The sequence below is a fragment of the Pseudomonas sp. 58 R 3 genome (genome assembly GCF_900006605.1).
GTDB classification, from domain to species: Bacteria; Pseudomonadota; Gammaproteobacteria; order Pseudomonadales; family Pseudomonadaceae; genus Aquipseudomonas; species Aquipseudomonas salomonii.
Map to the genome: position 1 here is coordinate 1 of NZ_CVTT01000061.1, position 55,489 is coordinate 55,489.

Consider the following 55,489-nt stretch of genomic DNA (forward strand, 5'->3'; position numbering starts at 1 on the left):
ACTCTAGTCAGTCAGTTTTGAATGCAGTTCCCAGGTTGAGCCCGGGGATTTCACATCCAACTTAACAAACCACCTACGCGCGCTTTACGCCCAGTAATTCCGATTAACGCTTGCACCCTCTGTATTACCGCGGCTGCTGGCACAGAGTTAGCCGGTGCTTATTCTGTCGGTAACGTCAAAACACTAACGTATTAGGTTAATGCCCTTCCTCCCAACTTAAAGTGCTTTACAATCCGAAGACCTTCTTCACACACGCGGCATGGCTGGATCAGGCTTTCGCCCATTGTCCAATATTCCCCACTGCTGCCTCCCGTAGGAGTCTGGACCGTGTCTCAGTTCCAGTGTGACTGATCATCCTCTCAGACCAGTTACGGATCGTCGCCTTGGTGAGCCATTACCTCACCAACTAGCTAATCCGACCTAGGCTCATCTGATAGCGCAAGGCCCGAAGGTCCCCTGCTTTCTCCCGTAGGACGTATGCGGTATTAGCGTCCGTTTCCGAACGTTATCCCCCACTACCAGGCAGATTCCTAGGCTTTACTCACCCGTCCGCCGCTCTCAAGAGAAGCAAGCTTCTCTCTACCGCTCGACTTGCATGTGTTAGGCCTGCCGCCAGCGTTCAATCTGAGCCATGATCAAACTCTTCAGTTCAAACATCTTTGGGTTTTTAAGAAACCCTAAACTTGGCTCAGCAATCGTTGGTTACATCTTTGATTTCTCGCGGAGTAACTTGTGATGCTGATAATCTTGTTGACTATCAGTCTGACTCCACAAGCACCCACACGAATTGCTTGATTCAGTTGTTAAAGAGCGGTTGGTTAAGATCTTTCGTCTCAACCGAGGCGCGCATTCTACAGCAGCGTCATTTGCTGTCAAGTGATTATTTTCAGAAGCTTTCGAAGAATTCTTCAACAACTTCAACCACTTGCGCTTACGATCTCTCGTTAGCGGGAGGCGAATTCTACAGCGTTACACGCTGCTGTCAACACCTCTTTTTCAACTCCCTTCTGGCTTCGATGAACTGAAGCGACTTGCTGCCGAAAACTTCTTAACTCTTTGTTTATCAAGGAGTTTTCAGTTTCGACTGCGCTGGAAGTGGGGCGAATTATAGACAGATATAAAACGCCGTCAATCCCTTTCATTCACATTTCTGTCATATCGGTCAAAAAGGCCGCAAAAGCACAAAAGCCGGCCCCAAGGGGCCGGCTTTCACCTGCAGCGCCTTACAGACTCGGGAAGGCGAACTGCGACGCTTCATGGCTGGCCCGTTGCGGCCAACGCTGGGTAATCGCCTTGCGACGGGTATAGAAACGCACCCCATCCGGCCCATAGGCGTGCAAGTCGCCAAACAGCGAACGCTTCCAGCCGCCAAAGCTGTGGTAGGCCACCGGCACCGGCAGTGGCACGTTCACACCGACCATACCCACTTCGATCTCATCACAAAACAGCCGCGCCGCTTCACCGTCACGGGTAAAGATGCAGGTGCCGTTGCCATACTCATGATCGTTGATCAGCTGCATCGCCGCTTCCAGGCTATCCACCCGCACTACGCACAGCACCGGCCCGAAGATCTCCTCCTTATAGATGCGCATCTCAGGCGCCACGCGATCAAACAGGCTGCCACCCAGGAAGAAGCCTTCTTCATGCCCGGCAACACTCAAACCACGGCCGTCGACCACCAGCTCGGCACCCGCCGACACACCGTCTTCTATATAGCCACTGACCTTGTCCCGCGCCTGCCCCGTCACCAACGGCCCCATATCCAGGCCGCAAGAGGTGCCCGCACCAATCTTGAGTGCCTTGACCTGCGGCACCAACTTGGCGATCAACGCATCCGCCACCTGGTCACCCACGCACACGGCCACCGAAATCGCCATGCAACGCTCACCGCAGGAACCGTACGCCGCGCCCATCAAAGCGCTGACCGCGTTATCCAGGTCCGCATCCGGCATCAGCACCGCATGGTTCTTCGCCCCGCCCAGCGCCTGCACGCGTTTGCCGCGCTTGGTCGCTTCGGAATAGATGTACTCGGCAATCGGCGTCGAACCCACAAAACTCAGGGCTTTGACTTCCGGCGCTTCAATAAGCGCATCCACAGCGCCCTTGTCCCCGTGTACCACGCTCAGCACGCCTTTGGGCAGACCGGCTTCCTGCAACAGCTGCGCAATCAGCAGCGTGGAACTTGGATCACGCTCCGATGGTTTCAGGATGAAACAGTTACCGCACACGATCGCCAGCGGGTACATCCACAGCGGCACCATCGCCGGGAAGTTGAACGGAGTAATACCCGCCACCACACCCAACGGCTGGAAATCCGACCACGCATCAATGTTCGGCCCCACGTTACGGCTGTACTCGCCCTTGAGAATCTCCGGCGCCGAGCAGGCGTATTCGACGTTCTCGATGCCGCGCTTCAATTCACCCGCGGCGTCCTCCAGGGTCTTGCCATGCTCCTCGCTGATCAACTGCGAGATACGCGCTTCGTTCTGCTCCAGCAATTGCTTGAAACGAAACATCACCTGGGCACGCTTGGCCGGCGGCGTATTGCGCCAGGCCGGGAACGCCGCCTTGGCCGCGTCGATCGCCTGTTGAATGGTTTCACGGCTGGCCAATGGCACCTGGTGAATCACCTGGCCGGTGGACGGGTTGTACACGTCGGCACTACGGCCGCTGTCATTGACCAACTCACCGTTGATCAAATGCTGGATAAGGCTCATGCAGGGCTCCTGAAAAGTTGTTCTATATAGAAGGAGAAATCAGTCGATTTTGTTCAGCACTTCGCCGACCGCATCGAACAGGCGATCCAGGTCCTGCGGCTTGCTGTTGAAGGTTGGCCCGAACTGCAGGGTGTCACCGCCAAAGCGCACGTAGAAACCGGCTTTCCACAAGGCCATGCCGGCCTCGAATGGCCGCACGATGGCATCGCCGTCACGCGGGGCAATCTGGATCGCGCCGGCCAGGCCGTAGTTACGGATGTCGATCACATTCTTGCTGCCCTTCAACCCGTGCAGCGCATTCTCAAAGTGCGGGGCGACTTCGGCTACGCTCTGCACTAGGTTTTCCTTCTGCAACAGGTCCAATGCCGCCAAGCCAGCCGCGCAAGCCACCGGGTGCGCCGAGTAGGTGTAGCCGTGGGGGAATTCCACCGCGTATTCCGGCGTCGCCTGGTTCATGAAGGTCTGATAGATCTCGCTGCTGGCAATCACCGCGCCCATCGGGATCGCGCCGTTGGTAACTTGCTTGGCGATGCACATGAGGTCCGGGGTCACACCAAAGCTGTCGGCGCCGAACATCGAGCCGGTACGGCCGAAACCGGTGATCACTTCATCGAACACCAGCAGGATGTTGTGTTGGTCGCAGATCTCACGCAGACGCTTGAGATAACCCTGTGGCGGCACCAGCACGCCCGCGGAACCGGCCATCGGCTCAACAAACACCGCTGCGATGTTCGACGCGTCGTGCAGTTCGATCAGCTTGAGCAGCTCATCGGCCAAGGCGATACCGCCCTGCTCCGGCATGCCACGGGAGAACGCATTGCTCGCCAGCAACGTGTGCGGCAGATGGTCCACGTCCATCAGGCCCTGACCAAAGAGCTTACGGTTGCCGTTCACGCCACCCAGGCTGGTCCCGGCAATGTTCACACCGTGATAGCCACGTGCGCGGCCGATCATCTTGGTCTTGGTGGCCTGGCCTTTCAAGCGCCAGTAGGCACGCACCATCTTCACTGCGGTATCGGCGCACTCAGAGCCCGAGTCGGTGAAAAACACGTGGTTCAGGTTGCCTGGGGTCAGGTCGGTGATCTTTTCCGCCAGTTGGAAGGACAACGGATGACCGTATTGAAAGCCCGGGGAGTAGTCCAGGGTGCCCAATTGCTTGGAGACGGCCTCTTGAATCTCCTTACGGGTGTGCCCGGCGCCACAGGTCCACAGGCCCGACAACGAGTCGTACACCCGGCGACCCTTGTCATCAATCAACCAGCTGCCTTCAGCGCCGACGATCAGGCGCGGGTCGCGCTGGAAGTTGCGGTTGGCGGTGTAAGGCATCCAGTGCGCATCCAACTTCAGTTGGCTGGCCAGGGACGATGGGGCGTTTTCGGGCATGTTCATCAGCAAAACCTCGCAGGGCAAAAGGCAGCGTCGGGATTGAAAAGCGTTGTTGCAGCTAAATTGCCACGGCGATAAAGTCGATGAAATTCAACTCTTCTAACCTTTAGTCAGGCCGTCACTAAACTATGAGCAGCCGTCGACCCGATCCCCTTGCCCAAGTCAGCGACTTCGATATCCGCCTGCTGCGTATCTTTCGCAGCGTGGTGGAATGCGGTGGTTTCTCGGCGGCAGAAACCGTGCTCGGCATCGGCCGCTCGGCCATCAGCCAGCAAATGAGCGACCTCGAGCAACGTCTGGGGTTAAGGCTGTGCCAACGCGGGCGCGCGGGATTCTCCCTGACCGAAGAAGGCCGCGAGGTCTACCAATCGGCCTTGCAGCTATTAAGTGCGCTGGAAAGTTTTCGCACCGAGGTCAACGGCCTGCACCAGCACTTGCGCGGCGAACTGATCATCGGCCTCACCGACAACCTGGTCACCCTGCCCCACATGCGCATCACCCACGCCCTGGCACAGTTGAAGGAGCGCGGCCCGGACGTGCAGATCCAGATCCGCATGATCGCCCCGAATGAAGTGGAACAAGGTGTACTCGATGGCCGCCTGCATGTCGGCGTAGTGCCCCAGGCGAGTGCCTTGTCGGGTCTGGAATACCAACCCCTGTACAGCGAACGCTCGTTGCTCTACTGCGCGGTCGGCCACCCGTTGTTTTACGCGGAAGACAAGCAACTGGACGACCCACGTATCGACAGCCAGGACGCCATCGCCCCGACCTTCCGCTTGCCCGCCGACATCCAGGCCCATTACCAGGCACTCAATTGCACCGCCAGCGCCTCGGACCGCGAAGGCATGGCGTTCCTGATCCTCACTGGCCGCTATATCGGCTACCTGCCCGACCACTACGCCAGCCTGTGGGTACAACAAGGCCGACTGCGCGCGCTGAAACCGGCTACACGTTTTTACGATTTAAGCCTCGCATCGGTCACGCGCAAGGGCCGCCGCCCTCATTTGGTGCTGGAAAGCTTTCTGGAGAGTCTGGCGGCAACGCGCTAACTCGGGCCTATCGCTAAAAGCTGAGCAACTGGACAGCTTTTTGCAAGAGAACCTGGACCTTGAACCGTCCGCCCTGAGTTTGCCCGCCATGCCACCAGAAACCCTGAGCCCCAACGACCTGATCTACGGCCTGAACGACCGCCCGAAACCGCTGCCCGCCCTACTGGCAGCCTTGCAACATGTGCTGGCCGCCTTCGTCGGCATCATCACCCCGCCACTGATCATCGGCTCGACTTTAGGGCTTACCGCCCACCTGCCCTACCTGATCAGCATGGCGTTGATGGTGTCCGGCGTGGGCACTTTCATTCAGGCACGCAGGCCATTTGGTATCGGCGCCGGGATGATCTGCCTGCAAGGCACCAGCTTTGCGTTTCTCGGTGCGGTGTTGTCAGCAGGCTTTCTGGTGAAACAACGCGGCGGCAGCCCGGAAGACATCATGGCGATGGTCTTCGGCGTGTGCTTTTTCGGCGCGGCGGTGCAGATCGTGTTGAGCCGTTTTATCGGGCAATTGCGCCGTGTGATCACGCCCCTGGTCACCGGTATCGTCATCACCTTGATCGGCATCAGCCTGATCAAAGTCGGCATCACCGACCTGGGCGGCGGTTTCAATGCACCCGACTTCGGCGCCCCAACCAATCTGGCGCTTGGGTTGTTCGTCGTGTTGACGATCATCTTGCTCAACCGCTCGAACACGCCGTGGGTGCGCCTCTCGGCAATCATCATCGGCCTGGCCCTCGGCAGCCTGGCCGCGTGGTTCAGCGGCAAGCTGGTGCCCCAAGCCTTGCCCGACTTGCCATTGATCAGCGTGCCGATGCCGTTTCGCTTTGGTTTCAACTTCGACTGGAGCGCCTTCCTGCCCATCGCGCTGATTTATCTGATCAGCAGTATCGAAACCGTCGGCGACCTGACTGCCAACTGCATGATCGCCCGCCAGCCCATCAGCGGCCCTTCATATATAAGCCGACTCAAGGGCGGCGTGTTGGGTGATGGCGTCAGTTGCATGATCGCCGCCACCTTCAGCGCATTCCCCAACACCACGTTTGCGCAGAACAACGGCGTGATCCAACTCACCGGCGTGGCCAGCCGTTACGTCGGCTTATACATTGGCGTGCTGCTGTTTTGTCTCGGCTTGTTTCCGCTGGTCGGCGCGGTACTGCAGCAAATCCCCAAACCGGTTTTGGGCGGCGCGACCCTGGTGATGTTCGGCAGCGTGGCCGCCGCCGGCGTGCGCATTCTGGCCCAGGCGCCGCTGGACCGACGCAGCATGCTGATCATCGCCACCTCCTTTGGTGTCGGCCTGGGCATTGCCGCCCAACCTCAGTTGCTGCACTTGATGCCGCCGTTGGTACAAAACCTGTTTGACTCGGCCATCACCAGCGGCGGCCTGACGGCCATCGTGTTGTGCCTGTTATTGCCCGAGCCCAAGGCGACTAACGTTGGCGCAAACCACGCCCCGGAAAGCGACACACTGGAACCGCTTTGACGGTTTTATTGCATCGGGACTTGTCTGAGGCTTGAGGGTGGGTTATCTGTGCACACGTCGTCTCTATCGATCAGCACGGAAACCTCCATGAGCCTCGAAGTTCCTGCCCACAGCAACCACGCCGGTAAACCTGCCAGCCGTATTCGGCAAAAGAATGAACAAGCGATTCTCCAGGCGGCTGAAGACGAATTCGCGCGCCATGGCTACAAAGGCACCAGCATGAACACCATTGCCGCGAGTGCCGGGCTGCCCAAGGCCAACCTGCATTATTACTTCACCAACAAACTCGGCCTGTACATTGCGGTACTGAGCAATATCCTCGAACTGTGGGACAGCACCTTCAACGCGCTGACCGCCGAGGACGACCCCGCCGTCGCGCTGACACGCTACATCCGCACCAAGATGGAATTCTCCCGACGCCACCCGCAAGCCTCGCGGATCTTCGCCATGGAGATCATCAGCGGCGGCGAATGCCTGACCGAATATTTCAGCCAGGACTACCGCGCCTGGTTCAGTGGCCGCGCAGCGGTGTTCCAGGCGTGGATCGAGGCCGGCAAGATGGACCCCATCGACCCCGTGCACCTGATTTTCCTGCTGTGGGGCAGTACCCAGCATTACGCCGACTTCGCCACCCAGATCTGTCGCGTCACCGGTCGCACCAAGCTGACCAAGCAGGACATGGAAGACGCCGGCACCAACCTGATCCATATCATCCTCAAAGGCTGCGGCATCAAGCCGGCCCTATAAACGAAGCGACTTATGCCTTTCACGCTGACCGGCCTTTGCGAATTTCGTGAAGAAATACGCAAAAGCCGCTTTATCACCTTGGCCGCGCCGATCACCAGCGCGCAAGACGCCCAAGCGTTTTTCGAGCAGCACAGCGACCTTAACGCCACGCACAACTGCTGGGCCTGGAAGCTCGCCGACCAATACCGCAGCAACGACGATGGCGAACCCGGCGGCACGGCCGGGCGGCCGATCCTGGCCGCCATTGAAGCCCAAGGCTTTGATCAGGTCGCCGTGCTGGTGATTCGCTGGTACGGCGGCATCCAGCTGGGCACCGGCGGGCTGGCCCGCGCCTACGGCGGCGGTGCGAACAAATGCCTGCAGAATGCCGAACGCATCGAGCTGATCAGCCGCGTGCCGCTCAGTTGTGCCTGCAGTTTCTCGGAATTGAACCTGGTGAAACTGCGCGTGGCCGAACTGGGCGGGCTGGTGGTGGAAGAAACCTTCACCGCCAACGGCGTCGAGCTACAGCTCGCACTCGGCGAGGCGCACATCGACACGCTGCAAACCCAGCTCGCCGACCTCAGCCGTGGGCGCATTCTGCTCGAACGCTGAAACTGCCCACATCTACTGTGCACCTGCCTGTGGATAACCTGAGCACACCCGCCTGTAACCCTTCTGTCATAAGGGCTTACGGGCGCCGATCATTTTTTGATCAGTATTCACCGGGAGTAATTGCGCAACGCCCCACAGCACTTCCAACAGCAGAATTATCCACAGCACCGACGTGGCGCCCTGCATCAGCGCGTACAGCTGCCAGGTCGCAAACAGCCCACGGCCGGCCGCGTCATACAGCCCAAATTGGCGTTGAGGGTCGCGAATACGCAGCACTGCCCACACGCACACAATCGAGCCCAGCAGGTTGGCCATCAGCACATGCGCAGGCAGAAACGGCGGTAGCTCGCCCGGCAGGTTCAAGCCCTGCAACAGGCCGTGCACTAATGCAAAACTCCACGGCGTGACAAACGCCGCGGTAATGATCAAGTCATACCAGGCGCTGGCCCGCACCAGTGTTCGGTAGTGTTTTGGTGTCCACATAGCAGCAAGCTCCTTCAATTCAAGAAGCCAGCAGGCTAAAGCCTGGAGTATGCTCCAGGGTCAAGCCATCTCGAGCCCGTCCCATGCGTATCGGCGAATTAGCCCAGGCCAGCCAGGTCAGCCGCGACACCTTGCGCTTCTATGAGCAGCGCGGGTTGATCGCCGCGCAACGCAGCGCCAATGGTTACCGCGACTACCCGCCGGACATGGTACAACTGGTGCTCTATATCAAGACTGCGCAGCGCCTGGGTTTCAGCCTCGGCGAGATCGGCACCAGCGTCGCCGCCTTATGGCAGGCGCCCGATCCCGACGCTGCCGTCACACAATTGCTGCAAGACAAGCTCAACCTGATCGACACCCGCATCACTGAACTCGGCCATCTGCGCCAGGAGTTGCAGCAAAGGCTCGGGCAACGTTGTCCATTAAATCCGTGAACCTCCATTTCAAAGGAAGCCTTTCATGTCTACGCCAAAAACCGCACTGATCATCGGCGCCTCGCGCGGCCTGGGCCTTGGCCTGGTCAAGCAACTGCTGCAGGACGGCTGGGAGGTGACCGCCACCGTGCGTGATCCGAACAAGGCCGATGCGCTCAAAGCCGTGGGCCAGGTGCAGATCGAGAAGCTGGACATGGACGATCAGCAAGCGGTGATCGCTTTGGCCCAACGCCTGAAAGCGCGCACCTTCGACCTGCTGTTCGTCAACGCCGGGGTCAAAGGCCCTGCCAACCAGGAGCCGGGCCACGCCACCCTGGCGGAAGTCGGCCAACTGTTTTTCACCAACGCCGTGGCGCCGATCAACCTGGCCCAGCGCTTTGTCGGACAGATCCGCAAAGACACCGGCGTGCTGGCGTTCATGAGTTCGGTGCTGGGCAGCGTGACGATTCCCGATGGCTCCGACCTGGCGCTGTACAAGGCCAGCAAGGCTGCACTGAACTCCATGACCAACAGCTTTATCACGCAACTGAGTGACCCTAAACTCACGGTGCTGTCGCTGCATCCGGGCTGGGTGAAGACCGACATGGGCGGCGAAAACGCGCACATCGACGTCGACACCAGCGTGCGCGGCCTGGTGGATCAGGTGAATGCCTACGCCGGCAAAGGCGGCCATCACTTCGTGGACTACAAAGGCGACACCATCGCCTGGTAACAGCTCGGTTCAACCTGTGGGAGCGGGCTTGCCCGCGATGTTCTCAAGAGCACCTCGCTCCTACAGATAGACCTGATCATGGACTACACGTAAACTCTGCTCCTCGCCCTCACCGGCGACCCTGGATCAGCAGACAGGGCAACACTGAGCTGGCAAACCTGAACCCATCATTCAGAGGAGCCGGCCAATGCCTGCGACCCGTATCTGGTTAAAAAACCCCCTCGCGATTTTCACCGCCAATGGCCTCGACGCCCGTGGTGGCCTGGTGCTGCAAGACGGTGTGATCACCGAAGTGCTGGGCTGGGAGAAAGAACCCGCCGCGCCCTGTGCACAAGTGTTCGATGCACGCGAGCATGTGGTGCTTCCCGGCCTGATCAACACCCACCATCACTTCTACCAAACCCTGACCCGCGCCTGGGCGCCGGTGGTCAACCAGCCTTTATTCCCCTGGCTGAAAACCCTGTACCCGGTCTGGGCACGCTTGACCCCGGAAAAACTCGCACTGGCGTCCAAAGTCGCCCTCGCAGAGTTGCTGCTGTCTGGCTGTACCACGGCGGCAGACCACCATTACCTGTTCCCTGACGGCCTGGAAAATGCCATCGATGTACAAGTAGAAAGCGTGCGCGAACTGGGCATGCGCGCCATGCTTACTCGCGGTTCCATGAGCCTGGGCGAAGCCGATGGTGGCCTGCCGCCGCAGCAAACCGTGCAACAAGGCCAGGTTATCCTCGAAGACAGCCAGCGCCTGATCCGCGAATACCACCAGCGCGGCGACGGCGCGCACATCCAGATCGCCCTGGCGCCCTGTTCGCCGTTTTCGGTCACACCGGAAATCATGCAAGCCAGCGCCGAACTGGCCAACAGCCTCGACGTGCGCCTGCACACGCATCTGGCCGAAACCCTCGACGAAGAAGACTTCTGCCTGCAGCGTTTCGGCCTGCGCACGGTGGACTACCTCGACAGTGTCGGCTGGCTTGGCCCGCGCACCTGGCTGGCCCACGGCATTCACTTCAACCCGGACGAGATCGCCCGCCTCGGCGCGGCCGGCACCGGTATTTGCCATTGCCCAAGCTCGAATATGCGCCTGGCTTCCGGCATCTGCCCGACCCTGGAACTGCTCGCCGCCGGCGCGCCGATTGGGCTGGGCGTCGACGGTTCGGCCTCCAACGATGCCTCGAACATGATCCTCGAAGCGCGCCAGGCCCTGTACATCCAGCGCCTGCGTTACGGCGCAGAAAAGATCACCCCGGAAGGCGTGCTGGGCTGGGCCACCAAAGGCTCGGCGCAGTTGCTGGGGCGCACGGATATCGGTGAGTTGGCCGTGGGCAAACAGGCTGACCTGGCGCTGTTCAAGCTCGATGAGCTGCGTTTTTCCGGCAGCCATGACCCGATTTCGGCGCTGCTGCTGTGCGGCGCCGACCGCGCGGACCGGGTGATGATCGGCGGCAAATGGCGGGTGATCGATGGGCAGGTTGAAGGGCTGGACCTTAAAGGCTTGATTGCCGATCACAGCCAGGCGGCGCGGGAACTGATCAACCGGGCTTAACTGAGGAAACACTATCAAAATGTGGGAGCGGGCTTGCTCGCGAAAGCAGTGTGTCAGTCGATGCATCAGTTGACTGACCCACCGCATTCGCGAGCAAGACGAATCGTCGCACCGCCGCTCCCACATTAGTTTCCAGGGTGTGCTTGAGGGCCGGTTACACCCCAAGCAACGACAACATGATAAAGGTCGCAAACAACACAAAGTGCGTCATCCCTTCGATGGCATTGGTTTCGCCATCATTGAGGTTGATCGCACTCACCACCAGCGTGATCAACACCATCACGGTTTGCACCGGCGTCATCGCCATCTGGAACGGCTGACCCGTGTAGAGCGCCATGGCTTCCATCACCGGCACCGTCAAAATCACCGTCGACAACGACGCACCCAGCGCAATGTTGACCACCGACTGCATGCGGTTAGCCAAGGCGGCACGCAACGCTGTGAGAATTTCCGGCGCGGCCGAAATCGCCGCCACCACAATCGCGGTAATCACCGGCGGTGCGCCCGTGCCTTCCAGGCCCAGGTCCAGGGTCTTGGACATCACCTCGGCCAATGCGCCAATCACAATCACGCCAAACACCAACGTACCGATGGAAAACGCCAGGTTGATCGGCGGCTCCTGCTGTTCTTCCGGCTGCTTCTTGCGACGTTTTTCCGGGTAGCTGTAGCTGAAGAAATAACTGTGCGGCCCCACCTGCATGCGCAGGAACAGGGTGTAGAGCAACACCATCGCGCCGATGGTGAAGGCTGAGTAAATTTTCCAATCGGCTTCGGGGATAAATTCCGGTACCACCATCGACACGCCCATGGCGGTGAGGATCATCACGCTGTAACTGCGCGCCGAATCATCGTTGTAGGACTGTTCACCATGCTTGATGCCGCCCATCAGCGCGGCCAGGCCAAGGATGCCGTTGATATCGAGCATCACCGCCGAATAGATCGTGTCACGTACCAAAGTCGGCGAGGGCTCGTTGCTCATCATGATCGCCAGGATCACCACTTCCACCAGCACGGCGGCAAGGGTGAGGATCATGGTGCCGTAGGGGTCACCGACCTTTTCCGCCAGTTGCTCGGCGTGGTGGGCGACGCGCATCGACGCCATGACAATAAAAGCGATGAGCGCCATGCCGCCGAGCAGGGCGACCATCTGCCCGCTGTGCAGCATCCAGTGCTCCAACGGGTAGGCGGCGATGGCAGCGATCAACGCCAGCCACATGAATTTTTCTTGCTTGAGGGATGTGAGCATTCCGGGCCTTTTTGTGCAGCAAATCAGTCATTGATGGGGTACAGACTGCGCCACTTCGCTAACGTTTCGTTACATCTTAGTTCAGAGGACTCTTGTGCGAATAAAACCAATACTCTCCTGCTGGTCAGGTTTTGCCGATTATTTCCGCCATGGCCTGTAGAATGCCGCCATTGCACCTGATGAGAATTTAGAACATGTACGATTGGCTCAACGCCCTGCCCAAGGCTGAATTACACCTGCACCTGGAAGGCTCGCTGGAGCCTGAGTTGCTGTTCGCCCTGGCTGAACGCAACAAGATTGCACTGCCGTGGAATGACGTCGAAACCCTGCGCAAGGCCTACGCCTTCAACAACCTGCAAGAGTTTCTCGACCTGTATTACAAGGGCGCCGATGTGCTGCGCACTTCCCAGGATTTCTATGACCTGACCTGGGCCTACCTGCTGCGCTGCAAAGAACAGAACGTGATCCACACCGAACCGTTCTTCGACCCGCAAACCCACACCGACCGTGGCGTGCCATTCGAAGTGGTGCTCAACGGCATCGCCGCTGCGCTTAAAGATGGCGAGCAGCAACTGGGCATCACCAGCGGTTTGATCCTGAGCTTCCTGCGCCACTTGAGCGAAGCCGAAGCCGAGAAAACCCTCGACCAGGCGCTGCCGTTCCGTGACGCGTTTGTGGCCGTGGGCCTGGACAGCTCGGAAATGGGCCACCCGCCGAGCAAGTTCCAGCGCGTGTTCGACCGTGCCCGCCATGAAGGCTTCCTGACCGTGGCCCACGCCGGTGAAGAAGGCCCGCCCGAGTACATCTGGGAGGCTATCGACCTGCTGAAAATCCAGCGTATCGACCATGGCGTACGCGCCATCGAAGACGAACGCCTGATGCAGCGCATCATCGACGAGCAAATCCCGCTGACCGTGTGCCCGCTGTCCAACACCAAGCTCTGTGTGTTCGACGACATGGCCCAGCACAACATCCTCGACATGCTTGAGCGTGGCGTGAAGGTGACGGTGAACTCGGATGACCCGGCGTACTTCGGCGGCTATGTCACCGAGAACTTCCACGCGCTGTACACCTCCCTGGGCATGACCCAGGACCAGGCCAAACGCCTGGCGCAGAACAGCCTGGATGCGCGGCTTGTAAAGCCATAACTGCATAAACGCAGTTCAAATAATGTGGGAGCTGGCTTGCCAGCTCCCACATTGACCTCATCAGCCTTGAGATTGGGTCAGTTCTTCCAGGGTCCTGCCCTTGGTTTCCATCCCAAACACCCACACCACCAGCGCCGCCACCGCAAAACACAGCGCCCCCAAGGCAAACACCCCACCCTGCCCGGTAATCGGGAACACCAGCCCGGTCACCAACGGCCCCAGCAATGACCCGACCCGGCCAATCGCCGAGGCAAACCCGGAACCGGTGGCACGCGCAGACGTGGGATACAGCTCCGGCGTGTAGGTGTACAGCACCGCCCACATGCCAAACAGAAAGAACTGCATCAACAGCCCCGAGGTAATCAGCAACCCCACGTTGCCGCCAAACACCGCGCTCTGCCCATACAGAAACGCCATCACCCCGCCGCCCAGCAGCGTCACTACACACACCGGTTTACGGCCCCAACGTTCCACCAGCCAGGCCGCCATCAAGAAGCCCGGTATCCCGCCCAGGGAAATGATCACCGTGTAATACACCGACTGCGTCACCGCAAAACCCGACTGCTGCAACAGCGCACTCAGCCAGGACGTCAGCCCGTAAAAACCCAGCAAGGCAAAAAACCACACGCTCCAGATCATCATCGTGCGCTGGCGATACTGCGCCGACCACAACTGCTGGAACGCCGAGAAAAACGTGCCCGGCACGCTCTCAACCCGAGGCAAGGCGATCGGCTCCGGCAAGTCCGCACGCCCCAACGAGTCGCGTACTTTCTGCTCAATGCCGAGCAACACCTTGTCCGCCGCCTCATGCCGCCCGGCCTGTTCCAGCCAGCGTGGCGACTCAGGGATAAAAAAACGAATCGCCAGCACAAACACCGCCGGCACCGCCAACACCAGGAAGATGTCGCGCCAGCCAATCACCGGCAGCAAAAAGTAGGACAGCACACCCGCCGCCACAAACCCCAACGGCCAGAAGCCATCCATCAAGGCGATGTAACGCCCACGGCCCTTGGCGGGAATCAGCTCCGAGAGCATCGACTGCGCAATCGGGAATTCCATGCCCATGCCGATTCCCAGCAGGATGCGGAACAGCGTCAGCGTTTCCACCGTCTGCGCCGTGGAGCACAGGTAACTGGCGACGCCCCACAACACGATGCTCCACTGAAACACCGGCTTGCGCCCGAAGCGGTCGGCCAACATGCCGGACAAGGATGCGCCGACCACCATGCCGAAAAAACTCGAACTGGCGAGTAACCCGGCCTGGGCCGTGCTCAGGCCGAACTCGGTTTTGATCGAGCCCAACAGGAAGGTCATCATCGCCAGGTCCATGGAGTCGAAAAAAAACGCCAGGGCGATGATGATGAAGATGATTCGGTGGTAACCGCTGATGGGCAACCGTTCCAGCCGCTCTGCCGCGCTATAGCCTTGCATACCCATGCCGCACCCCTGTGTGAAGAATCCCCAAGGCGAGTGTGCGGCATCGTTTTGCCCGGTTATTGCTGGATACGACCTGACTGCAACTCTGAACGACGCACGCGCCTACGCCGTGGCCAGACGGTTGATTTCCGCAAGCCCCAGGTCCGTCACCAGCAAGGCCCGCGATTCGTTGACCGCGTTGATCCAGCCGCACTGCAAAAACAACTGCAACAACCCGGCGCCCAATGCGCCCCCCAGGTGCGGCTGCTGCTGGCTCCAGTCAAAACAGTCGCAGGCCAGCGGCGCAGACAGCGCCTGGGTAAAAATGCCCAGGGTCGCGAAGTGCTGCGCGCCGGTGACGGTCACGTCGGTACGCTGTTCGTAGCGGTCGATCCAGCCGGCTTCCAGCATGCGCTGATAAAGCCCCGCCGCCAGCTCACCGCCCAGATGCCCCTGGCATAAACGCGCGCGCCGCAACGGTGGCGGTGCCAGGGATACACGCGGGCAAACCTGCGGCGCACTGCGTGCGGCACAGGCCAGGGTGGTACAGGCCAATGCGTCGACGGCAGCACTGACATCAGCGGCGGCCACGCGAAACCAGCGCTTGCCACGCTTGGCCTCGCTGCGCAGCAGACCGCTGCCGATAAGGCGCGCCAGATGCGCATTGGCCGAGGCGGCGGAAAGGCCGGCGAGCATCGCCAGTTCGTCTGCGGTTTTCGCCGAACCGTCCATCAGTGACCAGAGCATGGCGGTGCGTTTGGGCTCAGCGAGCAAGCTGGCGATCTGACTGATGCAAGGTGCTTCTTCCATGTATTCACTCCTTGTAAATCATTTGTCTGCTGCGGTTGGAACCAAAGTATAGGGGCGCAAACCGCCCATTCCGCGGCGTCCGACAGCGCGAATGGGGACAGGCTCTGAGTGAAATTTCCGGCTTTGGTGGAGGCTATTGCCTAACGCTCTATCGCCCCGGCCTTTGGGCGGTCAAAGCCGCACAACGGGACACGAGCATTTCCCGCAGCAGATTGATCGGTTTACTCAACTGCGCACGGTGGGCGCACAGCAGGTTGAGCGGCGTGCGCTCACCGCGCAGCTCCGGCAAGACCAGGCGCAGGCGCCCTGCGAGCACGTCGGTGCTCACATCCAGCCACGACTTGTAGGCAATGCCGACACCCGCCACTGCCCAGCGGCGCACCACATCGGCGTCGTCACTGAAGCGGTCACCGCTGACCGTCAGGCCGACCTCGCGCTTGCCGTCGTAAAAACCCCAGTGGTCGTGGACGCGGCTGCCCAGCATGTACAGCAGGCAATTGTGTTGCGCCAGTTGCTCAAGATGTCGGGGCTCGCCATGCCGTGCCAGGTAACTGGGCGCGGCGCACAGCACGCGAATGTTGTCCGGGGCGATGGGCAGCGCGACCAGGCTGGAATCTTCAGGCTCGCCGTAGCGCAGGGCGATATCCACCGGCTGGCGGAACAGGTCGGCGATGCGGTCGCCCAGCAGCAGGCGGATGTTCAATTGCGGGTACTCCAGCTGAAACTCATCGAGCCACGGCAACAGTTGGTTGCGCCCGAAATCCGACGGCGCCGACAGTTGCAGCACGCCGCTGACATGGTCCTGGCCGCTGGCCAACAGGCGCCGCCCTTCGTCCAGCGAACTCAGCGCCGCGCGGGCATATTCCAAAAAACCCTCGCCTTCGGCAGTCAGGCGCAAACTGCGGGTGGAGCGCGCCAGCAAGCGCGTGCCCAGTTGCTGTTCGATACGCTTGAGCGCCGCGCTGGCCACGGCAGGCGAGAGGTCCATGATGCGCGCGGCGGCCGACAAACTGCCGAGGTCCGCCGCCCGCACAAACAACTGCAAATCATCAAAACGCAGCATCTACCCTCGCCCATTATCAAAATTTTATTGAAACAGACTGCTGTTTTAGCCGCTTTTATCGGCGCTGGAAATAGCTAATCATCTGCCCATCCCGTTCATCACGTGTCTGGAGTTGAATATGTCCGCTGCCTTTAACGTCATTGCCACGCTGATCGCCAAGCCTGGCCAGCAGGCCAAGCTGGAAACCCTGCTGCGCGGCCTGTTGGAACCGACTCGCCTGGAAGCCGGTTGCGAGCAGTACGACCTGCACCAGGACCTGCAACACCCGGAAACCTTCTACATGCTCGAGCGCTGGAGCGACGACGCGGCGCTGGCCGATCACGACCAGAGCGCGCATATCCAGAGCTTTCGCGCCAAGGCTGCCGATGTGCTCGAACACTTCGAACTCAAGCGCCTGAAATTTCTTGCCTGATCATCCCCCTTTTCCCGGAGCCACCATGAAAGCCATTGCCTACTACGCCTCGCTGCCGATCAGCGATGAAAAATCCCTGCAAGACATCCAACTGCCGGAGCCGGTCGCCGGCCCGCGTGACCTGCTGGTGGAAGTCAAAGCCATCTCCGTCAACCCGGTGGACACCAAAGTGCGCCAGAACGTCGCCCCGGAAAACGGCGCCGCCAAGGTGCTGGGCTGGGACGTGGCTGGCGTGGTCAAGGCGGTCGGCAGCGAAGTGACGCTGTTCAAGGCCGGCGACAAGGTGTTCTACGCCGGCTCCCTGGTGCGCCCTGGCGGCAACAGCGAACTGCACACCGTGGATGAGCGCATCGTCGGCCATATGCCCAAGAGCCTGGGTTTTGCCGAAGCCGCCGCACTGCCACTCACCGCCATCACCGCCTGGGAATTGCTGTTCGAGCGCCTGCAAGTGCGTGAAGGTAAGGAAGATGAAGGCCAGAGCCTGCTGATCGTCGGCGCCGCCGGTGGTGTGGGTTCGATCCTGACCCAACTGGCCAAACAGCTCACCGCGTTGAACGTTATCGGCACCGCCTCACGCCCGGAAACCCAGGAATGGGCCAAGGCGCTCGGCGCCGATGTGGTGATCGATCACAGCCAGCCGCTGAGCGTAGCCCTGAAAAACGCCGGCCAGCCCCAAGTGACCCACGTCGCCAGCCTGACCCAGACCGACCATCACCTGGACGAACTGGTCGAAGCCCTGCAGCCGCAAGGCAAGCTGGCATTGATCGACGACCCCAAGGTGCTGGATGTGAGCAAACTCAAGCGCAAGAGCCTGTCGTTGCACTGGGAGTTCATGTACACACGCTCGATGTTCGAGACGCCGGACATGATCGAACAGCACAACCTGCTCAACCGGGTGGCCGAACTGATCGACGCCGGCACCCTGAAAACCACGGTGGGCGAGCACTTCGGCGTGATCAACGCGGCAAATCTGCGCCGCGCCCATGCGTTGCTGGAAAGCGGCAAGGCCAAGGGCAAGATCGTGCTGGAAGGGTTCTAAAAAAGGTCTGTCAGCGTCGTCCATTATTCATGTAAGTAATGGACGACACCGCTAGTCAGAGAGTTGATCTTTGTCATATTTGCGAACGCATTCGGGTTTATATTGGCCGCCTTTGCCACGATTCTTTTACGTGAGGAAGTCAGCAATGAAGATCCTGATAAGAGCGTTAGCAAAATCCCCAGGCAACAAATGGCAGGTCAGCCTCGACGGCGACGCCTTCACCTTCCGCAGTGAGGCCGAGGCCCGAGCCTTTGCCGACACCCTGCAAGCGCGCATCCAGGCGCCCCACCGCATTCCCCTCAGCCAGCAACGTTCCGCCGCCGGCTGATCCGCACTTCAGACCTGCGCCTGCGCGGCCCTCGCCCGTTGCAGGCGCTGGGTCGACACTGCAATCGTCACCGCCAATACACCGCACAAGCTGATGACCATCGCCATCGGCATCGCCGTGCCGTCGTGCAACACGCCGACCAACGATGCCGCACCTGCCGCCACACCAAACTGAATGCAACCAAGCAGCGCCGAGGCGCTGCCGGCCCGTGCGCCCTGCCCGGCCATGGCACACGCCGAGGTGTTGGGCAAAATGCAGCCAAGGCTGGCGATGCAGATAAACAGCGGCACCAGTAATGGCCACAACGCTTCGGTGCGCAGGGCGGCAATGCCCAACAGCGTCAACGCCGCTGCCACGTAGACCCACACGGTGCGCGACAGCAAAAACGCCGGGCCACGCTTGGCCAGCAACCGCGCATTGAGCTGCGCAACCAAAATGAAGCCGGCGGCGTTGGAGCCAAATACCCAGCCGTAATGCTCAGCGGGCACGCCATAGAGTTTGATAAAGACGAACGGTGAACCGGCGATGTAGGCAAACATCCCGGCAATCGAGATACCGCCGGTGAGGGCGTAACCCAGATAAACCCGGTCCGACAACAGGCTGACATAGCGGCTCAGCGAGCCGGACAGCGGTTGACGCGGCTTGTCGGCCGGCAAGGTTTCCGGCAACCCGACCGCCACAGCGATGGCGGCCATCACGCTGAAGATCGACAGCGCGAGGAAAATCGACTGCCAGCCCCACAGCCCGACCATCACCCCACCTGCCAACGGCGCGAGGATCGGCGCCAGACCGGTCACCAGCATCAACTGCGAATAAACCTTGGCCGAACCCACGGCATCACATTTGTCGCTGACCACTGCCCGCGAAATCACCATGCCCGCGCAGCCGCCAAGGGCTTGCACAAAGCGCGCGCCGATCAACCAGTCCAGGGACGGCGCGTAGGCACAGGCGAAAGACGCCAGGGTAAACAGGGTCACGCCGCTGAGCAGCGGCACACGCCGACCAAAACGATCCGCCAGCGGCCCGTAGATCAACTGGCCGATGGCCAGGCCGCCGAAGTACACGGCGAGGGTCAGTTGGATGTGTTTTTCGTCGGTGGCAAAGGCGGTGGCCATCGCCGGAAAGCCCGGCAGGTAAAAATCGATCGCCAACGGCGCGAAGGCGCTCAAGGCGCCCAGAATCAGGATTATGCGCAGGTTCATCAGACACCCAAGTGAGTCGGCAGCCCGACAGTCTAGCCGCGCTTGGGTGTGATGAACATTACGATAGCTCGCTAACTATCGGAAAATTTACGCGAGTTTGGCGCTGTAGCCTTCTTCGGTGATCAGCGCGATAACCTGCTCGGCGGACAGCCGGCTTTCAACCCCGACTTCCTTGGCGGCCAGGTTGACGTTGACGCTCGCCGCCGGGTCCTGGCTCTGTACTGCTTGAGTGACCGCTCTAACACAATGGCCGCAGGTCATTCCTTCAACACTGAATACTTGCATGACATGACTCCCTTGATGAGGTTGGGGCCAGTCTCGACCTTGCCACGATGGCAAGGTCAAGCGCTCAAAATTGCGGCTGGGCTGGTATTCCGGCGTTGCCTCGGCCAAGCTTCACGCATCTTGGATTTGAACCACGGAGCATTCGCCATGCGCTGGTCGTTTTTTAGCCTTATCGGCCTGTTGAGCTTGTCCGCCGCTGCGCCCATGGCCTGTGCGGATCAAGACTATGCGGTGTTGATCATTTCCCGCGAGCGCCTGGAAGTGCCGACCAATTGCGAAATCGGCCTGTATATCCAGGACCAATTGGCCGGGCGTCTGTTCCAGGAACAGGCCACCTCGTTCAACCTGCCGGCGGGCAATGTATCGCTGCGCCTCAAGCTGCTGCCGGGCCAATCGCCAGGTTGCCTGCCGGGCATGCTCGCACCGCCTGCGCAGAACATCACGCTTAAAGCCGGCGACGTGCGCAAAGTACGCATCGCCCAAGGCCCGGACGGCATGTACCTGAAGAACGCCGCACTGGATTACTGAACACGCTTGACCTTCCCCACAGGTCAAGGTTGATGCTGGGGGCAACTTCTCTGGAGGACTGCCCCATGAATGGATCCACCACCTTTGACCTGCCCATCAGCGGCATGACCTGCGCCAGCTGCGCCGGGCGTGTCGAGCGCGCGCTGGGCAAGGTGCCGGGGGTGCAAAGCGTCAGCGTCAACCTGGCCAACGAACGTGCCCACGTCGAAGTGCTGGGCCAGATGGACCCCGGCGTGTTGATCGCCGCCGTCGACAAGGCCGGCTACACCGCCACCCTGCCGCAAAGCGAGACCGTCACCGACGCTAAACAGGCCCAGCGTCTGCACCACGAGCGCTGGTCGTTGTTGTTAGCCATCGCGTTGGCGCTGCCATTGGTGCTGCCGATGCTGGTGGAGCCGTTCGGCCTGCATTGGATGCTCCCGGCCTGGGTGCAATTCGCGTTGGCCACTCCGGTGCAATTCATCTTTGGCGCACGTTTCTATATAGCCGCCTGGAAAGCCGTCCGCGCCGGCGCCGGCAATATGGACCTGCTGGTGGCCATCGGCACCAGCGCCGGTTATGGCCTGAGCATTTATGAATGGCTCACCGCGCCCGTGGGCACTATGCCTCACCTGTATTTCGAAGCCTCAGCCGTGGTGATCGCCCTGGTGTTGCTGGGCAAATACCTCGAAAGCCGCGCCAAGCGCCAGACCGCCAGCGCCATCCGCGCCCTTGAAGCCCTGCGTCCGGAACGCGCGATTCGCGTGGTTGAAGGCCGTGAAGAAGACGTCGCCATCACTGCGTTAAAGCTCGACGAGCTGGTGCTGGTCAAACCCGGCGAGCGCTTCCCGGTGGACGGCGAAGTGGTGGACGGCCAAAGCCATGCCGACGAGGCCTTGATCAGCGGCGAAAGCCTGCCGGTACCGAAACAGCCGGGCGACAAAGTCACCGGCGGCGCCATCAATGGCGAAGGCCGTTTGCTGGTCCGCACCCAGGCGCTGGGCGCAGAGAGCGTGTTGGCGCGGATCATCCGCCTGGTCGAAGACGCCCAGGCCGCCAAAGCGCCGATTCAGAAACTGGTGGATAAGGTCAGCCAGGTCTTTGTGCCAGCCGTGTTGGTGCTGGCCTTGGTTACGCTGGTGGGCTGGTGGTTGTACGGCGCCTCGCTGGAAACGGCGATCATCAATGCCGTCGCGGTCCTGGTAATCGCTTGCCCATGCGCCCTGGGCCTGGCCACACCGACCGCCATCATGGCCGGCACCGGCGTGGCGGCGCGCTATGGCATCCTGATCAAGGACGCCGAAGCGCTGGAACGTGCCCATGCCGTCAGCGCGGTGGTGTTCGACAAGACCGGCACACTCACCTCCGGCGCGCCAAAAATTGCGCACCTGGCGGCGGTGGACGGCAATGAAGACCTCTTGCTGCAACAGGCCGGCGCCTTGCAACGCGGCAGCGAGCACCCACTGGCCAAGGCTGTGCTGGATGCGTGCAGCGAAAAAGGGCTGAATGTGACGGACGTGAGTGCCAGTCAGTCCCTGACCGGCCGTGGCATCGCCGGTACGCTGGACGGCCGGCAACTGGCCTTGGGCAACCGCCGCATGCTCGAAGAGAACGGCTTGAGCGCAGGTGATCTGGCCGAGTCTGCCAAAACCTGGGAAGCCGAAGGCCGCACCTTGTCGTGGTTGATTGAACAAGGCGCACACCCACGTGTGTTGGGGCTGTTTGCGTTTGGCGACACCCTCAAGCCCGGCGCATTGGAAGCCGTGGAACAACTCAAGGCTCAGCACATCAGCAGCCACTTGCTCACCGGCGATAATCGCGGCAGTGCCCGCGTTGTCGCCCTGGCGCTGGGCATCGATGATGTACACGCCGAAGTGCTGCCAGCCGACAAGGCCGCCACCGTGGCCGAGTTGAAAAAGACCGGCGTCGTCGCCATGGTCGGTGATGGCATCAACGACGCTCCGGCCCTCGCCGCCGCCGATATCGGCATCGCCATGGGCGGCGGCACCGATGTGGCCATGCACGCCGCCGGTATCACGTTGATGCGCGGCGACCCGCGCCTGGTGCCGGCCGCGCTGGAGATCAGCCGCAAGACCTACGCGAAAATCCGCCAGAACCTGTTCTGGGCCTTTGTGTATAACTTGATCGGCATTCCCCTGGCGGCATTCGGCCTGCTCAACCCGGTATTGGCGGGTGCGGCCATGGCCTTGTCCAGCGTCAGCGTGGTGAGTAATGCGTTACTGTTAAAAACCTGGAAACCGAGCACTTGGAAACCAGAGCATTTGGAGGATCAACGCCCATGAACATCGGCCAGGCCGCCCGCCAGAGCGGGCTGAGCGCCAAGATGATTCGCTACTACGAATCCATCGGCCTGCTCAAAGCCGCGCATCGTACCGACAGCGGCTACCGCGTGTATGGCAGCGATGACTTGCACACGTTGGCGTTTATCAAACGTTCGCGGGATCTGGGGTTTTCACTGGAGGAGGTCGGCAAGCTGCTGACCTTGTGGCAAGACCGTCAGCGGGCCAGCGCCGACGTAAAAGCCCTGGCGCGCCAGCATATCGAGGAGTTGAACCAGAAGATTCTGGAGCTGGGGCAATTGCGCGATACCTTGCAGGACCTGGTTGAACACTGCCAGGGTGACCATCGGCCGGATTGCCCGATTCTCAAGGAGTTGGCGTCGGGCAGCTGTTGCGCCTGATCAGGTCTGCACAAAACAAATGTGGGAGCCGGGTCGTGTGGGGGCTGCTTTATGTGGGAGCTGGCTCCTACAACAAGCCAGCTCCCACATTTTTTAGCTCTCCAATTGCCGGGAGATCACTGCATCCAAGGCGGCGGCGGTTCTTCCGCGGTCTTGCTCGGTGGCGCGTCATCCGCCGCCCGAACCGCTTGCTTGCGCTCTTCATCCAGCCGCGCCGCTTCGATTTCGCGGATCACACCGCCCACGTCCGCCAGCTCTTCAGGCTCGTCAAACTCGCCGGTCAACACGCTGGCCGGGTGCAAGGTGCCGGCTTCGTACAGCGCCCACATTTCCTTGGCGTACTTGGTCTTCTTCAACTCCGGGGCAAAACGCCCGAAGTAGGAAGCCATGTTGCCCACATCCCGCTCCAGCATGCTGAACGCGTGGTTGTTGCCCGCCGCATCCACTGCCTGGGGCAGGTCGATGATCACCGGGCCGGTTGGCGTGAGCAGTACGTTGAACTCGGACAGGTCACCGTGCACCAGGCCGGTACACAGCATCAGCACGATCTGGGAAATCAGGAAGGCGTGGTATTCGCGCGCCTGGTCCGGCTCCAGCGTGACGTCGTTAAGACGCGGCGCTGCATCGCCGTACTCGTCAGCCACCAGTTCCATCAGCAGTACGCCTTCCAGGAAGTCGAACGGCTGAGGCACGCGAACGCCCGCACCGGCGAGGCGGAACAACGCCGCCACTTCAGCGTTCTGCCAAGCGTCTTCGGTTTCTTTCTTGCCGAACTTGGAGCCTTTGGCCATGGCCCGGGCCTGGCGGCTGTTACGGACCTTACGGCCTTCCTGGTATTCGGATGCCTGACGAAAACTTCGTTTATTCGCCTCCTTGTAAACCTTGGCGCAACGCAATTCATTGCCGCAGCGCACCACATAAACAGCTGCTTCTTTACCGCTCATGAGAGGGCGCAGCACTTCGTCGACCAGACCGTCTTCGATCAGGGGTTCAATGCGTTTAGGAGTCTTCATCAGCTTTTATTGTGGGTCCTTTATTACCAAATACGCGTATGGCACTCGTTATACGGCAATCGGCGCGCCGGTGGGAGGGGCTACCGACCTCTGACCACTGAAGAATGCACTCAATATGCCAATTTAGTCGGCAATCAGCGTTCAATGATCGCCGTCACACCCTGGCCACCGGCGGCGCAGATCGAAATCAGCCCTCGGCCTTTGCCTGCTGCGTCGAGCAATTTGGCCAGGTTGGCGACGATGCGCCCGCCCGTGGCGGCAAACGGGTGCCCGGCCGCCAATGAACTGCCTTTGACGTTGAGCCGGCTGCGGTCAATGGCGCCCAACGGCGCATCCAGCCCCAGGCGGGTCTTGCAATATTCCGGGTCTTCCCAGGCCTTGAGTGTGCACAAAACCTGGGCAGCAAAAGCCTCGTGAATCTCGTAGTAGTCAAAATCCTGCAATGTCAGGCCATTTCTCGCCAGCAAGCGTGGCACCGCGTAGACCGGCGCCATGAGCAGGCCTTCGGCGCCGTTGACGAAATCTACCGCCGCCGCTTCGCCATCGCGCAAGTAAGCCAGAATCGGCAAGCCGCGCTCCTTGGCCCAGGCTTCACTGCCCAGCAGCACCAAGGAGGCGCCGTCGGTGAGTGGCGTGGAGTTACCGGCAGTGAGCGTGCCCTTTTCACTGCGCTCGAACGCCGGTTTAAGGCTGGCGAGTTTTTCCAGGGTGAGGTCGGGGCGCAGGTTGTTGTCGCGGGTGAGGCCCAGAAACGGGGTGAGCAAATCGTTGTGCCAGCCTTCGGCGTAGGACGCGGCCATTTTCTGATGGCTTTCCAACGCCAGTTGATCCTGCTCGGCGCGCGGGATCTGCCAGGTCTGCGCCATCAGTTCGCAATGCTGGCCCATGGAGAGGCCGGTGCGCGGCTCGCCATTGCGCGGCAGCTGCGGCTTAAGGTGATGGGGACGAAGTTGTAACAGGACTTTTAATTTATCCGCCATGGATTTGCTGCGGTTGGCTTGCAGCAAAATTTTGCGCAGCCCTTCATTCACACCAATCGGCGCATCGGAGGTGGTGTCGACGCCGCCGGCAATCCCACACTCGATCTGGCCCAAGGCAATCTTGTTGGCCACCAGCAACGCCGCTTCCAGCCCGGTGCCGCACGCCTGCTGAATGTCATAGGCCGGGGTTTGCGGCGACAGGCGCGAGCCCAGCACGCATTCGCGGGTAAGGTTGAAGTCGCGCGAATGCTTGAGCACCGCACCGGCCGCCACCTCACCGATGCGCAGGCCGTGCAGGTTGTAGCGCTCGATCAAGCCTTCGAGGGCAGCGGTGAGCATCGCCTGGTTACTCGCCGTGGCATATGGGCCATTGGAACGGGCGAAGGGGATGCGGTTACCGCCAATGATCGCTACACGGCGCAATTGAGTCATGGAAAGCTCCCTGAAGGTTGTGAGTGGAATCATCAAGCCTAGCCTAGGCTCAATCGAACGACTTTCGCTTCTTGATGGTCCACCGTTTGAACCCCAGCACTCGGAGAGCGTTCCATGTCTGACCGTTATATCGACTTCGCCAACTCAAGCCTCGGCCATCGCCTGGTCGCCGCCATTGGCCTGCCGTCACCGGTACGCCTGGAACGCTGGCAGGCCGGACGCCTGCGCCCGGTAGAGGGTGCACTGCTGCTGGGCGGTGGGGCGCTGACCGCCAAGGTGCAGGAGTTTGCGCACAAACTGACCGACGCGATTTACACCTACGGCGCCGAGTCGTCGACCTGGATCCCGGGCCACGGCCCCAGGCTCAAGGCCGTGGTGTTCGACGCCAGCGACTTGCAGCACACCGACCAGCTCAAGCAACTGCGCGAATTCTTTCAGCCCTTGCTGAAAAATCTCGATCACAGCGCGCACGTGGTGATTCTGGGACGCGCGCCGGAAAGCCTCAGCGATCCGTTCGCCGCCAGTGCCCAACGCGCCCTCGAAGGGTTCAGCCGCTCACTGGCCAAGGAACTGCGCAGCGGCGGCGTGCTGCAACTGTTGTATGTGGGCGACGGTGCCGAGGACCAGCTGGAAGGTACGCTGCGTTTCTTCCTGTCGCCGAAAAGTGCGTACATCTCTGGCCAGGTCATTCGCCTGCAAGCCTGCGCCACCCCGGTTGAAGACTGGACGCGGCCACTGGCTGGGCGCAAGGCGCTGGTCACCGGCGCGGCTCGCGGTATCGGTGCGTCCATTGCCGAAACCCTGGCGCGCGACGGCGCCGAAGTGATCGTGCTGGATGTGCCCCAGGCCAAGGCCGATCTCGAAGCCCTCGCCGCTCGATTAGGCGCGCGCACCGTGGTGCTGGATATCTGCGCCGAAGACGCGGCCACACAGTTGATCGAACACCTGCCGGACGGCATCGATATCGTGGTGCACAACGCCGGCATCACTCGCGATAAAACCCTCGCCAACATGACCCCGGAATACTGGGACGCGGTATTGGCGGTCAATCTCAATGCGCCGCAAGTGTTGACCAAGGCGCTGCTCGACAGCGGCACCCTGCACGACAACGGCCGCGTGGTGCTGCTGGCGTCGATCAGCGGGATTGCCGGTAATCGCGGGCAAACCAACTACGCCGCGAGCAAGGCCGGGCTGATTGGCCTGGCCCAGGCCTGGGCGCCCCTGCTGGGCGAGCGCGGCATCAGCATCAACGCGGTCGCGCCGGGTTTTATCGAAACCCAGATGACCGCGCACATTCCCTTCGCCCTGCGTGAAGCCGGGCGGCGCATGAGTTCTTTGGGCCAGGGTGGTTTGCCGCAAGACGTGGCAGAAGCCGTCGCCTGGCTCGGCCAGCCGGGCTCCGGGGCCGTCAGCGGCCAGGCGCTGCGGGTGTGTGGGCAAAGCCTGCTGGGAGCGTGACTATGCAGTGGCAGACATTGGACAGCACCCCGTTTCTGTTGCCGCTGTATTGGCGCGCGGCGCTCAAGCGCAAGATCAGCGGCAGCACCTTGCCTGATGGCGGATTGCGCTGCCATGTACGCGTGAACCCTGAGCACGTCGCGGCCTATCGCAAGGTCTGCGGGTTCGCCGACAGCCCGGTGCTGCCGGGTACTTATCCGCATATCCTGGCGTTCGGTTTGCAGATGCAATTGCTCACCGACAAACATTTCCCCTTTCCGCTGCTGGGGCTGATTCACCTGAGCAATCGTATCCGCCTCCACCGGCCATTGGGCAGCGTGAATAACCTGATAGTTGGCGTATACGCGCACAATCTGCAGCCCCACGCCAAGGGGGCGACCTTTGACATTGTGACCACGGTGGAGGACGCGCTGGGGCTGTTGTGGGAAGCCGACAGCCGTATGTTGTGTCGAGGCGTGAAGCTGGAGGGCGAAGCGCAAGAGGCGCCTTTAACCGTCTGCGGCACTGTCAGCGAAGTCGCGCGGTGGAAGGCGCCCGCCGATATCGGTCGCCGATATGCGCGGGTATCCGGCGACTATAACCCGATCCACCTGAGCGCGCTGACGGCCAAGCTGTTCGGCTTTCCCCAGGCTATCGCCCATGGGCTGTGGAATACCGCGCGCACATTGGCCGCGCTGAATGAGCATTTGCCTGCCGCCAATGTAGAAATAGAAGTCGAGTTCAAGAAACCGGTACGCCTGCCCAGTGAAGTGATATTGCTCAGCAGTGCCGCAGGCTCGAGCGGAGAGTTACAGTTAAAAGGCCCCGGCGATATTCAACATATGCTCGGCAAGTGGCGGCCCGTCGCCTGAAACATGCACATTAATTGTATATATACACCTTAAGTTATAGCGGACGCCTCGGCGTCCGTTTTTTTATTCAAACCCATGAATTAAAACATATAAACATCTTGATACATCTCTCGATTACACCCTTCGCATTAGTCATTAAGCCGACCACGGCCTGGTGTATATAAATCGTTAATACCAAGTTGAGCGTTGCGCGAAAGAGTGCCCGGGTCTGTGATGACAACACGGACAAACGTATCGCTATCCCAAGAAATAGCGAGCGTTTGAAAACAACCAAGGTTGTACAGGTGCAAGGGAACTCATCATGAAAACTCAAACTCAAGTAGTGCTTTGGAAAGCAAGTACCGCGCTGGCCCTGGTCATGGCGATGAGCCTCGGCGGCTGCAGCAGCGGTGGTGGCGGGCATCACAGCAGTGTGGCGGCCTCTTCGCCTGATGCAGGTGCAGGTAGCGGCGCTGGTGGTGGAACCGGCGGTGGTACTGGTGGCGGCACAGATGGCGGAACCGGTGGTGGCACTGGCGGCGGTACAGATGGCGGAACCGGTGGTGGCACTGGCGGCGGTACTGGCGGTGGCACAGGTGGCGGCACTGGCGGCGGAACCGGTGGTGGTACTGGCGGTGGCACAGGTGGCGGAACCGGTGGTGGTACTGGCGGCGGCACAGGTGGCGGAACCGGTGGTGGTACTGGCGGTGGCACAGGTGGCGGAACTGGCGGCGGTACAGGTGGCGGAACCGGCGGTGGCACAGGTTCGACCACCACACCTCTGGTTACCGGCCAGATTGCCGGCACCCTGGGCGGCACTGTCGGTAACGTAGGCGCAGCAGTCGGTGACCTGGGTTCGACCTTGAACAATGTGCCTGTTGTCGGCACAACGGCAGGCGGCCTGGTCACGGCGACCGGCACTGCGGTCACCAGCATCGGCACTGGCGTCACCAGCGGCCTTGGTTCGCTGGGCACTAACAGCAACTCCCTGGGCATCACTGTCGCAGGTGTCGGTAATGGCGTCGCCGACCTGGGCACTGGTCTGTCGACCACCGGGAAATCGCTGTCGACCACCCTTGGCGGCGTGCCCGTGGTGGGCGGCTTGACCGGTGGCGTAGGCGGTACGGTAGGTGGTGTTGTGGATAAAGTCGGCCAGGCCGTCACCATGCTCGGCGATACCGTCAGCACGGCCAGCACCACTGGCCCATTGGGTTCGTTAACCAACACAGTGGGCGGCAAAATACTGGTGCCTGTGGTGTCGCTGGTGGAAAACACCACCGGCAACCTCGGCAAGGCAACCGGCCTGGGCACTCCTGTGAATGGGCTGCTGGATAAAGTCGGCAGCACCGTCACCGGCCTGGGCACTCAAGTCGCCAGTGCTGGCGGTACGGGCAACCCTGTTACCACCATCGTCGGCAGCGCCCTGACGGGCGTAGGCGGCACACTGGATAAATCCGGCGGCTATGTGGCTCCAGCCAGCGGTGCCGCAGCACCCGGCCTGCCTGAACTGGTCGGCGGCTTGGTGGCCAACGTGGGTAACGGCCTGAATGCCGGCAACACCAACGGCACTGTGAGTGCTGCCGGTGTCACCGGTGGCGCAGTGGGCAACACAGTCGCCTCACTCGGCACTGTTATCGGTGGCACTGGCGTCGCCAACACCGCCGCCACGGCGCCGGTCGCAGGCTTGGCCACTAACGTCGGCGCGGCGCTTAACCCAGTAACGTCCGGTGTGGCCACCCTGACCCAAAACGTCGGCACCACCACAGGCGTCGGCGCGCCAGTCAACGGCCTGGTAACCCAAGTCGGCGGTGCGGTGAGCAGTCTCGGCACTAACCTGACCGCCGCCAATGCCAACCCAGTCACCAACGCGGTAGGCACCACCGTCACCACAGTCGGCAACACCGTAGGCTCGGTAGGTGGTTTGGTCACCGGTGGCACCGGTGGCACCGGTGGCAGCAGCGGTGGTTTGCTCGGCGGCCTCACCGGCGGCACCGGCGCCAGCACATCGGGCAGTGGCACCACAACCACGGGCACAAGCGGCGGTCTGGGCGGTTTACTGAATGGCCTTACCGGCAAAAAATAAATTGCACCTGGCCGATTAGACGGCCTCCCCTACAGCGCCTACGCTTGGTTGAGACGAGAGACCCTTATAAGTCTCTCGTCTTTTTTATGGGCCGGTCTTGTCTAAAAAACCTCGCCCTCCCGAACCGCGTCCCAGAACCCGGCGGGCCCGAAACGCTGCTGCAGTTTGACCATGGAGTGTCCTATGCGCGTGTTGACGCCGTTGTTATTGCTCACCCTCAGTGCCTACGTTCAGGCCGAGACCCTTCCCAGCTTCCTCAACAGCAACGACACCATCCGCAACCTGCCGGTGCCCAACCTACCCGCCGATGCTTATCGGCCGACCACACCCCAGACCCAGTTGCCGCAAGCGCCCGCCACCCAGAAACAGCCGTTGCTGATGGACACCAAAGTCACCATCCGCAAGCTGCAGATCGAGGGCGGTACGATCTACCCGCTGGACGAAACGGCCAAGGCCTACGCGCCGTTGATTGGCCGTGAAACCAACCTTGCGCAACTGATCGAAGCCACCCGCACGATCACGCGTCGCTACCAGCAGGACGACTACCTGTTGTCCTACGCGTTCCTGCCGCAACAGACCTTCGAAAACGGCCTGGTGCGCGTGGTATTGGTGGAGGGTTACATCAAGGATTACGAGCAAAGCGGCGACATAGGTTCAGTCTCGGCCTACGTCGACAAGCTGGCAAACAAGCTGCTGGCCGAGCGCCCGCTCACGCGCAAGACGTTCGAGCGCTATACCACGCTGATGGGGCGTATCCCCGGCGTGACCCTGCAGGCCCAAGTGCCGCCGCCGGGCACCACCGACGGCGCCACGCACATGAAGATCGAGGCTTCGCGCAAGCCGTTTACCACCAGCATGAGCCTGGTCGACAACAACCGTAATGGCACGCAGGCGTTGCTCACCGCCACCAGCAATTCCCAGACGTCCATGGGCGAGCAACTCTACGTCAGCGGCCTGTTCCCGCCGGGCGACGACAAAGAACATTACTACCGCGTGGGCTACAGCCAATTTATCAATGCCGAGGGCAGCCAGTTAATACTGGGTGCCGAGCGTTATCGCGCCGACCCCAGCAGCAATATCCAGCTGGACGGCGGCTTCGAGCTCAAGCCACACCAGTCAATCGACCGCTACACCATCGGCCTCAGCCACCCGCTGATTGCCTCGCCCAATGAATCGCTGACCCTGGCCACACGCCTGTATGCGGTGGACCAGACCACGCGCTATCAATTGGTGGGCTACCCCAACCGTTTCGACATCGAAAGCGACCTGCGCGCCCTTGCGTTCGAGGGTGACTGGCGCAAGTCCGACACCCGTCAATTGCGCATTGTCAGTGCCGGCCTGTACCAAGGCATCAATGGCCTGGGTGCCAGAGCTCACAGCGACCTGGGCACGGCAAAACCTGATCTGGATTTCTTCCGCCTGCGCCTCTCCGGGGTGCAGAGCGACAAGTTCTTCGACAACTGGCAAGGCGTGCTTTCGGGTGCGTTCTACTGGAGCGACGCCACATTGCCCGACAGCGAGCGCGCCACCTTCGGCGGGCAGAACTTCGGCCGCGGCTACCCCGATGATCAAGCTTCGGGCGACAAGGGCTGGGGCGTGGCGTACGAGGTCAACTACAGCTTCAACCGCGCGGGCGACTGGGTGAAGATCCTGCAACCCTATGTGGTGCTTGACCGCGCCAAGACCTGGTTCAACGAGCTGCCGGTCAAAGGCAACGACATGTCCTCGGCGGCTGTGGGCCTGCGCTTTGGCGATAACAAGTACTACAACATCGCCCTGGAAGCGGCCAAGCCGATGTCGGACATCGCCCTGGACAGCTTTAACCGGCGGCCGCGGTATACCTTGAGTTTCAGTTATCAATTGTGAGTCTGCGCAATCAAAAAGTGGGAGCTGGCTTGCCTGCTCCCACACAATTGTATTAACCCAACTCTCTGCTACGGGCGAGATTTCTGCAGAGGAAAAAGACTGTTAAGCGTATCAATCAACCGCACCAGATAAATGGGCTTGCGAAACAGATCCAGCACCTGCAAGCGCAGCATGTCGCTCACATCATCCATCTCGGCATGGCCGGACATCACAATCACCGGCAGGTGTTGGCGATCGGTGTGTTCGCGCAGGCGCTTGATCAGGGAGATGCCACTTTCCTCCGGCATGCGCAGGTCAGTGATGACCAGGGCAATGTCAGGGTTCAGGGTCAGCTCCTGCAAGGCGAAAGTCACGGAGTTCGCGGTAAAACAAACGAAGCCCTCGTTCTCCAGCGACTCCGCCAGTTCTACGAGGGCATCTTCTTCGTCGTCCACCAACAGGATCTGCTGGCGATAAGGTTTAGCGGCAGCGTTCATGGGTACGACCTGGCGTTGCCAATCAGTGACGTCTGTACTCACAGCATACTGCCTGAAACTCAACCACCTGTAGCAGCCGGAGAAATCGCGGCCCCAATCCTGGTAAAGAAGGCGGTGATCTGCGGCCCGAGAGTAGTCCCGGCTGCCAATATCACCAACGCAACAATCGCCACGAGAATGAGGTATTCAATCGCGGTCGCACCGTCCTTGCGGTGAAAAAGCGACTGAAGTTGGACGTGAACTTTCATTAACAGATCAAGGATCATAATACGTCTCCTATGGCGGCTGGGCGCCCTAGCTCGGTGCTGCACAGTAATTGCCATGTGCCACCTGAGCATTGTCAACAAACCCCACCCTCACAACTGTAAGAACTGATTAATCACAAAGTAGTGGTCATTTTGCTGGCGCCTGAATCCCTTGTTTTCAAGGCTATCCAGGCTCGCCGCGAAGAAATCTTTCTGTCAGTAATGGCATTTTGTCCTAGCTGAACTACCTTCAAATAGCGAAATAGTTAGTCACTGTTCATAGCAGCCAGGTTGCGGAATTAGCCTGTTCGGATCGACGGGTTTTAGTCCAACAGGAAAAGGAGAGCCGTCATGAACACGCGTCTGAGCATGGTACTGGCCGGTGTGCTTTTGGTCGGTGCGCTGTTTGCCGGTTACTGGGGGTGGGTGCTCAGCCGCGAACCTGCCCCGGCGCCGCCACCGCCGCCAACCGCACCTGTAGAAAAAGCCGTCGCCGTGGTCGAGGACCAGACCCGCCAATCGGTGGTGGTACTGGCCCACGATGTCCCGCCCTTTATTGCCTTGACCGCCGCCGACCTGAGCATCGAAAAACTGCGCACGGCGCCAGCTGGCAGCATGACCAGCGTGGACCAGGCCATCGGCCGCACACCGTGGCGCGCCCTGCAGGCCGGCACCTGGCTCAACGACGAAAGCTTCAGCCCCGGTGGCCCACTGGCACGGATGATTCGCCCAAACGAACGCGCGCTGGCGGTGGCCGTGGATGAAGTGATTGGCGCTGCCGGCCAGTTGAGCCCTGGCGACTATGTGGACGTGCTGCTGTACCTGCGCCAGGACGTCGCCAACGTCGAACAATCCGCCCAAGTGGTGATCCCCGCCATGCGCCTGCTCAGCGTCGGCGATCAAATGGGCCTGACCAACGACGGCGTTCCCGCTTCACCGCCGGCAATGACCGCCGAAGAAAAAGCCCAACGGCACGCGCCCTCCCGCACCGTGGTGCTGGCGGTGCCCGAACAACTGCTGAGCCAACTGATGCTGGCGACCCAGGCCGGCACTTTGCGCCTGGCCGTGCGCAGCGCCGATGAGCGCTTGCTGAGCCACTACTGGGCCGGTGAAAGCGATGCACCGGGCAAGCTGCAAAGCGCCAACCGCGACCTCTACCCATTCACCCAACTGGCCTTCGTCCAGGCGCCCAAAAAAGTCGCCCAGGGTGGCCCCGCGCGCCGCACCGGTGTCGAGGTGATACGCGGCAATCAAGCCACCCAACAAACGCCCGACTGAACAAGGATGCTGTGCATGAACCGACGTTTCGCACCGGTGTTCACGCTGAAAATCGCCTGTGCCCTGATGCTGTCGAACCTGTCTGTGGGGCTCGTTGCAGCCGCCCCGGGCAACTGCGGCAGCCTGGGCCAGCTACCCGCAGCGCTCTCCGTGGGCGAGGGCCTGCAACAGGAACTGCAATCCCCCGTCGCGATCACGCGCCTGGCCATCGGCGACCCGAAAATCGCCGACGTACATCTGAACGGTGATCGCGGCTTCCTGCTCACCGGCATCGCCTCCGGCACCACCAGCCTGATGGTCTGGACCGCCTGTTCGAACACGCCGCGCCAGAGCATGGTGTTCGTCAAAGGCAAGGCCACCTCGGCATTGACCAGCCTGTCGTTGTCGCCGTCGGACGACCCGACGCTGCCCAGCCAGGTGCAGACCGACATCCGTTTCGTCGAAGTCAGCCGCTCCAAACTCAAGGAAGCCAGCACCAAGATCCTCGGCATCGGCAGCAACTTTTTCCTCGGCAGCCCTAATCTGGTATCCCCGACACCTGGCACCTTTCGACTGCCGGTGAGCGACAGTAACTTCAATATCGGCTTCGGTGGCGGGCGTGTGTCGGCCATGATCAACGCACTGGAAAGCAGCGGTTTTGCCTACACCCTGGCCCGCCCAAGCCTGGTGGCCATGAGCGGACAAAGCGCGACGTTCCTGGCCGGCGGCGAAGTGCCGATCCCGGTACCCAGCAGCGCCAGCAACAACATCTCGATTGAGTACAAGGAATTCGGCATTCGCCTGACACTCACGCCGACGGTGATCGACCGTAACCGTATTTCTCTCAAGGTGGCGCCGGAAGTCAGCGAGCTGGACTACACCAACGCCGTGACCATCCAAGGCGTCCAGGTGCCGGCACTGGCCATCCGCCGCACCGACACCAGCGTGTCACTGGCCGACGGCGAAAGTTTCGTGATCAGCGGCCTGATCAGCAGCACCAACACCACCACTATCAGCAAGTTTCCAGGCCTGGGCGATATCCCGATTCTCGGCGCGTTCTTTCGCGATTCCTCGGTCAACCGCCAGGACAAAGAGCTGCTGATGATCGTCACCCCGCACCTGGTGCAGCCGCTGGCCGCCAATGCCCAACTGCCGTCGTTGCCCGGCGAGAAGCTGCGCAACTACGACCCGAACTGGTACCGCCTGTACTTCCTGGAAAACGGCAATTTCGACCGACTTAATGGGTTGTCTCAATGAGCGATAGCCTGAGCCAGACGTTTCTGGCAATCACCCGCAACACCACCGACCTGGAATGGCTGCAGGGCGCCCTGGCACCGCTTGGCCAAGTGGTCAGTGCCGGCAGCGGCACCCTCGACGAGTTGCTCGCGCTGGTGGACGTGACCTTCGCCAACCTGGTGTTTATCGGCCTCGACCGCGAACACGTGGTGGCCCAAAGCGCGCTGATCGAAGGCGCGCTGGAGGCCAAACCGATGCTCGCCATCGTCGCCCTCGGCGACGGCATGGACAACCAGTTGGTGCTCAACGCCATGCGCGCCGGCGCCCGCGATTTTGTCGCCTATGGCTCACGCTCCAGCGAAGTCGCCGGGCTGGTGCGCCGTTTGAGCAAACGCCTGCCGCCGGTGGCCACCAACACTCAACTGGGTGGCCTCACCGTGCTCTACGGCACCCAAAGCAACGCCGACGGCGCGCTGCTGACCAGCCACTTGGCGCTGGTGGTGCAAAAGAGCGGCCAGCAAACCCTGTTGCTCGACCTGGGCCTGCCGCGCGGTGACAGCCTGGCGTTGCTGGGGCTGGAAAGCTCGTTCAATTTCGGCGACGCCTTGCGCCACCTCAGGCGCCTGGACACCACCTTGATCAACAGCGCGTTTACCTGCGCTGAAGACGGCCTGCGCATTCTCGCCTACGCCCCCAATGACGAGCCTCTGGAACAGACCAGCGCGGCCGAGCTGTACATGCTGCTCAGTGCCTTGCGCCAGCACTTCCAGCACATCGTGGTGAACCTCGCCGGCCAGCCCGACAGCGAAGCGCTGCGCACCTTTGTCAGCCACTGCGACAAGCTGCTGTGGTGCACCGACCAAAGCGTGCTGGACTGCCGTCGCAACCTCGGCGTGCTGAACCAGTGGCGCGAAAAAGGCATGAAGCTGGAACACGCCAAGCTGCTGGTGGACCGCTACATCAAAGGCTGCGCGCCCGACGCAGACGCCCTGAGCAAAAGCTATGGCCTGGAGGTGATCGCGGTGCTGCCGCTGAGCCCGGAGGTACGCCTGAATGCCAAGAACCAAGGGCAAACCCTGTTCGCCCTGGCCCCGCGCGAAACCCTGACCCACAACCTCAAAACCTTGGGCGAGCGCCTGGCAAAGCGCTCCGAAGGTATGAAGCAACCCTCGCACACCTGGTTTGAACGCCTGCTGAGGGCTGGAAAATGAACGGTGAAAAACTCTTCGGCGCCCCCGCCCGCAGCCTGGGTGGCAACACTGACCACGACGGGCTCAAGCTGGTGCTGCATCGCTACATCATCGATGCCATCGAGGAGTCGGGGAAAAATTTGCTGGAGGGTTCACGCCCGCTGTTGGCGCAGTTTGTCATCGACAAAGTGGCCGAATACATCAACCGCATGCACCTGGCGATTTCCCGGTATGAGATGGAACGCCTGGCCGAAGAGATCGTCGATGAGCTGACCGGTTTCGGCCCATTGGAAGTGTTGCTGCGCGACCCGTCCGTCACCGAAATTCTGGTCAACGGCCCGCACCGGGTGTTTATCGAGCGTGACGGTTTGCTGCATCAAAGCGACCTGCGCTTTATCGATTCGCACCACGTTGAACGCGTGATGCAACGCATCCTCGCACCGCTGGGGCGGCGCCTGGATGAGTCATCGCCGATGGTCGATGCGCGCCTGCCGGATGGCAGCCGGGTCAATGCGATCATCCCGCCGATTGCCCTGGACGGGCCGTGCCTGTCGATTCGTAAGTTTCGCAAGGACATGCTCAAAAGCAGCGACCTGGTGGCAATGCAGACCATCGACCAGAACATTTTCGACTTCTTCCAGGAAGCCGTGGGCAAGCGCTGCAATATCCTGATCAGCGGCGGTACCGGCACCGGTAAAACCACGCTGCTGAACATTCTCAGCCAACTGATCAACCCCCATGAACGCCTGGTCACCATCGAAGACGTGGCCGAGCTGCAACTGGGCCACCCCCACGTGGTGCGCCTGGAAACCCGCCCACCGAATGCCGAGGGCCACGGCGAGGTCAAGGCCAGCGACCTGATCCGCAACGCCCTGCGGATGCGCCCCGACCGCATCATCCTTGGCGAGATCCGTGGCGTGGAAGTGCTTGATGTCCTCACCGCCATGAACACCGGCCACGACGGTTCCATGAGTACCGTGCACGCCAACAACGCCGCCGATGCGCTGCTGCGCCTGGAAACCCTGGTGGGTTTGACCGGCCGCGTGGTGGCGGAGAAAACCCTGCGGCAAATGATCTGCGCGGCGCTCGATGTGGTGATCCAGTTGACCCGTTTGCCGGACGGGCGTCGTTGCGTCAGCGAAGTGGTTGAGGTGGTGGGTATCCGCGAAGACGTGTACGTGACCAATACCCTGTTCCGCCATGACCGGCGCACCGGCTTCGGTTTCTTGCGCGAAGCGGTCAACCCCGCCGGCGATAAACTGCGCCGCGAACCGGCTTAGCCTTGAAAGGGACATGACCATGACCGGGGCCATTTTGCTACTCATCTGCCTGATCCTGATCGGCCTGTCGGTCCGCTCCTTCCAGAACGGCCTGCGCCGTGCCCAGACCGAGCGGGTACTGAGCCGGCTCGCCGAGGGCCAGCCGCAGTCCGGCGAACAAGCCAACCAGTGGAGTGGCGTGGAACGGATGTTCCTGCGCGCAGGCCTGGGCAAACCCACGGACAGCTTGGGCCTGTGGCTGGCGATCTGGGCCTTGGGCGTGGCGTTGGGGCTGCTGGTGGCCGGCTGGCTCGGGCTGCTGGTGATGCTGGTGCTGCCGCCGTTGCTGCTGCGCCTGTACATTGCCTGGCGCTACCAACGGCGCATCAAGCGCATGATCGAACAGCTGCCGCAATTGCTCGACCACACCGTGCGCAGCCTCAAGTCCGGGCGCACCCTGGCCGACTCGGTGCTCGGCGGCATCGAGATCACCGAAGACCCGCTGAAACAGGCCATGGGCCGCATCCAGCGCAACGTGCAGTTGGGCGTAAGCCTGCCGGAGTCGACCCACGATTTTGCCGAGTTCTACGAGCGTGATGAGTTTCGTCTGTTTGCGCTGGGCTTGAAGATCAACCATCGCTATGGCGGCAACGCCAGCGAACTGCTGGAAAACCTGATCAAGATGATCCGCGAGCGTGAGCAGGCCGCCCGCCAACTGCGCGCCCTGACCGGCGAAACCCGCGTGACCGCCTACGTGCTCGGCGCCCTGCCGATCTCGATGATCGGCTACTTCCTGGCGGTGAACCCGGCTTACCTGATGACCATGTGGAACGACGGCACCGGGCGCATGCTGTTGTTCGTGGCACTCGGCATGCAGTTGCTGGGCTGTTTCGCCTTGTGGCGCATGCTGCGGAGCGTATGAGATGGCTATCCCACTGCTGATCAGCGCCGTATTGCTCCTGGCCGCCCTGGCGCTGGTGCTGGCCAACCTGCTCAAACACCGGCGCGGCCAGCGCCTGGTCGCCCAGCGCTTGCAGGGGCAGATGGGGCGTGAACGCACGCTCAATACGTTGATGCGTCAATTGGGCAACAGCTCTATCGCGCAACGCTCGGTCAGCCTGGACAACGAAACCCAGCTGCTGCTCAACCGGGTTGGCTGGCGCCAGGCCAGCCAACGCTCGATGTTCGCCGCCCTGCAGGTCGGCATGCCGTTGTTGGCGCTGGGCGTGGTGCTGGTGGGCCAGCAGTTGCTGTTTCCCCACACGGCCTCGCCGTGGCTGGCGCCCGCAATCGGTTTGGGCATCGGCTACCTGTTGCCCAAACGCATCCTGGCCTGGGCCGCCAAGGCCCGTCAGCAGCGCATTTCCCGTGAGGTCTCGACCTTCATTCCGCTGCTGCGCATCCTCTTCGAGTCCGGCATGGCGGTTGAACAAGCGCTGCGCGTGCTGAGCATTGAAGCGCAGCGCCTGCTGCCGGACCTGACTTATGAACTGCGCCTGATCCTGACGCGTGTCGACTCCGGTCTGGAACTGAGCGAAGAGCTGGGCAAGACCGCGCGAATGCTGGCCGTGGATGAATTCACCGACACCTGCACCATCCTCCAGCAACTGGTCCAGCAAGGCGGCGGCGCAATGAAATCGCTGCTGGCGCTCAAGCAATTGCTCGACGACCGCCGCCTCACACGCATTCAGGAATTCGTGTCGAAGATGTCGGCAAAGATGTCGGTGGTGATGATGGTGTTCCTGTTTCCCGCCCTGCTGATCGTGCTCGGGGGGCCGGCGTTCATCGGCATCTCCCGGGCCTTGAGTCACTTATGAGGACCGCCCGATGAAAGCCTTGATTGCCGGTTTGAGCCTGTTGCTGCTCGGGGGTTGCGCCACCAACGGCCAAACGCCGTGGGCGGCCCTGACGACGGGCGGCAGTTGCCCCAAACCTGGGTCTGACCAGGAACTGGCGCTGAACCTGGCCGATGAAATGGCCAGCGACGGTAAGCTGCACGCCAGCCTGGCCAACCTGCAAAACCTGCCGGCCAACTTGCCCCAGGTACGCCTGCGCCAGGCCAAGGCGTATCGCCTGCTCGGACGCACCGAGGCACAGGGGCTTTATCAAAGCCTGATCGGCACCTGCATGGCGGCCGAAGGCGAGCACGGCCTGGGCCAATTGGCTTCGGCCAAGGGCGACAACAGCCAAGCCATGGCGCACCTGCAACGTGCGGCGCGGCTGGCGCCGACCGATGAAAAAATCCGCAATGACCTGGGCGTGGTGTATCTCGACCAACTGCGCCTGGAAGACGCGCGCTTCGAATTCATGACCGCCATGGAGCTCAAGCAGAGCGACCCGCTGGCGGCGATCAACCTGGTCACCCTGCTGATCTATCAGGACAACTGGAAGCAGGCCGCACAAGTGGCCAGCCAAATGAACCTGAGCCCCGAACAAGTCACCGACGCCCAGGTCCGCGCCGAGAAACTCAAGGGCGCCAGCATTCCCGTCGCCAAGGCCAAAGACCCACTGGCGACCGTGAGTGATGCCGCCAGCACCCCGAGGAATTGATCATGAAAATGCCCTATCTCGCCAGCTTCGCCGTGCTGGCGTTGCCCCTCACGGTCATGGCCATTGAGCCCGGCCCGTCATCGCCGCAGCAGGCGGTGACCGAAAGCTGGCTGACCTTGCAGTCCAGCGGGAAAGCCGCATCAAACACCCGGCAAAAAGCCTCCGCCGCCGAACGTGACCTGGCGGCGCAACGCTTGCTGGAAAGCTACAAGCACACGATTCCGGAGTACTTCGATCAGAAGGCAGGCGGGACGGTAAAGAGCGGTAATTGATAGGACCACATCGCTGAAGTCGAACTCGGTCACCTGTGGGAGCGGGCAAGCCCGCTGCCACAGGTGATCAGTGGGCCGTGACGCGCTGACGCATCGCCGAGTTGCTGGGCGACAACGCCAGCGCCAACTGCGTGCGGTTATGCATGTGCGTCAGGCGCAGCACCTGGGACACATACAGCTTCACGGTGTTCTCGGTAATCCCCAACTCGCAGGCGATCTGGTAGTTGGTCTGCCCCTTGCCCACCAGCCGCGCAACATCCAGCTGACGTGGGGACAGCTGGTTGAAGATCGCCGGAATCTCCAGCGTCCCGGCCTCCTCTGCAGGCACCTCGTCACCCTCATGCCCTGGCGGGCTGCGGCGTGCCTTGTCGAGGTCCTGGTACAGGTCGTTGATGGACTCGGAAAGAAATTGCAGCTTCTGGTTCAAGCGCCCCAGTTGCAGCTCTTTCTTACGCTCCTCCAACGCTGCTTCCTGGCGCTGCAAGCCTTCAAGCAGTTCATCGAGATTGATCGGTTTCTGGTAGTAATCCGCGATGCCTGCGCGCAGCGCCTTGATCACATCCTGCTTGTCCGCGCGGCCGGTCAACATGATCGCCTCAAAGGCGCGCTGCTTGCCCGCAACCTTCTGCAGCTCCTGGACCAACTCGATGCCGTCCATGTCCGGCATATGCAGATCGCACAACACCAGGCCAATCTCGGCGTCTTCGGTAAAGCGCTTCAAGGCCTGCTGGCTGGATTCACACGGGACACAGCGGAAACCGCTGCTTTCAAGAAATTCACAGAGCTCTTCCACGATCAGCGGCTGATCGTCGACCACGAGCACTTTTACTGCAGAGGTAAGCTTGTTCACGCGCTACTCCATGCATTGCAAGCCAAAAGTTTGACTAATCCTTCACCACGAATTTTCCTGTACAGCCACGTATTAAACGTAGACGCACTTTCCGACTATGTACATAGCGTTAATACCCTCAAACGATTAATGGATCCAAAACCACGCGACTATAAAACCCACCAGCAAAAACGGCGCAAAAGGCAGTTTTCTTGACGGATCAAGTGCCAGATAACCCAGATGGTTTTTAACCCCTTGACTCATAAGCGGCCAAAGCTTTGGCGCTGCCAAAAGCCACAGCAGATTGGCGACGGAGGCCCCTACAAATGAACCCAGCAGGTAATCGGCATTGGAGGCCAACGCCAGGGCCGCGAGCAGCTTTACATCACCGGCGCCCAGGCGGCCCAGGGCGTAACCGGGCAAGGTCAGCAGCAGCGCCAGAAAAAACGCCCACAGGCCCTGCCCGACGGAAGCGCCCAGCCAGGTGTGGCCCGTCCACACGAGGTAGATCAGCGCCAGCAAGGCCGCGCCCAGCGTCAGGCGATTGGCGAGCAAGCGCTGGCGAACGTCCTGCACGGCACACAGCCCCAACCACAACAGCACCACTGCGCTATGGATCACGTAAAAAACATCCCTTTTCGCCGATTGATTCTATGCTGATATCAAGTAGTAGCCGTCAGGGTAGACGCGGTGATGAAAACAAGCCTCCCCGAGAAGCAAAAAGGCACGGCAGCCATCGAGTTCATTGCCGTGTTCGTGATTTTTTTTGCCGTGTTCTACGGCACGGTCAGCTATAGCCTGCCGCTGCTGCTGTTGCAGTCGTTCAACCAGGCCACCGCCGAAGCCGTGCGCCTGAGCGTAGGGCTGGACCCGAATATGCAAGGCTACCCCGCCGCGGTACAGGCCACTGCCAAATCAGCGGTGGCTACCCGCCTGGGGTGGATTCCTGACGCCTACAAATTCAACGCAGCCGCACACGTCACCACCACCTTTACCGGTGGACTGTTGCTGGTGCAGATCAACTACCCGTCGGCCAACCTCCAGGCGGTGCTGCCCTTTATTGTCCTGCCGGGCATCGGCACCGTGCCGCAACTGCCGACGACATTGCAGGCCCAGTCGAGCCTGCAGTTTTGACCTCGGGGGACAGGTTGTTCGGGCGCCTGCTCGGTCGCAATGGTGCGCTGGACATCGACCCGCCCGCGCCGCCGTCTGCCGGGCTGCACGTGCACCTGGATAGCCAGGGCCGCGTGCTCGACCTCAACGGCACGCTGCGCCCACAGTTGCCGCCACTGGTTAACTCGCCGCGCTTGCAAGCGCTGCTGAGTGCCCATAGCGCCGTGACGGTTGAAGGCGTGCCCGCCGACTGGCAGCGCCACAGCCTCGACCTGGATTTCCACGGGATCGCCGGGCAAATCCTGCACACCCGCGGCACGCTTGAACCCTATGACAATGGCTGGCTGCTGCACGCCGTAGACATTGGCGACTTGCTCGGCAGCCGGCAATTGGCCGAGCAGCGCGAACAGAACCACCAATTGACCAGCCGCGTCAGTGAGCAACTGCGCGTGTGCAGCCTCAGCCGCCTGCCCGAGGTGTTCAACGAACAGTTATGCAGTGTGGCGCAGCGCTGGCGGATCCCCTGCGTGGCCCTGGCCCTGCTCGATCAGGAAGACCAGGGCTGGGTGATTTACAGCCAGTACGCCAATCATGACGCGCCGCTGTTCTGGCACACCGGCCAGCGCCTGGGCACCTGCCTGGACAGCCTCAACGGCACCACGCCGCTGAGCCTGCAAGCCCCTTATGGGCGCGGCGAGCACCCGCGTTTGCACAGCATTTTCGGCAATGCCGATGGCTTCCTCGTGCCCTATCGCGACGGTCAAGGTATCGCCGCCTGGCTGCTGTGCGGCGCCTACAGCGGCCAGCCACACAGCAACGACCGCGACTGGCTGAACCTCGCCGCCGCCCTCGCCGCGCCCTTGCTCAGCCGCCTGCGTGAACACCGTCACCATCAACAACTCGAACGCCAGGAAGCGTTGCAAGGCCTGTTGGGCACGGGCTGGTTTGAGTTGTTGCCCGCCAGCGACGAAATCCAGCTTGCCGCCCAATTGATGCGCAACCTCGACCCGGAAGACGGCCCGACCCGGCAACCCCTCGAGGCGTGGCTGAACCACATCCACCCGGCCGACCGCCAGGAGCTGCACAGCCGCCTGCGCGACCTGCAAACCCTCGGCAAACCCTTGCTCGCCAGCGTGCGCCTGAACCGTGGCGACGGCGCCACGCCGACCTGGTATCGCGTGCAGGGCCAGGTGCTGGGCGCCGGTGAACAGCGGCGCTGGGTCGGCTTTATGCTCGACATCAGCGACATCCAGAACCAGCAACTGCAAGCCGACGCCGCCCGCGCGCGCCTGGACAACCTGATCGCCAGCTCACCGGCGGTGATCTATGTGCAGCGCTATATGAATGGCGCGCTGCAACCGGTGTTTTTCAGTCACAGCCTGCTGCCCTTGCTCGGTCGCACCCTCGCCGAATGCACCCATGACAGCCTGGTGCAATGGGTACACCCGGACGACCGCGACCTGTACTTCCAGCGCACCCGCCAACTGCTGCGTGAAGGCAGCGTGCGCAGCCGTTACCGCGTGCAAGACACCCACGGGGATTACCACTGGCTGCTCGACGAAGCCAAGCTGCTGCGCGACGACCTGGGCGTGCCGGTCGAAGCCGTCGGCCTGTGGCTGGATGTGACCGAAGCGACGCTGGCCGCCCAGCAGGTCAAGGACAGCGAGGAGCGTTACCGCATCCTCGTCGAAGACTCCCCGGCGATGATCTGCCGCTATCGCCCGGACCTGACCCTGACCTTCGGCAACACGCCGCTGGCCAATTACCTGGAGTGCCCGCCTGCGCAGTTGCGCGGGGTGAACCTGGGAGAATGGCTGTCGACCGAACAGCGCGAAGCGTTTGTGCAACGCATCCAGCAGTTGACGCCGGAGTTCCCGGTGAGCACGGCGGAAATCAGCCTGCAATTGCCCGGCCGCGAACATGCCTGGTGGGTGTGGTCGGACCGAGGCGTCTTCGATGAGCACGGCGCCCTGGTCGAAGTGCAGGCCGTGGGCCGCGACAACACCGAAGTGCGGCGCTCCCAGCAGCAACTCACGCAAAGTGCAAAAATGGCCACCCTCGGCGAAATGGCCACCGGCCTGGCCCATGAGATCAACCAGCCGCTGAACGTGATGCGCATGGCCATCGTCAATGTGCTCAAGCGCCTGAGCAATGGCGATGCGCAGATCGACTACCTGACCGAAAAACTCCAGCGCATCGACGCCCAGGTGCAGCGTGCGGCGCGGGTGGTCGACCATATGCGCGTGTTCGGCCGCCGTTCGGAGGTCGAGCAGCAACCTTTCGACCCGGCGCAGGCGCTGGAGGGCACCTTGTCGTTGCTCAGTGAAGGCCTGCGAGGCAAAGGCGTTGAAGTGCGCCTGACCCAGGTGGATATCCCGGTGCAGGTCAAAGGCTACGTCGACCAGCTGGAGCAAGTGCTGATCAACCTGATGGTCAACGCCCGCGATGCGCTGTTGAGCCAACGCGAAAAGAACCCCGAACTGCGCCCCTGGATCGCCCTGCACACCGAACACGACAGCCGCCACGTGCGCATCTGGGTCGAAGACAACGGCGGCGGCATCGACCCACGCCTGCTGGAGCGCATCTTCGAGCCGTTTTTTACCACCAAGCCGATTGGCGTGGGCACAGGTTTAGGCCTGTCGGTGAGTTACGGCATTGTCGAGAACATGGGCGGGCGCCTGAGCGTCAGCAATGGCGAACACGGCGCACGGTTCTGCGTGGAACTGCCCAGGGCCACCGACGTTTAAATCACCAGGTAGGCCTCGCCGGTCTGGCCACAGGTGAGGTTGGCGCCGACGTTCACATTCACCAGGCTAATGCCCAGCATGCTCAGCAGGTTGTTGAGGATCGGGTTGAGCAGCGGGCCGAGCAGGCCATCCACGACGGGAGTGACGATGGCGCTGACACCACCGAGCAGCGCTGTGACCGTAGGCGCCAGAATGCCCAGCGGGCTTGCTCCGGACGGTTGGTACGCCGTGATGCCCACGCCATTGAGCGTGGTTGAAAGGCTGCTCACCACATTGGTGGCCGGCGTCGCGGCCTTGTAAGTCGGTGTAAGCCCCACATTCGGTGGTGTGGCAAATGGCGTGGTACTGGAGAACACCAGGGTTTGATTACTTGCCGCAATCGGGCTTTGCACCTTGATCGCGATACCGCCACCGGCAAACGGCACGCGCGGGTCACAGCTGCCGATGCCGAGGATCTTGTGGCAGGTCTTGGTGCCAATATCGATCAGGGGTAACGGCGCTACCGTCATCGGTAAGGTGCTGGAAAACGCATTGGTGATACTGCCCACATTCAACGACGCCAGCGAGGTGGTGGTGTACGCCGTCAGGCTCTTGGTGCCGGCATTGCCGGTCGGGCAGCTGTAGGCGGTGACGTAACTGCTCGCGGCGCCGGCATCCAGCACGATGTTAATCGGCAGGTTGCCGGGCAGCACCAGCAAATCCGCCTGCTGGCAACCGGCGCCCAGCAAACACAAGGCCGAGTTGATCGTGCTCACCAGGTTCAGGCTCAGCAGGCTGCCGAGCACCGGCGTCAGTGGCCCCAACAAGTCGTTGACCGCCGTGTTCAGCCCCGACAACGCACTCAATACCGGCAAACTCACGGTCACTTGCGTGCGCACCTGGGCGGTGCGTACGTAAATTTTATTTGGCCCTGTAGGGTTGGCCGCCGCCAGCACCGGGTTGCCGATGGCCGACAACTGCGGCGGTTCGATCACTTTGACCTGGGTGGTGATATTGGCCAGCCCCAGCACACTCACGGGCAAGGTCGCCGCCGCCGCGCTTTTGCTGTTGGACAGTTGCACAACGCCCTGGATCAGTTGAAACACCTGCAAATTGGCATTCAGCGCTGCAGAAGTGGTGCCCGTCTGCAATTGCAGGATCTGCCCAACGGTCAACGGCGTCTGGTTGATCGCGGCGACTTGCAAGCTGCCCAGGGCGGTGATCACGTCCGCCGTTGCGCCGTTGGCGGTCAGCACGGTGACCGCGGCCTGGATCAACTGCGCGGCAGTGACGTTGGTGTTGAGCAACTGGGTGTAGTTACCGGCGGCCACATTGAGGTTGATCGCCAGTTGGTTGAGGTAACTGAGCAGGTTGATATTGGTAGTGAGCAAACCATTCCACCCGGCGACCGTCAGGTTGACGTTACCGCCGAGCAAGCCACTGAACAGCGGGTTCAACAGGCTCGCACTTGCCGTGTTGACGCTGGCCAGGTTGCTGTTGAGGGTCAGTTGGGCCGAAGGCGGCGTGGGCACCGCCGCCACGGCGGTCGCAGTCAATACGGTATTGAGGCTCACCGGGTTGCCGGAGAACAACGCCCACACCCCGGCGGCCACGCTGGTGGTCACGGTTTTGCTCACCACCACTTGAATCGCCGATGACACCGCAGGGTTGGCACTGAAGATGCGCCGGCCCGACGCGGCGGTGGTTATGTTGCCGCATTGGGTCACCAGGGCATTGCCGCTGCCCACCACAAAATGATTGCGCGCCACACTCTGCCCGGCAAACGCCGCCGCGCTCAAACCGCTCAGGCACGTGCCGCTGCGGCTCACCGCTTCCAGCGCCGCCGTGTCCGCCACGCCTTGCAGCTTGCGCTTCTCCAGGTACAGGCGGCCGCTGTCGATCATCAGCAAAGTAAAGGCCAGCACCACCGCCAACACGCCGGCGGCCATCAGGCCGATTGCGCCACGTTGCCTGGAACCAAGTCGGGGAGACATCGAGCACTCCTGTGCCGGCGAGTTGCCGAGCGCTTACTCTCCTGGGATGCAATTGAGTGTAGACAAGGGCGGCGGCGTGCGCCGATTGATCGTTCCCACGCTCTGCGTGGGAATGCATCCAATGACGCTCGGCGTCACGGTCTCAAGCGCGGACGCGGAGCGTCCCTATGCGGCATTCCCACGCGGAGCGTGGGAACGATCAATGCTCAATGAGGCGGGTAATTGGAAAGGATCTTGCTCACTGTGCTGCGAATCGCATCACTGCGATCCTGTGGGTTCGGCGTGCTGGCCATCATCTGCTCGTCGCTGCCACGCCATACCAGTTTGCCGTCCTTGCCGTCGAGCAGGTCGATCTGGATGGTCGCCACTTTGTAAGTGATGTTGCGCGTTTCGTTGTACATCGGCCCGCCCCAGTAGCCATTCCACGGGCCGCCCCAGGCGCCGCCGTAGTTAGTGGTGACTTGTTGCTGGCGGTCTTCGACGATCAGGTAGGCCTGCACATTCAGGTCGGCCTTGGCACCCGCGGCGGCGGGGCGCAGGCCGCGTTGGTCGAGTTGCTCACCCACGGCCTGGCGGATGCGTTGCTCGGTGAGGTCGCTCTTGATCCGTGGATCATCCGGGCGGTATTGCAGCGCCGGGTCTTTCCAGGCCCAGTTGCGGTAGGCGCCAAAATCGCGGCTGGTATCAAAGTCGTGGTTGACCTGGCTGGTCTGGCAGCCACTCAACAAGACCAGTACGGCTAGTGCAGCAAGGCGACGAAGCATGGGTGTTCTCCAAAAGACGGAATCAGCCTGAGATGAGAATAGCTGCTAACTGGGTGGATAAGCGCTCATTGCCTTTTGCATCGCTTCACGCAATGCATCAGCGCGTTCGCTCAGGCTGCCCTGGCTGGTGGTTTCGGCGCTGGTGCTCCATACCGGCTGGCGCGTGCGGGCATCGAACAGGCTCACGCGCGCCACCGCCACCGTCACCTCATACGTGCGTACCACCGGCACCGTGTTGTACATGCCGTAGCCATTGCCATAGCGGTTATAGCCGCCGTAGCCGTAGCCATAGTCGTCCTGCACCTGGCGCAGGCGTTTTTCCAGGCGCACATCGGCGCTCACCAGCAGGTCGGGAGCGCGGTTGTCATGCAAGGGGCGCAAGCCGCGCTGGTCGAGGGCGCCGCTGACCGCTTCGGCGATTTGCGCCGAATCGGCCCAGGCCGTGCCCGCCGGCAGTTGGCCGTTGAGCCAGCCCCAACTGCGGTAGGCACCATAGTCGCGCACCGGCGCCGGGTAGGCACTGGCATCAAAGGTATTGGCCGCCTGGGCCGGAGCCGGCGGCATCGGGGTCGAGGCGGCCACGTAGGGGTTGGGCGTGGAGCAAGCGCTCACGCCCAGCGATAACAGGATCAAACAGAGACGACGCATTTCGACCTCCGCAGACTGGGCCGCTTAAACCGGACGGCAGATCCAGTGCAAATAACGCCCAAGCCCGGCAAAGCTTGGGTGACGACGGTGAGCGAGTTCCATCTCCAACAAATCCTGCAGATCGGCGCGGGCCTGGAATTCCACCGGCATATAGTCGTGGAACACCCGCACGCCACTTTGGCTTTCGACCTGCCAAAGCCCTTCGAGTTGCGCCGCCAGTTCCCGTGGGTCGAGCGGCTGTTGCGGGGTAAGGCTTTGCTTCTCGCCGGCCATGTCGTTCTTGCGCATTTTGCGGAAGTGGCCTTTGAGCAGGTTGCGGTAAATCAGCGCATCACGGTTGTAGAACGCCAGCGACAGCCAGCCGCCGGGCACCGTGAGCTGGTGCAGCACCGGCAGAATCGCGTGAGGTTCGGCCAGCCATTCGAGCACGGCGTGGCACAACACCAGGTCGTAAGGCTCAGTGAGCTGGCCGAGCAATTGCTGCCAGGGCGCGTGGATAAAGGTCGCGGTCTGCCCCGCCTCGGCAAACCGCTGACGGGCGCCTTCAAGCATCGGCTCGGCGGGCTCGGCCAGGGTCACGTGATGACCACGCTCGGCCAGCCACAACGACATATGCCCCAGGCCCGCGCCGATATCCAGCACGCGCAGCGGGCGCTCGGGCAAGGCTTCAGTCAAGTCGGCCTGCAACACCGCCAGACGAATCGCGCCTTTGGCGCCGCCGTAGATCTTCTCGGCAAAGCGCGTGGCCAACTGGTCGAAGTGACGGTCACTCATGGGCGAACCGCCGTTCGCTGTCGGCCAGTTTGGCGCGTACCACTTCGTTCATGTCCAGGCCCAGCTCACTGCACAGCAACAGCAGGTACAGCACGATATCGCCGACTTCCTGCCCGGCGTGGGCGAGTTTGTCAGCCGGCAGCTGGCGCGACTGGTCTTCGGTCAGCCACTGGAAGATTTCCACCAGCTCGGACATTTCCACACTGGCGGCCATGGCCAGGTTTTTTGGGCTGTGGAAGCGCTTCCAGTCGTTGGTATCGCGAATACGGTGCAAGCGTTCGGTGAGGTGTTCGAGGTTCATGCGGGGGCTCCTGAAGGTGTATAGCTTCGGGCGGATGCCGGGCGAAGGCAAGTGAATCCCTGTAACGCATCAACCTCTATGCTAAAAGGGAACTCGCTTGGTGTAATAACGACCAAAGGCTCAGCGACGCCCCCCTCTTCATCAGGACACACACATGCAGGTAGAAAGCTTTTTCGAATGGTTGGGCCAGGCACTGGGTTCCGTCATCCGCTTTATCGTCGACGGGCTCAGCGGGTTGTTCGGCGCCTTGACCCACGCAGGCGGCAACTTTATTGAAGGCCTGTCGCGCACATTGGGCATGGACACCTCGATCATCAGCATCGCCGCCCTGATCATCGGGTTGATGTTGCTGTACTCGGCGGTGCGTGCGTTTATGCGTGCGTCCATCATTATGGGGATTATCTGGTTGATGCTGGGGCTGTGGTTGCTCAGTTGGGTTGTGCATTAATACTTGAAAACACTCACCCTGCTGACGGATTGGCGCGACCGCTCCACCCATCGCCGCGTCTGGGCATTGGCGGCGCCGATGATCTTGTCGAACATCTCGGTGCCGCTGGTGGCCCTGGTGGACAGCATGGTCATCGGCCACCTGCCCCACGCCCATCAACTCGGCGCCGTGGCGGTGGGCGCCAGCCTGTATACCTTCCTGGCCTGGGCCATGGGCTTTCTGCGCATGGGGTCTACCGGGTTTGCAGCACAAGCCGCCGGGCGCGAGGATGGCGCGGCACTCAGGCAAATCCTGCTGCAAGGTTTGCTGCTGGCGCTGGGGCTGGCGATGCTGCTGGGCACGGTGGGCATCCCGCTGAGCCATCTGGCCCTGGAGTGGATGCAGCCCTCGCCCGAGCTGAACCAGCTGACTCGCGATTTTTTCCACACGCGTTTGTTCGGCCTGCCCGCCGCGCTGGCCAGCTACGCCTTGGTCGGCTGGTTCCTCGGCACGCAAAATGCCCGCGCACCACTGGCTATCCTGCTGACCACCAACCTGGTCAACATCGCCTTGAACCTGTGGTTTGTACTCGGCCTGGAGTGGGGTGTGGTCGGCTCCGCACGCGCCTCCGTTATCGCCGAATGGACCGGCGCCCTGCTCGGCCTGGCCCTCACGCAAAAAGCCCTGCGCGCGTATCCCGGGCATATCGCCTGGGCGGCATTAAAGCGCTGGCAAAGCTGGCGCCCACTGCTGGCGGTGAACCGCGATATCTTTATCCGCAGCCTGGCGCTGCAATCGGTGTTTTTCATGATCACCGTGCAAGGCGCCCGTCTGGGCGATGCCACCGTGGCGGCCAATGCGCTGTTGCTCAACGGCCTGCTGTTAACGGCCCACGCCCTCGACGGTTTGGCCCACGCAGTGGAAGCCCTGTGCGGGCACGCCATCGGTGCGCATGATCGCCAGGCGCTACGTCGCTCGCTGGTGGTTGCCTGTGGCTGGTCATTGATTGCCAGTGTGGGGTTCGCGCTGCTGTTCACCTTCGCCGGGCACCTGTTTATCGCCATGCAAACCGACATCCCGAGCGTGCGTGAAACCGCCGATACTTACCTGCCCTATCTGGCCGTACTGCCGTTGATTGCGGTGTGGAGCTACCTGCTGGACGGCCTGTTCATCGGCGCCACCCGCGCGCGCGAGATGCGCAATGGCATGCTGCTGACCGTGGTGATACTGCTGCCCTTCGCGTGGTTGTTACAGGGCTACGGCAACCACGGGCTGTGGATAAGTTTCCTGGTGTTCATGGCCCTGCGCAGCCTCACGCTGTGTGCAATCGCCTGGCGGCTGAACAAGCGTAATCAATGGCTGGGGTAATTGGCCCTGTCAGTTCTCACAGGTTACAACGCTGACGTTCCGGCGTTGAATGGAGATCGCGCCTGAAGACTCTTTGGCTTCAGGCTGCGATCACCTTTCAACTCAAGGAAGAACCCCATGAGCAACAACACCTACTGGATTATCGGCGCGTTGATAGTGGTCGTATTGATAGCTGTCGCGGTCCTTCGTAAGTTCAAGAAGAAAAAAGCCAGGCCTCCAACCGAAACCGTCGCCGAACCGCCTGTTCAGGTTGCGCCAGTCACTCCGGACACGGCCGAATGGTCGTTCAAACTGGATGACGATCCGTCAGCACTCCCCACGCAGCCCGTCATCCCGGCCGGCGTGGAGATTGTGAATCAAACGAACTTTCACATCGTCGTGACACGACTAGGCATAACAACGACGGTACCCCCACAGGGTCGAACACTGATGGAGAATGACGATGGCTGGACAGTCAGCCCTTCAGCGCAAAACACGCTGCAGTCTGTCGCGATGGAGAAAAGCAGCCCCGAAAGCTCGGCCAAGTACACCCTGATAGTCCGGTAAAGCCAGCCTCACCGGCCTGGAGTGGAGCGGATAAACGCCGTGATCTGATCCAGCACCGGCGCCAGCCAGCGCAACGGCTTGGCAATGGATGCCACCAATGTCGCGTGGCTGGTTCTGGTGAAGTAAAACGTCTCGACCGGCACACCCGCTTCGAGCAGTTTCTTCGCCAGCCCGCCCGTGTTGCGCGTGGGGTTGACCAGCGTGTCGCTCACCGAGGCGATCAACAGGCTCGGCGGTGCGTCATGACTGACGTGGTTGATGGGCTGGGAATCGGGCGGTGAGTCCGGGAAGAAAAACACCGGGCGCACATCGCGGTTTTCAATCGGCAGGAAGTCATAGGGCCCGGCCAGGCCGATCCAGCCCTTGAGCATCGAGGGTGACAGCTTGACCTCGTTCAGCCAACGCGCATCCAGTGCCAGCATCGAGGCGTTATAGGCACCGGAGCTATGGCCCATCAGGTAGAGCTGCTTGGGGTCGGCGCCGTACTCGGCGATGTGTTGGTGAGTCCAGGCCACCGCCTTGGCGCCGTCCTGGAGAAAAGCGGGGTAACGCACTTGCGGGTAAAGCCGGTAGTCCGCGATCACTACCACAATGCCACGAGAGGCCAGGGCTTCGCCGACAAAACCGTAATCATCCTTGGAGCCGCTGTTCCAGCTGCCGCCGTAGAAGAACACCACCACCGGGGCGTTTGGCAAGGCGGTGACGGGGCGATAGATATCGAGCTGCTGACGCGGGTCAGGGCCGTAGGCAATGGATGAAGTTCTGGTGAACGTGTTGGTAGGGGTGAGTGCGTTGAGCACTTTGATCGGAGAGCAGGCCGAGAGGAATGCGGCGACTGCCAGGGTTAACGCTTGCAGCCATTTGCTCGACATCGTTCAGACCTCACACAGAAGGTACGACCAAACGAAAATCCAAATGTGGTAGCGGGCTTGCCTGCGATGGCGGTGTGTCAGCCCTGAAGGTGCTGACCGATACACCGCTATCGCGGGCAAGCCCGCTCCCACACTGGATCTCTGTCACTTTGAGATCTTTGTCAGCCTGGGAGCAGTGTACTTATGAGGACAGGTAGGACGAACGCGTCAAACCCAGACGCAACGCATCCAGGAACTGCGTACGCTCGCTGGCACTGATCTTCGCGCTGGCGCACTTGTCACGGTAGTGCGTCATCAACTCCTCCGGCGACAAGTGCACATAGCGCAGCATGTCTTCGATGGTGTCGTGGGTCTCGATCCCGGCGCTGTACACCGAACCGTCTTCACGCTGGTAGATGTTCACCGAGTCGGTGTCACCGAACAGGTTGTGCATGTCACCGAGGATTTCCTGGTAAGCGCCGACCAGAAAGATGCCCAGCAAGTAGTCTTCGCCTTCGTTCAAACCGTGCACCGGCAAGCTGGTCTCGATGCTCTGCTCGTCGACGTATTGCTTGATCTTGCCGTCGGAGTCGCAGGTCAGGTCTTGCAGCACGGCGCGGCGCAGCGGCTCTTCGTCGAGACGGTGCAGCGGCAGAATCGGCAACACCTGGCCGATGGCCCAGGTGTCCGGCAGGCTCTGGAACACCGAGAAGTTGCAGATGTACTTGTCGGCCAGCTTGTCGTTGAGTTCGTCCAGCACTTGGCGATGCGAGCGCTGACGGGCTTTGAGCGAGTTGTGCAGGCGACGGCACACGGCGAAGTAGCACTGTTCGGCCAGGGCTTTTTCCGCCAGGGTCAGCTTGCCGTCGGCGTACTGGGTGGCCACGTCGCTCATGTAGTGAGTGGCGCGCCAGTAAGTCTCGGTGACCATTTCGATGTCGGTCGGGCCCAGCAGGTCGACCAGCCACTGCACGGTTTCCGGCAGGCTTTCCTTGTTCTCGATCTGCGGGATTTCGTCGTTGTGTTTTTCAACGTCGGTGACCTGCACCACCAGCATGGCGTGGTGGGCGGTCAGGGAGCGGCCGCTTTCGGAGAAGATGTGCGGGTGCGGCAGGCTCTGCGCGTCGCAGAATTCCTTGAGCATGCCCACGACCACACCGGCGTAATCGTCCATGTCGTAGTTGATCGAACTGGCGTTACGCGAGTGCGTGCCGTCGTAGTCCACACCCAGGCCGCCGCCCACGTCGATGTGGTCGACCGGCAGGCCGAGGTTGCGCAGTTCGCCGTAGTAACGAATGGCTTCCTTGAAACCGTGCTGGTAGTCGGCCAGGTTGGCGATCTGCGAACCCATATGAAAGTGCAGCAGGCGGATGCCCTGGTCCAGGCCGGCAGCGCGGAAGCGCTCGACCACCGACAGCAATTGCGCCGCCGACAAACCGAACTTGGATTTCTCGCCACCGGTGTCCGCCCATTTGCTCGACGCCAGCGACGACAAACGCACACGCAGGCCAACCTGCGGCTTGACCTTGAGGCTTGCAGCCTCCTCGATCACCAGGCCGACTTCGGATTCTTTCTCGATCACGATAAACACATTGTGACCAAGCTTCTGGCCCATCAGCGCCAGGCGGATGAACTCACGGTCTTTGTAACCGTTGCAGACGATGGTGCCGCCCTTCGGCGCCAGGGCCAGCACGGCCAGCAGCTCAGGCTTGGAGCCGGCTTCCAGGCCGATCGACACGTTCTGGGTGGCGATGATGTTCTCGATCACCGCTTCCTGCTGGTTCACCTTGATCGGGTACAGCGCGGTGTACTTGCTCTGGTATTCCAGGCGCTCGATGTTGGAATCGAACGCGCCGGTCAGTTGGCGTACACGGTCTTGCAGGATGTCGGGGAAACGCACCAGCAGCGGCAAGGACAGGCCGCTTTTGCGCAGCTCGTCGACTTGCTCGTACAGATCAACCGGCGTGCTGTTCGGGCCGTTCGGACGGACTTCAACGCGACCGGCATCATTGATCGCGAAATACCCGGCCCCCCAATGGCGAATCCCATAAACACTGCGGCTGTCCGCAACTGTCCATTGGCTGCCATCGTCTTTGCGTGTGCGTCGTACGGACATCGAAGTCCCCTATATAAAGTCGAAGATCACCACGCCTTGTTGCAAGGCTGGCGAAGTCTAAAGAATGAAAATGACGATTTGCCTGTAAGGAAGGTAGACCCCACTCGCAGGGCAGAGTTTAGACACCGGTCAGGAACAGGCTCTGTGAAAACCATGGAGACGAGCGTTCGCGTTCAGCAAAGCGGTCATCGGGGTGGGTTTCACAGAGGCTGCTAGCCGCCGGATTTCTTCGCCTTGTAACCCAGCTTGATCAGCTCGGCCAACAGCAACTCGACGTGATCGCCCTGGATCTCGATGACGCCGTCTTTCAACGCGCCACCGGTGCCACAGCGCTTTTTCAGCGTGGTAGCGAGTTCCTTCAGGGCCTCTTCGGCCAGGGGCACGCCGGTGATGGTGGTCACCGTCTTGCCGCCACGGCCCTTGCTCTCGCGTCGCACGCGGGCAATGCCGTCGCCTTCAGGGATCAGGGTCTGTTTACAGGTACACGAATCCACGGGCTGACGACAGTCCGGGCAGTGTCGACCTGCGTCGGTGGAAAATACCAGGCCACCAAGGGCGGCGAAGGATGCGGCTTTTT

The 55,489-nt window shown here is 61.4% G+C and carries 54 protein-coding genes and 1 rRNA gene (1 of these 55 cut by a window edge); 31 read left to right on the forward strand and 24 right to left on the reverse strand.

Annotation, left to right across the window (positions count from 1 at the left end):
• The 3 genes from BFP92_RS18445 to BFP92_RS18455 all read right to left on the reverse strand — a co-directional run.
• Positions 1–651 (reverse strand): 16S ribosomal RNA (locus BFP92_RS18445); the annotation flags it as partial.
• A 572-nt stretch (positions 652–1,223) separates the two neighbouring features.
• A complete protein-coding gene (locus BFP92_RS18450; protein ID WP_065930573.1) occupies positions 1,224–2,717 on the reverse strand; it encodes a CoA-acylating methylmalonate-semialdehyde dehydrogenase in 1,494 nt (497 codons plus the stop codon).
• A gap of 39 nt (positions 2,718–2,756) precedes the next feature.
• A complete protein-coding gene (locus BFP92_RS18455; protein ID WP_058419411.1) occupies positions 2,757–4,106 on the reverse strand; it encodes an omega-aminotransferase AptA in 1,350 nt (449 codons plus the stop codon).
• Positions 4,107–4,231: 125 nt separating this feature from the next.
• Between BFP92_RS18455 and BFP92_RS18460 the strand changes: the two genes are divergently transcribed.
• The 4 genes from BFP92_RS18460 (at position 4,232) to BFP92_RS18475 (ending at position 7,976) form a co-directional block, all read left to right on the forward strand.
• Positions 4,232–5,152 (forward strand): LysR family transcriptional regulator, encoded by a 921-nt coding sequence (locus BFP92_RS18460; RefSeq protein ID WP_065930574.1) that lies wholly within the window; start codon positions 4,232–4,234, stop codon positions 5,150–5,152.
• Between the two features lie 88 nt (positions 5,153–5,240).
• Positions 5,241–6,635 carry a uracil-xanthine permease family protein gene (locus BFP92_RS18465; protein ID WP_065930916.1) on the forward strand — a complete coding sequence of 465 codons (1,395 nt, stop codon included), beginning with the start codon at positions 5,241–5,243 and terminating at the stop codon, positions 6,633–6,635.
• Between the two features lie 87 nt (positions 6,636–6,722).
• Entirely contained in the window at positions 6,723–7,382 is a 660-nt protein-coding gene (locus BFP92_RS18470; protein WP_065930575.1) for a TetR/AcrR family transcriptional regulator, read from the forward strand.
• A gap of 12 nt (positions 7,383–7,394) precedes the next feature.
• Entirely contained in the window at positions 7,395–7,976 is a 582-nt protein-coding gene (locus BFP92_RS18475; protein ID WP_065930576.1) for an IMPACT family protein, read from the forward strand.
• Positions 7,977–8,042: 66 nt separating this feature from the next.
• On the opposite strand, the gene BFP92_RS18480 is transcribed toward BFP92_RS18475, so the two are convergent.
• The gene (locus BFP92_RS18480) at positions 8,043–8,459 is read right to left on the reverse strand and encodes a hypothetical protein (protein WP_065930577.1); all 417 of its coding nucleotides are present in this window, start codon (positions 8,457–8,459) and stop codon (positions 8,043–8,045) included.
• 83 nt (positions 8,460–8,542) lie between these two features.
• Between BFP92_RS18480 and BFP92_RS18485 the strand changes: the two genes are divergently transcribed.
• From BFP92_RS18485 to BFP92_RS18495, 3 genes are all read left to right on the forward strand, one after another.
• Positions 8,543–8,893: a MerR family transcriptional regulator gene (locus tag BFP92_RS18485; RefSeq protein ID WP_065930578.1), complete on the forward strand. Its 351-nt coding sequence runs from the start codon at positions 8,543–8,545 to the stop codon at positions 8,891–8,893.
• Positions 8,894–8,918: 25 nt separating this feature from the next.
• Positions 8,919–9,605: an SDR family oxidoreductase gene (locus tag BFP92_RS18490; RefSeq protein ID WP_065930579.1), complete on the forward strand. Its 687-nt coding sequence runs from the start codon at positions 8,919–8,921 to the stop codon at positions 9,603–9,605.
• Positions 9,606–9,792: 187 nt separating this feature from the next.
• On the forward strand, positions 9,793–11,151 hold the full coding sequence (locus tag BFP92_RS18495) for an 8-oxoguanine deaminase (protein WP_065930580.1): 1,359 nt from the start codon (positions 9,793–9,795) through the stop codon (positions 11,149–11,151).
• Positions 11,152–11,305: 154 nt separating this feature from the next.
• On the opposite strand, the gene BFP92_RS18500 is transcribed toward BFP92_RS18495, so the two are convergent.
• Positions 11,306–12,397 carry a calcium:cation antiporter gene (locus BFP92_RS18500; RefSeq protein WP_065930581.1) on the reverse strand — a complete coding sequence of 364 codons (1,092 nt, stop codon included), beginning with the start codon at positions 12,395–12,397 and terminating at the stop codon, positions 11,306–11,308.
• A gap of 194 nt (positions 12,398–12,591) precedes the next feature.
• Here BFP92_RS18500 and BFP92_RS18505 point away from each other — a divergent pair, with 194 nt between their 5' ends.
• Positions 12,592–13,545, forward strand: coding sequence for an adenosine deaminase (locus tag BFP92_RS18505; protein WP_017134717.1), 954 nt, complete (start codon positions 12,592–12,594; stop codon positions 13,543–13,545).
• A 60-nt stretch (positions 13,546–13,605) separates the two neighbouring features.
• On the opposite strand, the gene BFP92_RS18510 is transcribed toward BFP92_RS18505, so the two are convergent.
• From BFP92_RS18510 to BFP92_RS18520, 3 genes are all read right to left on the reverse strand, one after another.
• Complete coding sequence (locus BFP92_RS18510; protein ID WP_065930582.1) at positions 13,606–14,982, reverse strand: MFS transporter; 1,377 nt, start codon at positions 14,980–14,982, stop codon at positions 13,606–13,608.
• A 102-nt stretch (positions 14,983–15,084) separates the two neighbouring features.
• Positions 15,085–15,771: an ArsR/SmtB family transcription factor gene (locus tag BFP92_RS18515; protein WP_065930583.1), complete on the reverse strand. Its 687-nt coding sequence runs from the start codon at positions 15,769–15,771 to the stop codon at positions 15,085–15,087.
• Between the two features lie 148 nt (positions 15,772–15,919).
• Positions 15,920–16,834: a LysR family transcriptional regulator gene (locus tag BFP92_RS18520; RefSeq protein WP_017134714.1), complete on the reverse strand. Its 915-nt coding sequence runs from the start codon at positions 16,832–16,834 to the stop codon at positions 15,920–15,922.
• A 118-nt stretch (positions 16,835–16,952) separates the two neighbouring features.
• Here BFP92_RS18520 and BFP92_RS18525 point away from each other — a divergent pair, with 118 nt between their 5' ends.
• The 3 genes from BFP92_RS18525 (at position 16,953) to BFP92_RS18535 (ending at position 18,613) form a co-directional block, all read left to right on the forward strand.
• Positions 16,953–17,246: a putative quinol monooxygenase gene (locus BFP92_RS18525; RefSeq protein ID WP_056860422.1), complete on the forward strand. Its 294-nt coding sequence runs from the start codon at positions 16,953–16,955 to the stop codon at positions 17,244–17,246.
• A 25-nt stretch (positions 17,247–17,271) separates the two neighbouring features.
• On the forward strand, positions 17,272–18,285 hold the full coding sequence (locus tag BFP92_RS18530) for a zinc-binding alcohol dehydrogenase family protein (RefSeq protein ID WP_058419446.1): 1,014 nt from the start codon (positions 17,272–17,274) through the stop codon (positions 18,283–18,285).
• A 145-nt stretch (positions 18,286–18,430) separates the two neighbouring features.
• Positions 18,431–18,613, forward strand: coding sequence for a hypothetical protein (locus BFP92_RS18535; RefSeq protein WP_017134711.1), 183 nt, complete (start codon positions 18,431–18,433; stop codon positions 18,611–18,613).
• 8 nt (positions 18,614–18,621) lie between these two features.
• On the opposite strand, the gene BFP92_RS18540 is transcribed toward BFP92_RS18535, so the two are convergent.
• Together BFP92_RS18540 and BFP92_RS18545 are read right to left on the reverse strand one after the other, a co-directional pair.
• Entirely contained in the window at positions 18,622–19,815 is a 1,194-nt protein-coding gene (locus tag BFP92_RS18540; protein ID WP_056860424.1) for a multidrug effflux MFS transporter, read from the reverse strand.
• Positions 19,816–19,902: 87 nt separating this feature from the next.
• Positions 19,903–20,100 carry a heavy-metal-associated domain-containing protein gene (locus BFP92_RS18545; protein ID WP_056860425.1) on the reverse strand — a complete coding sequence of 66 codons (198 nt, stop codon included), beginning with the start codon at positions 20,098–20,100 and terminating at the stop codon, positions 19,903–19,905.
• A gap of 147 nt (positions 20,101–20,247) precedes the next feature.
• Between BFP92_RS18545 and BFP92_RS18550 the strand changes: the two genes are divergently transcribed.
• The 3 genes from BFP92_RS18550 (at position 20,248) to cueR (ending at position 23,308) form a co-directional block, all read left to right on the forward strand.
• Complete coding sequence (locus BFP92_RS18550; RefSeq protein ID WP_065930584.1) at positions 20,248–20,628, forward strand: hypothetical protein; 381 nt, start codon at positions 20,248–20,250, stop codon at positions 20,626–20,628.
• Positions 20,629–20,693: 65 nt separating this feature from the next.
• Positions 20,694–22,910 carry a heavy metal translocating P-type ATPase gene (locus BFP92_RS18555; protein WP_065930585.1) on the forward strand — a complete coding sequence of 739 codons (2,217 nt, stop codon included), beginning with the start codon at positions 20,694–20,696 and terminating at the stop codon, positions 22,908–22,910.
• Entirely contained in the window at positions 22,907–23,308 is a 402-nt protein-coding gene (cueR, locus tag BFP92_RS18560; protein WP_017134706.1) for a Cu(I)-responsive transcriptional regulator, read from the forward strand. The genes BFP92_RS18555 and cueR overlap by 4 nt, the downstream gene beginning before the upstream one ends.
• Before the next feature lie 116 nt (positions 23,309–23,424).
• On the opposite strand, the gene BFP92_RS18565 is transcribed toward cueR, so the two are convergent.
• Complete coding sequence (locus BFP92_RS18565; protein WP_017134705.1) at positions 23,425–24,321, reverse strand: PA4780 family RIO1-like protein kinase; 897 nt, start codon at positions 24,319–24,321, stop codon at positions 23,425–23,427.
• 134 nt (positions 24,322–24,455) lie between these two features.
• Positions 24,456–25,733 (reverse strand): acetyl-CoA C-acetyltransferase, encoded by a 1,278-nt coding sequence (locus BFP92_RS18570; RefSeq protein WP_065930586.1) that lies wholly within the window; start codon positions 25,731–25,733, stop codon positions 24,456–24,458.
• Between the two features lie 114 nt (positions 25,734–25,847).
• Between BFP92_RS18570 and BFP92_RS18575 the strand changes: the two genes are divergently transcribed.
• From BFP92_RS18575 to BFP92_RS18590, 4 genes are all read left to right on the forward strand, one after another.
• On the forward strand, positions 25,848–27,191 hold the full coding sequence (locus tag BFP92_RS18575) for a 3-oxoacyl-ACP reductase (protein WP_065930587.1): 1,344 nt from the start codon (positions 25,848–25,850) through the stop codon (positions 27,189–27,191).
• Between the two features lie 2 nt (positions 27,192–27,193).
• On the forward strand, positions 27,194–28,042 hold the full coding sequence (locus tag BFP92_RS18580; RefSeq protein WP_065930588.1) for a MaoC family dehydratase: 849 nt from the start codon (positions 27,194–27,196) through the stop codon (positions 28,040–28,042).
• Positions 28,043–28,343: 301 nt separating this feature from the next.
• Positions 28,344–30,104: a collagen-like triple helix repeat-containing protein gene (locus BFP92_RS18585; protein ID WP_239694283.1), complete on the forward strand. Its 1,761-nt coding sequence runs from the start codon at positions 28,344–28,346 to the stop codon at positions 30,102–30,104.
• 183 nt (positions 30,105–30,287) lie between these two features.
• Complete coding sequence (locus BFP92_RS18590; RefSeq protein ID WP_065930589.1) at positions 30,288–31,970, forward strand: ShlB/FhaC/HecB family hemolysin secretion/activation protein; 1,683 nt, start codon at positions 30,288–30,290, stop codon at positions 31,968–31,970.
• A gap of 68 nt (positions 31,971–32,038) precedes the next feature.
• Here BFP92_RS18590 and BFP92_RS18595 read toward each other — a convergent pair whose 3' ends face one another.
• Together BFP92_RS18595 and BFP92_RS18600 are read right to left on the reverse strand one after the other, a co-directional pair.
• Positions 32,039–32,446, reverse strand: coding sequence for a response regulator (locus tag BFP92_RS18595; protein WP_065930590.1), 408 nt, complete (start codon positions 32,444–32,446; stop codon positions 32,039–32,041).
• 59 nt (positions 32,447–32,505) lie between these two features.
• Entirely contained in the window at positions 32,506–32,712 is a 207-nt protein-coding gene (locus BFP92_RS18600; RefSeq protein ID WP_056860433.1) for a Flp family type IVb pilin, read from the reverse strand.
• Between the two features lie 330 nt (positions 32,713–33,042).
• Between BFP92_RS18600 and cpaB the strand changes: the two genes are divergently transcribed.
• The 8 genes from cpaB to BFP92_RS18640 are packed head-to-tail and all read left to right on the forward strand — an operon-like array spanning position 33,043 to position 40,455.
• Entirely contained in the window at positions 33,043–33,969 is a 927-nt protein-coding gene (cpaB, locus tag BFP92_RS18605) for a Flp pilus assembly protein CpaB (RefSeq protein WP_065930591.1), read from the forward strand.
• A 15-nt stretch (positions 33,970–33,984) separates the two neighbouring features.
• The gene (locus tag BFP92_RS18610) at positions 33,985–35,205 is read left to right on the forward strand and encodes a type II and III secretion system protein family protein (protein ID WP_065930592.1); all 1,221 of its coding nucleotides are present in this window, start codon (positions 33,985–33,987) and stop codon (positions 35,203–35,205) included.
• Entirely contained in the window at positions 35,202–36,395 is a 1,194-nt protein-coding gene (locus BFP92_RS18615; protein ID WP_056860436.1) for a CpaE/TadZ family protein, read from the forward strand. Before BFP92_RS18610 ends, BFP92_RS18615 begins: the two co-directional genes overlap by 4 nt.
• Positions 36,392–37,654: a TadA family conjugal transfer-associated ATPase gene (locus tag BFP92_RS18620; RefSeq protein WP_065930593.1), complete on the forward strand. Its 1,263-nt coding sequence runs from the start codon at positions 36,392–36,394 to the stop codon at positions 37,652–37,654. Before BFP92_RS18615 ends, BFP92_RS18620 begins: the two co-directional genes overlap by 4 nt.
• Positions 37,655–37,673: 19 nt before the next feature.
• Entirely contained in the window at positions 37,674–38,555 is an 882-nt protein-coding gene (locus BFP92_RS18625) for a type II secretion system F family protein (RefSeq protein ID WP_065930918.1), read from the forward strand.
• Positions 38,556–38,562: 7 nt separating this feature from the next.
• Complete coding sequence (locus BFP92_RS18630; protein ID WP_065930919.1) at positions 38,563–39,450, forward strand: type II secretion system F family protein; 888 nt, start codon at positions 38,563–38,565, stop codon at positions 39,448–39,450.
• A 10-nt stretch (positions 39,451–39,460) separates the two neighbouring features.
• Entirely contained in the window at positions 39,461–40,183 is a 723-nt protein-coding gene (locus BFP92_RS18635) for a tetratricopeptide repeat protein (protein WP_065930594.1), read from the forward strand.
• 2 nt (positions 40,184–40,185) lie between these two features.
• Positions 40,186–40,455 (forward strand): DUF3613 domain-containing protein, encoded by a 270-nt coding sequence (locus BFP92_RS18640; protein WP_065930595.1) that lies wholly within the window; start codon positions 40,186–40,188, stop codon positions 40,453–40,455.
• Between the two features lie 67 nt (positions 40,456–40,522).
• On the opposite strand, the gene BFP92_RS18645 is transcribed toward BFP92_RS18640, so the two are convergent.
• Positions 40,523–41,305: a response regulator transcription factor gene (locus BFP92_RS18645; RefSeq protein ID WP_065930596.1), complete on the reverse strand. Its 783-nt coding sequence runs from the start codon at positions 41,303–41,305 to the stop codon at positions 40,523–40,525.
• Positions 41,306–41,431: 126 nt separating this feature from the next.
• Positions 41,432–41,905 (reverse strand): prepilin peptidase, encoded by a 474-nt coding sequence (locus BFP92_RS18650; protein WP_065930597.1) that lies wholly within the window; start codon positions 41,903–41,905, stop codon positions 41,432–41,434.
• A gap of 72 nt (positions 41,906–41,977) precedes the next feature.
• Here BFP92_RS18650 and BFP92_RS18655 point away from each other — a divergent pair, with 72 nt between their 5' ends.
• Positions 41,978–42,418 (forward strand): TadE/TadG family type IV pilus assembly protein, encoded by a 441-nt coding sequence (locus BFP92_RS18655; RefSeq protein WP_065930598.1) that lies wholly within the window; start codon positions 41,978–41,980, stop codon positions 42,416–42,418.
• Complete coding sequence (locus BFP92_RS18660) at positions 42,415–45,144, forward strand: PAS domain-containing sensor histidine kinase (RefSeq protein WP_065930599.1); 2,730 nt, start codon at positions 42,415–42,417, stop codon at positions 45,142–45,144. Before BFP92_RS18655 ends, BFP92_RS18660 begins: the two co-directional genes overlap by 4 nt.
• Here BFP92_RS18660 and BFP92_RS18665 read toward each other — a convergent pair.
• From BFP92_RS18665 to BFP92_RS18685, 5 genes are all read right to left on the reverse strand, one after another.
• Positions 45,141–47,117: a pilus assembly protein TadG-related protein gene (locus BFP92_RS18665; protein WP_065930600.1), complete on the reverse strand. Its 1,977-nt coding sequence runs from the start codon at positions 47,115–47,117 to the stop codon at positions 45,141–45,143. The two genes, BFP92_RS18660 and BFP92_RS18665, sit on opposite strands and share 4 nt — an antisense overlap.
• A gap of 206 nt (positions 47,118–47,323) precedes the next feature.
• On the reverse strand, positions 47,324–47,881 hold the full coding sequence (locus BFP92_RS18670) for a DUF4136 domain-containing protein (RefSeq protein WP_065930601.1): 558 nt from the start codon (positions 47,879–47,881) through the stop codon (positions 47,324–47,326).
• Between the two features lie 45 nt (positions 47,882–47,926).
• Positions 47,927–48,529 carry a DUF4136 domain-containing protein gene (locus BFP92_RS18675; protein ID WP_065930602.1) on the reverse strand — a complete coding sequence of 201 codons (603 nt, stop codon included), beginning with the start codon at positions 48,527–48,529 and terminating at the stop codon, positions 47,927–47,929.
• Positions 48,530–48,553: 24 nt separating this feature from the next.
• Positions 48,554–49,303: a methyltransferase gene (locus BFP92_RS18680; protein WP_065930603.1), complete on the reverse strand. Its 750-nt coding sequence runs from the start codon at positions 49,301–49,303 to the stop codon at positions 48,554–48,556.
• Positions 49,296–49,604, reverse strand: coding sequence for a MazG-like family protein (locus BFP92_RS18685; RefSeq protein WP_065930604.1), 309 nt, complete (start codon positions 49,602–49,604; stop codon positions 49,296–49,298). The genes BFP92_RS18680 and BFP92_RS18685 overlap by 8 nt, the downstream gene beginning before the upstream one ends.
• A gap of 154 nt (positions 49,605–49,758) precedes the next feature.
• Here BFP92_RS18685 and BFP92_RS18690 point away from each other — a divergent pair, with 154 nt between their 5' ends.
• From BFP92_RS18690 to BFP92_RS18700, 3 genes are all read left to right on the forward strand, one after another.
• Positions 49,759–50,052 carry a hypothetical protein gene (locus BFP92_RS18690; protein ID WP_017136733.1) on the forward strand — a complete coding sequence of 98 codons (294 nt, stop codon included), beginning with the start codon at positions 49,759–49,761 and terminating at the stop codon, positions 50,050–50,052.
• 3 nt (positions 50,053–50,055) lie between these two features.
• A complete protein-coding gene (locus tag BFP92_RS18695) occupies positions 50,056–51,399 on the forward strand; it encodes an MATE family efflux transporter (protein ID WP_065930605.1) in 1,344 nt (447 codons plus the stop codon).
• Positions 51,400–51,516: 117 nt separating this feature from the next.
• Positions 51,517–51,945: a hypothetical protein gene (locus BFP92_RS18700; protein ID WP_065930606.1), complete on the forward strand. Its 429-nt coding sequence runs from the start codon at positions 51,517–51,519 to the stop codon at positions 51,943–51,945.
• Positions 51,946–51,953: 8 nt separating this feature from the next.
• On the opposite strand, the gene BFP92_RS18705 is transcribed toward BFP92_RS18700, so the two are convergent.
• The 3 genes from BFP92_RS18705 to BFP92_RS18715 form a co-directional block, all read right to left on the reverse strand.
• A complete protein-coding gene (locus BFP92_RS18705) occupies positions 51,954–52,817 on the reverse strand; it encodes an alpha/beta hydrolase (RefSeq protein ID WP_065930607.1) in 864 nt (287 codons plus the stop codon).
• A gap of 181 nt (positions 52,818–52,998) precedes the next feature.
• Positions 52,999–54,912 (reverse strand): arginine decarboxylase, encoded by a 1,914-nt coding sequence (gene speA / locus BFP92_RS18710; RefSeq protein ID WP_056860452.1) that lies wholly within the window; start codon positions 54,910–54,912, stop codon positions 52,999–53,001.
• Positions 54,913–55,124: 212 nt separating this feature from the next.
• Positions 55,125–55,489, reverse strand: partial view of a translation initiation factor Sui1 gene (locus tag BFP92_RS18715; protein ID WP_012722004.1) — the 3' portion only. It continues 7 nt past the right edge of the window; 365 of the gene's 372 nt are visible here — the last part of the coding sequence; its start codon lies beyond the right edge, outside the window; it ends in the stop codon at positions 55,125–55,127.

Excerpts from the sequence above, each read along its gene's own strand:
- BFP92_RS18450 (WP_065930573.1), bottom strand. The coding sequence starts at position 2,717 with ATGAGCCTTATCCAGCATTTGATCAACGGTGAGTTGGTCAATGACAGC.
- BFP92_RS18455 (WP_058419411.1), bottom strand. The coding sequence starts at position 4,106 with ATGAACATGCCCGAAAACGCCCCATCGTCCCTGGCCAGCCAACTGAAG.
- BFP92_RS18460 (WP_065930574.1), top strand. The coding sequence starts at position 4,232 with ATGAGCAGCCGTCGACCCGATCCCCTTGCCCAAGTCAGCGACTTCGAT.
- BFP92_RS18465 (WP_065930916.1), top strand. The coding sequence starts at position 5,241 with ATGCCACCAGAAACCCTGAGCCCCAACGACCTGATCTACGGCCTGAAC.
- BFP92_RS18470 (WP_065930575.1), top strand. The coding sequence starts at position 6,723 with ATGAGCCTCGAAGTTCCTGCCCACAGCAACCACGCCGGTAAACCTGCC.
- BFP92_RS18475 (WP_065930576.1), top strand. The coding sequence starts at position 7,395 with ATGCCTTTCACGCTGACCGGCCTTTGCGAATTTCGTGAAGAAATACGC.
- BFP92_RS18480 (WP_065930577.1), bottom strand. The coding sequence starts at position 8,459 with ATGTGGACACCAAAACACTACCGAACACTGGTGCGGGCCAGCGCCTGG.
- BFP92_RS18485 (WP_065930578.1), top strand. The coding sequence starts at position 8,543 with ATGCGTATCGGCGAATTAGCCCAGGCCAGCCAGGTCAGCCGCGACACC.
- BFP92_RS18490 (WP_065930579.1), top strand. The coding sequence starts at position 8,919 with ATGTCTACGCCAAAAACCGCACTGATCATCGGCGCCTCGCGCGGCCTG.
- BFP92_RS18495 (WP_065930580.1), top strand. The coding sequence starts at position 9,793 with ATGCCTGCGACCCGTATCTGGTTAAAAAACCCCCTCGCGATTTTCACC.
- BFP92_RS18500 (WP_065930581.1), bottom strand. The coding sequence starts at position 12,397 with ATGCTCACATCCCTCAAGCAAGAAAAATTCATGTGGCTGGCGTTGATC.
- BFP92_RS18505 (WP_017134717.1), top strand. The coding sequence starts at position 12,592 with ATGTACGATTGGCTCAACGCCCTGCCCAAGGCTGAATTACACCTGCAC.
- BFP92_RS18510 (WP_065930582.1), bottom strand. The coding sequence starts at position 14,982 with ATGGGTATGCAAGGCTATAGCGCGGCAGAGCGGCTGGAACGGTTGCCC.
- BFP92_RS18515 (WP_065930583.1), bottom strand. The coding sequence starts at position 15,771 with ATGGAAGAAGCACCTTGCATCAGTCAGATCGCCAGCTTGCTCGCTGAG.
- BFP92_RS18520 (WP_017134714.1), bottom strand. The coding sequence starts at position 16,834 with ATGCTGCGTTTTGATGATTTGCAGTTGTTTGTGCGGGCGGCGGACCTC.
- BFP92_RS18525 (WP_056860422.1), top strand. The coding sequence starts at position 16,953 with ATGTCCGCTGCCTTTAACGTCATTGCCACGCTGATCGCCAAGCCTGGC.
- BFP92_RS18530 (WP_058419446.1), top strand. The coding sequence starts at position 17,272 with ATGAAAGCCATTGCCTACTACGCCTCGCTGCCGATCAGCGATGAAAAA.
- BFP92_RS18535 (WP_017134711.1), top strand. The coding sequence starts at position 18,431 with ATGAAGATCCTGATAAGAGCGTTAGCAAAATCCCCAGGCAACAAATGG.
- BFP92_RS18540 (WP_056860424.1), bottom strand. The coding sequence starts at position 19,815 with ATGAACCTGCGCATAATCCTGATTCTGGGCGCCTTGAGCGCCTTCGCG.
- BFP92_RS18545 (WP_056860425.1), bottom strand. The coding sequence starts at position 20,100 with ATGCAAGTATTCAGTGTTGAAGGAATGACCTGCGGCCATTGTGTTAGA.
- BFP92_RS18550 (WP_065930584.1), top strand. The coding sequence starts at position 20,248 with ATGCGCTGGTCGTTTTTTAGCCTTATCGGCCTGTTGAGCTTGTCCGCC.
- BFP92_RS18555 (WP_065930585.1), top strand. The coding sequence starts at position 20,694 with ATGAATGGATCCACCACCTTTGACCTGCCCATCAGCGGCATGACCTGC.
- cueR (WP_017134706.1), top strand. The coding sequence starts at position 22,907 with ATGAACATCGGCCAGGCCGCCCGCCAGAGCGGGCTGAGCGCCAAGATG.
- BFP92_RS18565 (WP_017134705.1), bottom strand. The coding sequence starts at position 24,321 with ATGAAGACTCCTAAACGCATTGAACCCCTGATCGAAGACGGTCTGGTC.
- BFP92_RS18570 (WP_065930586.1), bottom strand. The coding sequence starts at position 25,733 with ATGACTCAATTGCGCCGTGTAGCGATCATTGGCGGTAACCGCATCCCC.
- BFP92_RS18575 (WP_065930587.1), top strand. The coding sequence starts at position 25,848 with ATGTCTGACCGTTATATCGACTTCGCCAACTCAAGCCTCGGCCATCGC.
- BFP92_RS18580 (WP_065930588.1), top strand. The coding sequence starts at position 27,194 with ATGCAGTGGCAGACATTGGACAGCACCCCGTTTCTGTTGCCGCTGTAT.
- BFP92_RS18585 (WP_239694283.1), top strand. The coding sequence starts at position 28,344 with ATGAAAACTCAAACTCAAGTAGTGCTTTGGAAAGCAAGTACCGCGCTG.
- BFP92_RS18590 (WP_065930589.1), top strand. The coding sequence starts at position 30,288 with ATGCGCGTGTTGACGCCGTTGTTATTGCTCACCCTCAGTGCCTACGTT.
- BFP92_RS18595 (WP_065930590.1), bottom strand. The coding sequence starts at position 32,446 with ATGAACGCTGCCGCTAAACCTTATCGCCAGCAGATCCTGTTGGTGGAC.
- BFP92_RS18600 (WP_056860433.1), bottom strand. The coding sequence starts at position 32,712 with ATGATCCTTGATCTGTTAATGAAAGTTCACGTCCAACTTCAGTCGCTT.
- cpaB (WP_065930591.1), top strand. The coding sequence starts at position 33,043 with ATGAACACGCGTCTGAGCATGGTACTGGCCGGTGTGCTTTTGGTCGGT.
- BFP92_RS18610 (WP_065930592.1), top strand. The coding sequence starts at position 33,985 with ATGAACCGACGTTTCGCACCGGTGTTCACGCTGAAAATCGCCTGTGCC.
- BFP92_RS18615 (WP_056860436.1), top strand. The coding sequence starts at position 35,202 with ATGAGCGATAGCCTGAGCCAGACGTTTCTGGCAATCACCCGCAACACC.
- BFP92_RS18620 (WP_065930593.1), top strand. The coding sequence starts at position 36,392 with ATGAACGGTGAAAAACTCTTCGGCGCCCCCGCCCGCAGCCTGGGTGGC.
- BFP92_RS18625 (WP_065930918.1), top strand. The coding sequence starts at position 37,674 with ATGACCGGGGCCATTTTGCTACTCATCTGCCTGATCCTGATCGGCCTG.
- BFP92_RS18635 (WP_065930594.1), top strand. The coding sequence starts at position 39,461 with ATGAAAGCCTTGATTGCCGGTTTGAGCCTGTTGCTGCTCGGGGGTTGC.
- BFP92_RS18640 (WP_065930595.1), top strand. The coding sequence starts at position 40,186 with ATGAAAATGCCCTATCTCGCCAGCTTCGCCGTGCTGGCGTTGCCCCTC.
- BFP92_RS18655 (WP_065930598.1), top strand. The coding sequence starts at position 41,978 with ATGAAAACAAGCCTCCCCGAGAAGCAAAAAGGCACGGCAGCCATCGAG.
- BFP92_RS18665 (WP_065930600.1), bottom strand. The coding sequence starts at position 47,117 with ATGTCTCCCCGACTTGGTTCCAGGCAACGTGGCGCAATCGGCCTGATG.
- BFP92_RS18670 (WP_065930601.1), bottom strand. The coding sequence starts at position 47,881 with ATGCTTCGTCGCCTTGCTGCACTAGCCGTACTGGTCTTGTTGAGTGGC.
- BFP92_RS18675 (WP_065930602.1), bottom strand. The coding sequence starts at position 48,529 with ATGCGTCGTCTCTGTTTGATCCTGTTATCGCTGGGCGTGAGCGCTTGC.
- BFP92_RS18680 (WP_065930603.1), bottom strand. The coding sequence starts at position 49,303 with ATGAGTGACCGTCACTTCGACCAGTTGGCCACGCGCTTTGCCGAGAAG.
- BFP92_RS18685 (WP_065930604.1), bottom strand. The coding sequence starts at position 49,604 with ATGAACCTCGAACACCTCACCGAACGCTTGCACCGTATTCGCGATACC.
- BFP92_RS18690 (WP_017136733.1), top strand. The coding sequence starts at position 49,759 with ATGCAGGTAGAAAGCTTTTTCGAATGGTTGGGCCAGGCACTGGGTTCC.
- BFP92_RS18700 (WP_065930606.1), top strand. The coding sequence starts at position 51,517 with ATGAGCAACAACACCTACTGGATTATCGGCGCGTTGATAGTGGTCGTA.
- BFP92_RS18705 (WP_065930607.1), bottom strand. The coding sequence starts at position 52,817 with ATGTCGAGCAAATGGCTGCAAGCGTTAACCCTGGCAGTCGCCGCATTC.
- speA (WP_056860452.1), bottom strand. The coding sequence starts at position 54,912 with ATGTCCGTACGACGCACACGCAAAGACGATGGCAGCCAATGGACAGTT.